The sequence below is a fragment of the Spirulina sp. LEGE 11439 genome (genome assembly GCF_059821285.1).
Window position 1 is genome coordinate 1 of the sequence record NZ_JCAMRX010000044.1, and the last position, 52,106, is coordinate 52,106.

The following is a 52,106-nucleotide window of genomic DNA, read 5'->3' on the forward strand; positions in this document are numbered from 1 at the left end:
AGGAGCATTTTCAACCTTCCATTGTGCTCCAGATATCTTAACACGTCTTCCGATTGTCTTGGTCGATTGGATAAGCTGAGGAAACCTCAGCATCCCTCGACCGCTTGTTTAATTCCCGATTCAATCGTTCCTGACCCAATCGAACTCATTTTCTCTCGCTGATAAACCTCATAATTGATGAGACGTGTTTTGTGTCTTGCCAAATAATTACAAAAGTTAATAGCTTCAGAAGTCCGAATAGTTTTCAAGATTTTGAATGCCTTCTCAATTTTTCCTTGCCAGAGATAGGATTCTATCTTTTTCAAGCTCGCCGCGCTCATATTAATCTTAAATAAATTTTCCTTGAGATGATACCAATCTAAGATTTCCTGTCTTTGTTCGACACGACCAATCTCTTGAAATAAATTCCAAATTCCCGGATGTCCATCTCCAAGACAAAACAAAGGAGTTAGCAGTTTTTGAGAGTTTAACCAATCTATCAAATCTCGAGATTCTGGGAAAAACGCTCCCAAGTAAACTCCATTTATACAAGCTGCTTTATAGTCTTTCCATTGACAGGGTTTCCCCTTTTCTTCTGTTCTTAGTCTGATTTTTCCTCCATCTACAGCCACTTCTTGTACCCCAAGTTTAGATGATGAGAGTTCTAAATCTTGCTGATTAACTAATCTGTGTAAGGTGCTGTGGGGAATTTTGATACCTGTCAGAATCCAGAAGTCTTCTTCCGCCCTTTGATAAGATTCATTCGCACAAATCATTAAGGCATTCTTTCGCATTTTTGGACTCAGACGAGAAGAAGGAGCAAGACCAAAATATTCAGCCTGTTTGTTAGTAATTTCAACCTCTCCAACAATTGTTTTTATTTTTCTCATTCTCCCAATTTCTATTTGGCTAACTTTTGAAAAAAAATCTTAGCAATTTCTGGGGCAACTTCCTCTTGAATTTCATCTCTTAATGTAATTTCTATTTCTTCAAATGTTTTCAGGTTGTCAGAGGGTGTATTTTGGTGTAAGATTTTCGCAATCTCTCTGGCATACTCTTTCACTTTTTCTCGTTCCTCTGTACTCAGATTCATTTTTTCTCCCTTTTTGAGTTAATTCTTCCTTTTACTTACCATGATTCGGGGATTTTTGCAAAACTGGGATGCACCCAAGTTTAATCCCTTTGGCTTCATAATCAGAAGTCTTGAGACACAATCCCAAATCTGTAGCAAAAATTTCTTTGAGAGAGAGTCGTCTATTTCTGCGACAACACCAATATATTTTAGCGATCGTAAGATGCCTTTGAGAAAAAGTTGGACAGAGACCGAGGGGAACAAAGTTGGTATAAACAATTGGTCGTCTAAAAATATAAGGAATAGAATCAAAACCTGTTCCTGTAGAAATGCAAAATTCACATTTTGCACCCAAGTAAATATCCATAAAATCATTTCGCATCCCATTAGTTGCATAGTCAATTACTTGGGGATGAGAGGTATTAATTGACTTGCGAACGGCAGCCCCCATGCGAATAACATAATAACCGCGATCGCCAAGTTCTTCAGCAGTCAAGACATAATTCTGCACGTCACAATCTCGATAATTGTGATATTCCCACTTCTTATCGGGAAAAATTTCATCGTAGTAAGCAGAATCTCTAACGATCAAACAGACAAATGGTGCATTTGCAGGGACTCCCATCTCCCGTAAATAGCGCTGTCCTCGTTCTTCTTCTTTGGGTAAAAATTTGAGATGAGGTGGAAAGACATTTAAGAGATTATCAATATCCCTGTCATAAGTTTGGAGAAGGTGTATGCTTTTGCCAATTTCACTTTTATTCCTCTGTATGGACTTGTGCAGGGAACGCCAAATGGGAAATAGAAGAGAACGAGGTAAAATCAATAATGTTCGCTTCCACATTCGATCGAGTTAAGTATTACAGACGAAAGGAGCAGGCGCGTCTACCCAGTAAAACCAAAAATCCAAGAATGCTTGTGGCGGTTTATTATGGTCTAACTCACGCGCGCACAGATACAATTCCGTATTCGCGGCAAAATATCCGATCGCATCACTTCTAAGATGACCAATCCGAATTAACAGGAAAGGACGAAGCATACGCAAGATGAGAATAATTGAATTTTTATAGCAAGAGAAGAGAACGCTAACAATCCAACGGAACAGAATCCGGCCTTGCTCTAAGAAAAAATTTTGGCAAGATAGTTTGATTTCTAGAAAAGAATTAATAGGTTTTATAGATGAAATCTTTAACATTTTTAGGAATTAGTTTTTTGAAGAGAATGATAATTGTGATTTGCATAATGATAATTGTGATTTGCATAATGATAAATTGTGAGTTACATTAGGATTATTTCAGTTCTTGCAAGAGTTCATGGATATGAATAGGAGTATTGCCGAGACGACTGACTTGGATAGCAGCAGCCAGAGATCCCAAACAGGCAGCCTCCCAAATCGATCCTCCACTGGCTACAGTAAGAGCGCTGGCGATTAATAAGGAGTCTCCCGCACCCGCTACATCTTTGGGAGCAGAATTCAAAGCCGGAATGCGATCGGTGAACCAATCATTCTCTTGTTCCATTTCAGCATGGACTAATATTCCTTCTTCTCCCAAAGTTAACAAAATATTGCGAGCAACTGATTTCTGTCGCAATTTTTCAGCCAAGACCACCAAACCCGCCCCACTATCTCGGGTGGCAATTCGTGCCTCATGCTCTGTGGGAGTTAGTAATTTCATATTGTGAAAGCGACTGATGTCACCAACTTGAGAAGATGATTGACTGTCCGCGACCATCATTACCTTTCGATCGCCAGCCAAAGAAATCATACGATCGACAACAGTTTGAGGAAGACAACCGTAATTAAAATCTGAAAATACCAAGAGGTCAATATTATTAACAATCCTTTCCAGATATCCTAAGAGTTGATTTTGTAAGTGCGTGTCAATCTCGTTCTGATGGAGATGACTGACTCGTAGAAGCGTTTTTCCTTTGCTGCGAAATCGCTGTTTGAGGGTTGTGGGACGGCTTTCGTCAACAAGGAGGGTCGCTTTCACATTAGCTGCGGCCAATTGCCCTCGAGCAAAATCTCGCACGGGATCCGCACCAGTAACAGAGATAAATTCTACTTGAGAACCTAAACCTGCGGCATGAGCAGCAACAATTCCTGCTCCTCCGACAAACCGAGTGGAATCAATTGGCGTAACAACAATAGTCGGGTCTTCTCGAGACATTCCCAAGGGGTCACAGGTGATGTACTCATCAATAATAAGATCGCCAACAACACAAACTTTGAGCTTTGTAAAACCGTTGAGAATCGCGACAAGCCTTGCAATCTCAATATTATGGCGATTTAGATAATCATGGGGCAAGGAAATCGATCGCAACTCAGCTTCGTAAAATTCTTTACGGAGGAGATCGAGAGAAGAAAAAATAGTTTCCCCCGAACTGAAAAGAAGCCGTCCCCCATATCTATCTACTATGGCTTGTTCGGGATTGAATGATGTTTCATGCTCTTTCCCTTTAACGACAATATCCGGACGCAATTTGGCAATGATTTCTGGTACGGGTTCATCGAGAAGGAAGGCTTCATTGACCCAACTATTACTTTGAACTCCTTCTAAGCGAAAATGTTCGGGGAGGTGAGCATTATCGGCAAGGCGATCGGAGTGAACCCCAACAATTAAGCGATCGCCACATTCTTTGGCAAAACGCAACAAACGTAAATGACCGGGGTGCAAAATATTGAAGGAGCCAGTAACCAAGACAGTTGTTGGACGGATATCACTATCAGACATTATTCTTAATAATTGTCGCGTTTGATAATTCTCGCAGGAACGCCAACCACAGTACAGTTTTCCGGTACATCTTTGATAACGACGGCACCAGCACCGACAATTGCACCAGCACCAATCTTAATTCTATTAATAATAGTTGCTCCAGTATGAACGTGGCTGCATTGTCTCAAAGTTACATTACCTGCCGTTACAACACCGGGATCGATTTGAGCGCATTCTTCTAACACATTGTGATGATCGATTTGAGCACCGGTATTCATAATGACTCCAGAGCGGATTTCTGCTTTATAGCCAATAATACAGCCCGCATTGATCCAGACACCATCGCTAATTTTTGCTTCCGGAAGCATGATTGTACTAGGATGAATAGCTGAAATCAGTTGTAAACCCTTCTGTCTAGCCAATTGTATTTGTGCTAGACGCTTACGATTATTCGGTTCTAGACAAAGAATTTTATTTATACCCATCTCGATGAGAATATCAATCCATTGTAAAGATGTTATCAGAGGGCGATTTTTGAATAGTCCATTTTGAGGAAATTCAGTTGTTTTACAAACTCTGTTTTTATTTTCTTCGTTTATATTGAGTTGTTGAAAATTATCGTTTTCAATAACAAAACAAGCAATTTTAAGATCTGTAGTTGCTTCAAACCATGTTTCTATTTGTCCAGCAGAACCATCATGAAATCCAGCAATGGCTACTAAATTAGAATTATCTTTACACATTGTTAAATGAGTTCTTTTATATTTGAGAAAACTGCTTGATTTTCAAGATGGTTTCTTTTATATTTTTTAGGGGTTGCTCTGGACCCGATGGCAAATAAAGTCCCATTTTGCCGAAGGGCTGTGAGTAGGGATATTGTCCAAAATTATTCAAATATGCTGCATAATTCAGATCGGGATAAAAAGGACGGCATTGAATACCTTGAGTTGCTAGAGAATCAATCAGAACTTCGCGAGATTCGCAGATTGCTTCCATATAAACAGGAATTTCTCCTTTTTCTAAAGCAACGGGAATCAACTTGATAAAAGGCAGATCGCTAAGTCCTTCTACATACATTTGATAAATCTTTTTCACGGCTTCAATACGCTTTGGCAAGCGTTTGAGTTGTTCTGTCCCAATAGCAGCTAGGATATCTGTAAAGCGAAAATTCAAGCCAGGTTGCTCCCATTCCGCATTGACCACATCTCCCACTCCTTGCGTTCGTATTGCAATTAATTTTTCGTATGTTTCCTTGCTCTTTGTTGCGATAAATCCTCCTTGTCCGGTCGAAATAATCTTAGCAACTGATAACGAAAAACAACCCATATCGGATTGAGTTCCTAAAAAACCATCTTGATTGCGAGAACCTAATGCTTGAGCGGCATCTTCGATAACGACTAAACCGTGGCGGCGGGCGATTTTATTAATGGCACGCATATCAGCAGAACGACCATTTATATGAACGGGAATAATCGCTTTCGTTTGCTTATTAATGCCCTGCTCAATCTGATTAACATCTATAATAGGACGCGACTTTTCAACATCAACTAACTTGACTTTAGCACCGAGTAAAAAAGGAGCGTGAGCCGTCGCAATCCAAGTTCGGTTGGGAACGATAACTTCATCTCCTATCTCAATTCCTGCAACTAATAAGCTCATCACTAATGCCATACTTCCGCTTGTTGTTGCAACAACATAAGGAACGCCAAGATAAGCTGCAAGCTGCCGCTCGAATTCAGCAACAATAGGTCCTTGACTGATATTTTCATTGGCGATCGCACGTGCGATCGCTTCGGCTTCCCCACAATTAAAGTTCGTTCGCCACCACGGAATATTAGTTGTCATTGGTACTCTCACCGAGAATTTGCAGTTGAGGAAAGGGAAGGATAAACTGTCCGCTCGATTCTAGAAAAGAGCGATGTTTTTTGATAATTGTTTCCCCATGTTGCCAAGCGAGAATAATCGCATAATCTGGGCGATCGCGATACAATTTCTCAGTGGAATAAACGGGAATGTGATATCCAGGAGAATAGAGTCCCTGTTTTAAGGGGTTATCATCGACTAAATACTCTATAAAAGGGGCAAGTTCAAAATGATAAAGCAGAGTAGTAGTGCTATGAGAAGCTCCAAATCCTACTATTTTTTTACCGGATTCTTTGAGTTCTTTCAGTAAAGCGATCGTTTGTTGCTTTGCCTTTTCAATTTCCCCGGCAAAACGTTGATAAGTTTCAATATTCTTCATGCCAGCTATATTTTCTTCCTTAATTAGCCGATCTACAGAAGAATCAATAGGACGAGAACCTTGATTTAATTGACCAATCCCACGCAGAGAACCACCTTTCGGCTTTGTTTTTATCGCTTGAATTAATTCGAGACCGCAGCGAGAGAAAATATCTTTTAATACTTCAACGGTAAAATAAGAAAAATGCTCGTGATAGATATAGTCAAACATTTTGATTTTCATCTGCTCGGGATGATATCCCGTTTGCACGACAAAAATCCCGTCGGGTGCAAGTAATTTGGCAACAGCTTTGGTGAAGGCGATCGTATCATCGATATTAGCATACATATAATTGGCGGTAATAACGTTCGCCTGCCCATAATCTCGGACAATTTTTTTCACCACATCATCGGTAAAGAAATCATTAATTGTTGGCAACCCTTCCTGATTAGCACGTTCGGCAATTCCTCGGGCGGGTTCTACGCCAACAATTCGCATTCCTAACTTTTTAAAAGAAGATAGCATTGAACCATCATTACTTCCCAGATCGACGACTAATGACCCTTCCAAAATTTTATAATCGGTAACAATTTCTGCGGCATATTCATCATAATGATTTCTCAATCCCACTGTTACGCCACTGACATAAATGTAATCATTATAGCTCGCTTCCGGACTGACGATATAAGGTAGATGAACGTAGCCACAACCTTCACAAAGTGCCAATTCCAAAGGATATAGCAGTTGTTCGCGATGTAATTGCTCTTGAGGAATAAATCGATCTTCTAATGGAGTATCTTTCAGTCTAAGAACGAAAGTGAGGCGATCGCTACCGCAAATCCGACAGTGTTTATCGTGTCTGAGAACTCGTGTTTTCATTCTGAATTAAAGTGTTAATGCGATTGATAAAGTGGGAGACTTCTACAAGATTGTCAATAGGAGACCAATTGGGAAAAACCGTTTTTTCTCGTAAAAAGGGACCTTCAGTATTTTCATGGAACACCAAGAAATCTGTTTTAATGATGAGCATATGATAAATGGGTTCGGATAATCGATAATAGAATAGTTTGCCCGAGTTTAAATCTCCCATAGAAATCACCTGACTTATCAAACCATTATCGTCGAATAAAATAACGTCCACTTCTCCTTCTAAAATAGCCATTGATTCCGCTTTGCCGATATGTTTGTGGGGACGAACGTAACAATCTTTAGCATGTACGATAAACATTTCCTGAAGGCGATCGCTTGGCGATCGATGAGCGCAAATCCGAATTCTATGGCGAGGATTTAGCATCGCCAATCGCTTCAGTTCTTGTAAATCCTCAACCTTCAAGGTAACAATATTTTCTTCTGGATAGAGAACTTCATCGCTTTCTTTACGAATCCGAATCATAATAAGTTCTCCAATGAGCGATCGCTACCGGGAAAAATAGAAGCAAAAATACCACCTTCATCCATAAACTGTTGATGTTTGGTTATCACTTTGGGTTGATTCTGGGGATTGAGTCCCAACAAGCAGACGCGAATATCTCCTCGATAAAGTTCGTCAGAGCTAACAATTTTAAGATTACCGACGGACATCCTCATTCCTTTTTTGTGGGGATTATCATCGATAACCATATCGATGAGATCGGGAACTTCCATTAAGGATAAAAAGGCAACGGCAAGATGTCCAGCCCCAAATAAAGTGATTTTCCCGCGTTCTTTGCGAATAGCTGCGAGTTTTTTCCGGATTGTCTCACGACGGTGCAGGAGATTTTCAGCGAAATGACAAGCACGATCTATTTCTTTGGCGATCGCTTCTGCATCGGAAGTTGGCGCGACCTTACCCGCAGGAGATTCCCGCACGATCGCAATTAGAGAGTTTTCTAAAGCATAGGGGACAGATTCATAATGAATGATACTAAAACCCGCAGTCTGTAAAAGTTTCTGAAAGGTAAAGCGCGTAAAATAGAAAATATGTTCTTCCCAAATCGTCGTGCAATCTCCAAGAGCGATCGCGCGTTCGCAATCGGGAAGCTCCCAAACAATATATCCTTCGGGTTTAATTAATAAGCGAATGGCTTGGATAAAATCAGGTAAATTGTAGGCGTGTTCGATAACGTGACGCACGATTAAAACATCTGCTGCACCGTGTCTTTCTCGGATTTGTTCGGCAATGTTGGGTGTGAAAACAGATTGATAGGTTTCTACGTTGGCACAAGGGTCTTTAATTCCAAGATCGCGATCGGGATCGATACGCCAAGTTTGAGAATAGCCTCGATTTTTTAATCGTTCTAGAGTTGAGTCATCTTTAAAACTATAAGCACCAAATACTGATTCTTTAGCAATATTGGGCAAAGCCAGCAAAGTTTCAACTAAATTATCGAGATGAGCTTCCGGCTCAAAACAAGTTAGCCAATCATAACGCGGTTTTAACTCTTCAACCGGAAAAGGTTGACCGAGATGAATCAATCCCGTATCGGAACATAAGCGGAGTTGCAGGGGAAATCTCGGTATTTCTCTTGAATTTTTCGGGGATAAAAAACGATTAGAAATGGGTTGTAATCCCAAATCGAGAAGTAGTTCTCCGGAAGATTCTAAATGTTGAAATTGAGAAAGATTCATAGTTTAAAGATTTTTGCCAAACGCAATCAATTGAGAGAGTCCCTCCTCTAGAGAAGTAAATTGAAAATTAGAAGGAAGCAAAGATTGAATTTTGCGAGAATCAAAGGCATTATTAGCTTTTGAGCGACTGCGAGGACGGTTGCTAACTTGTAGGTGGGGAAACTTGGCTTGCAAAATTTTAATAATATCCGCAAAACAGTAACGATCGCCACTCACTGCATTCAATTCTCCTTCAAACTGACTATCGAGGAGATGTGCGATCAGACGGCAAATATCTTCAATATAAATAAACTCTCTTAACTCGCTCCCATCTCCCCAAAGAACGATAGGTTTTCCTTCGAGTGCTGCGGTACAAAAACCAGAGGGTCCGTAGTTTTGCCCCTTAGCTCCCCAACCATAAACTAAAGGGGGACGCAGGCAAACCAAGGAAGTTTTTTGATTATCCCGACAGACTTTCATTAAAAGGCGTTCTGCGCTGTATTTCGCAATGCCATAAAAAGAGGTAGGATTAACGGAAGTTCGTTCGCTAATAGAAAGATTTTCTTTTTCTTCTCCATACACTGCAGCAGAACTGAGAAAAATAATGCGTCTAACTGGATGTTCTGAGATTAACTGACCAATATTTTCTGCGATCGCCATATTTTTCAGAAAAATTTGCAATGTATCGCCCAATTGACGTTTAACTGCAGCCGCAAGTACGATCGCACTATCTGGAGTCAGGAAAGGAATGAGTTTCGCAGCGCGATCGATATTGGTCAGATCGAAATCGGGTAAAGATAGTCCAATAGTTTCTTTTTTTCCCGATTCGGAAAGAAACCGCTTCAAATGAGAGCCAATAAAACCAGAATGACCCAAAATAATAACTCTATCTTTAGACATCATTTTATATTCTCCCGCTTATTTCCTGTTGCTAAAACAAACAGATAGTGACACATAGGAGAAAAACCCGTATGCAAGACTTCATCATTCATACCAAAGAGAAATGTATGCTCAAAATACTTCCCCAGTAGCTTTTTTAAATCTTTGCCAGACTTACAATTAATATGCCCTTCTTTGCTAGCTGGAGAAGCATAAACTTGCGATTCCAAAGAAGGCGCTCCACAAATAAACACTCCTCCGGGCTTAATAGAAAGACAAATATTTTTTAGATAAATATCTTCATCTTTTTGGGCAATATGTTCGATTACATCGAGAGAAAATGCCCCATCAAATAATTCCCCTACCTGATAAGGACTATCGAGAATATTATGTACCGACACTGTGACCGGCCATTCGGGGTCAAGATGTTTCTTGGCCTCTTCGATAAATACGGGGTCAAAATCAATGGCGTGCAATTCATCAACTTCAGGATGGACGATCCGACTGGCAAAAGCATCTCCGCACCCGATTTCCAAAACGCGAGAATAACCCGCCAACATTTTCGCCACAAACTTATGGCGAGAAAGAGTAAAAACAAGTAACTTAGGATCTATTCGCCACATTGTACTTGCTCTACAACTCATGGGAATATTTCCTTTATTTTGCTGCATTTCTAGTAGAAACTGGTATTGAGTTTCTTTGGATTGTTGGGAAGTCATTTTGTTTATAAAAGAAAACGATATTTTTGGATAAAGGCTTGACCTACTCTTCCCAAATCTCCATAGCGACTGTATTGACGATACAGCTCATTAAATTTATTTTGAAGTTCTTCATCTTCATCGGAATATACCAAATTACCATCCAGCCAATCCATCATTTCCACAATTACATCTCGGAGTTCATCAGGTTTATTGTCGAGAATATCCACATTTCGTGCAGTATATCCGTGAGAAGTAAACATTCGTCCTAACTCGGAAGACATAACTTCAAGGAAAGTCGCGTAACGATTCTCTTTATTCAACCACAAGAGTTTCGGAAGAAATAGACAGTTACTGGCATGAGGACGAGCGATCGCGGGCATATAGTTTGTCATGACAGTAGGAACGCCAAAGAGACTAGGATTGAGTATGGGACCCGATGAAACACCAACAAAGAAACGGCATTGCGAAAAGAGAAAAATATCCATTCTATTGCCGTAGATATCGCTGTGAGCATAATCGAAAACACCTTCTATATCAGGAAGAGGTTTCATCTTAGGATCGCCTACGCGAATAACATATCCTCCTCGTTGCACGATCGCTTCTATCGCTTCGTGATAATTATCAATATCAGCATTTCTGTAATCATCATATTCATCTTTTGCCCAATAGGATCCCAACTTATATCCAGAATCTCTCACATGGAGGCTGACAAACCAAGAATCTCGATTAATACCAATCTTTGCAAGTTGATTCCAGCCAAATTCACAATCTTCAGGAGTGAGTTGCAAAAGCGGGGGACGCTCTTCCTTTTCCCACTGTTTCTGAACAATACATTTTGCATATTCAATATAAGTTCCATGTCCCTTAAGATTGGCTGCCCAATCAAAATCATCTTCCAAATATTTTTTGATTGAAGCGATCGTTTCTGTAGAACTTTCTCGATCGATCAATTCAAATTCAATATATTTTTTCCAATATTCAAGCATACAAGGATTGGCAATCTTTTGGTTATCAGGGAACAAAAATATTATTCTGTGGAGAGGTTGCCATCCTAACAACATAGCTTTGATATGAGCATCTAAATAACCATGAAGATTATAACCATTAAAAAGCGGGCTATGAGAAAAGCGGATGCGTAATTTATCAAGATTATAAGATTTTATCAGTTTTTCTTGTATATCGAGATACTTTTGAACATAACCTTCCATCTCAGAAATTTTATAGTTTTGCGTACAGATAAGATATAAATTTCTTCTATAGTCAATAATGCAAGTGGGATCGATTTCCCATAAACGGTCAAAGTATAACAAAAATTCATTTCCTAATGAACTTTTATACTGATAGTAATCTGTCCTGACCCGCCAGAGATTGAGGAGTTGACGATAAGTCCAAGCTCTTTGGGGTAGAAGATAAACAATGATCTTAAAAATTACTGTTTTAGAAAGTTGCTGGCCTCGAAAAGTTTGCCGTCTCAGTATATTTCTGAGTTTCTGAATTACAGTCAGAATGCTATAATATAGCGAAAGTCCGATATTACGTATTTTGATGACTATAAACCAGTAAGCATTACCAAATCGGTAAAGAAATCTTCTAATAAGCCGAACCACAAGAAGTGGAAACAAGCTAATTATTATTTGACGAATGCGATAGTACATTAATTTTTTCTCGAACAATATACAAAATTTTATATTTAAAAAAATATTTTATATTTCTCAGGCAAAGTATATGAATTCATAATCTCCTGTATACTTAAAGTGGTTGTAAAGCCAAATCCATTCTTCGCGATCGAAAAAGGACTCACAAGTTAAAGCCCAACATTGGAGATTAAATAACTCTTCTTCATTCCGATAACTTTCTAACATGATATAGCCTTGCCGTCCCACTCGTTCAATTTCTGCCAAGGCGATTTTAAGCTCGAAGAGCCGTAAATTATGCAATGTTCCCAAGGAAATAACTAGGTCAAATTCATTATCGGCAAATGGATAGGGATTTTGGGCTGAATGTAAAAATAAATTAGGTTTGACTTGCTTTGTAGCACGCTCGATCGCATGAGCAGAAATATCAAAGCCTTTGATTTGTAATTGCGGCTCTAAGAGAAGCATTTCATGAAGTAAAAAGCTTTTTCCACAACCCACATCTAAGACTTTTGCTCCTGCTTGTAAATGATAAGTTTGTATGAGAGCCTCAGCAACGGATTTCCAGTGTCCGGGAATATAGCGATAACCGCCATATCCATAGCGGCGATCGCCATCCCAATAATCCGCTCCGTACTGTTTGGCTACTTTCATGCAATGAACTTTGTCATCTACCATCCGAGGGAGATAGTCGCGTTGGGTAGATTGGTGGAGAGGGGTAACAAAATTTTTGAGTTTTCCCATCGGTAGATGTTTCCTACTTCACAAGTGATTTTCTTTAGGCTTTTCTGCAACACCGATACATTGAAGTCCTGCATAACCTAAACCTGGAAGTTTTAAAGTGAACTCATCAAGAGCGATCGCTATTCTGGTTAAAGCTCGAATTCCGGGAATAAAACGGAATAGACGATTGAATACTAGCACGTCACTATTCATAAAAAAACAAAATCCCAGAAACCCATACGTCTTCCACAATTTTAACTTAAATCCTACAGATTTTAAAGGTGGAACTGTTTCTTGATAGAGCAAAGGACGTTCTGTCTCTGCATCCAGCATTGGAGAAAAACGATAGATTAAAAATCGCAACCATCGCCAGAGAAAAAAATCACTCGCGGGTTCGCGCCAATAAAAATGTCCTCCCGGACGCAGTATTCTAAATATTTCAGCGAAAAGTCGTTCGCGATCTGGAACGTGATGAATCCCCCCGAACATAACGACAGAATCAACACAAGCATTGCGAAGAGGCAACATGGTTACATCACCTTGACAAAAGCTAAATTTCTCCCTTGGAAGTAAGCGACGAGCTTCTTCCAACATCTTGATTGAAATATCAACACCAAGGCCTACTCGCACTTTATCCTTCAATAAAGCAAGTGCTTCACCATGTCCGCAACACAGTTCGGCTACAAAACCTAATTCATAGTCTTGAAGCACTCTCAGAAAACTCGAATCAAGATATTTCATATACTCTTGGGTGTGGGGATATTCTAAATTTTTGAGATACGTTGCTGAAATACAATCGTAATGCTCTTGCTGCCTTTTGCCTTGTGAAGAAATATTTGAGGTTGCAAAAAGTGGTATCCCAGATTCAGAAACCAAATAAGTTTCATTTTCATTGGTCAGAGATATAAAAAAGTCTTCTTGAATTTTCATCTTATTCATTAGAGTGGGCGATAACGAGGAAAGAAACCCCAAAAGGAGGATGCAATATTCGAGCAAGTACTACATCCAAGAAAAATATTATTTTCAAGATTGAGTTGAGTAGTCGAGTATTAATCTGATTTTCACTTTGGAGTTCAATCTTGGCAATGCGAATGATTTTTCGAGCTACCCAGATCGGTGCAAATAGCAAAAAGTTAAAAAAGAAGTCTTCCTTACTATCGAGTCCCGATTTTTCAAGTTTTTTCAGGAGTTCTCTGCGATAGTAACGACGCTTGTGATGAGAAATATCATCTTGTAGACCCCATAAAAAAGGAAAGGCAGGTACGGTAATAATGATGTGCCCTGATCGCTTCAACACTCGTTCTAACTCTTTTAATGCTGTTATATCGTTATCCACGTGTTCGATGATATCGGTTGCCAAAATTAGATCGAATTGTCGATCTGGAAATGGGAGGGAGCAAACATTTCCAATGCGGACTGTTCCAAGCTCTTTAATCTTACACCAACGGACAGCTTCATCACTTTGATCTAAGCCGATAAAATTGTTAAAGCCCATTGATTTCAGCAAGCGTAAATTAGTGCCAGTGCTAACACCAACCTCAAGAATTGAGGCATCTGATGGTAAATTGAGTTCATTAATAATTGAGCGTAATAAATAACGACGAACAACAAACCACCAGTGAGTCTGTTCAACTTCACTTTCTATCTGATATGTACTTATTTCCATGTTGAAAGAAGATAGACAATTGATGCAAGTAGAACTGTAACCGAGTCTGGAATACTGTAGTATTCACAGTAAAATAGGATTGAAAGTGCGAGACTCGAAATAAACATCAGAACTAGCAATCTTTTGGAAGTTTTTACATCTTCTAGAAAGCGATCGGCATAGAGTATTTTTAGATTACGAAACCCTAATAGGACATATAAGTGTAGACTCGCTAAAATTGTTAATATCAATAGCAAGGTAATCTTATTGGGCGCACTGCCAAAACTTTTCCAAAAATATGAGGGATACTTAGCCGCTTCCTTTAAATAGACTATAGGTTTAACTATTGCAAACACATACAAGGAGTCGAGAGGATTTTGTCTGAGTATATTAAAAAATACTTGACGATTGATTTCCTCATATCTCTGCCATCTAATAAATTTTTTTTCTGATTCAGCACCTAATTGCTCGTTTGAACCTCGATATCTTAAATACTTTATAGCAGCGTGATAAGCATTCATGTCTAGGTATTGTTGAGAAGTTCCACGTTTTAATCGCGACAGAAAGTTATATTCAGAAGTTAGATCGCAAGGAACGTGACGAAAACCTTTCAATCGATCAATTAAGGGCTTTTCAGTGCAGAAATATTGATTGAAGAGAACGGGATCGGATGCTATTCCAACAAGGAGACCGTGATATACAACATGAGATGTGGTAAAAAATTCGTTAGAATGTACTTTTCCTAAAGAATTCGCTATGCTGATTTTTGTGAGCAAAAATACAGCCCCAATAATTAAAGGAATTTTTATAGGTGAAATAATGGCTTTAACATTTGATATTTTGCTCAAAAGATTAAGATGAGTTTTACGCTTTCTTATAATTTTCCAAATATAATAAATAACTGAGAAAAATATTGCAATCAACATCCATTGAGATGAAGATCTTGTAACTAAAATAAAAACAAAAAGGAAGATTTGAATAGAGAGAGATATCCAACTCAGAATATCCTTTGGAGATTTTTGAATGGAAAGAACGATACTGGTTAGGGGAATTAGGCCGATAATGGAAATAAATCGAATATTATAGACTGCCAATAACTGAGCAGGCAAGAATTCTGGTCCAGCAGTAGGAATTGAGATTGAAATTAAAATAATAGAAACAAGTAAACAATAAAGTAGTAATAGATTATTCAAGTTCTTTCTAAAAAGAACTAAAAAACATAAAATTGATATAGAAATCAGAAGAAACCAGAGATAAGAAAAACTTTGTATTTTTATACCAAATAATGAGCAAGCAAGGATACCATAATACAGAAAGCCAATATCATTATGGTATCCGTGAACTCGATTTGGATTGATATTTTTTATTAGCGTTGCTTTTTGGATAATAGTATTAATCGTTGATAGATAATTAGAAGAATCTTCTAGATTTAGATTTTGAGAGGATGGAATTTGATTCAGGATTTCTGAAACTTGTTCTAGACTTGCTAAACCTTGAATACCATAGACTAACTTACTAATTGCAACGTTGAGTGGAATAAGAACATCTCCAGCATTGGCTGGCAATGCACTTAATCTAGCATCTGTAAGGATAAGAATTCCTAAAAGGACAGTAGCAATAATTATACTCAGATGGATTCCTAATAAATAATGCTTTTTAGTTTGAGGCAAGGGAATCAATTGTTTCATATTAATATCTAGAGGAAAACTTTAAAAGTGTTTTTATAGGAAAAATTGAATTCTTGATAACAATACTTATGTTGTTGTCGATGGTTTTTACAGTAAGTATAAGTGGGTTAGTGGAGTTTAACAGTTAAGCTTACACAGCATTGGTAAACTTCGTCGCGATGCTAATCTCAAGTTTCTCTACCAAGGAGAACAAAGCTGGGAGAATTATTCTCAAAGAAAAGTCCGAGAAGGAAGAAGAAATGGGAAGAAGAAGATTTAAAATGAATAGAGGAAAAGTTAGAAGAACCCAGAAGTTATAAGTAGATTTTATAAATTCCATCTTTCACACTCTTAGGAATTAGAGATCTGATAGATGACAAACTTTTCTCACTCATTGTGTCGTTTTCAAACAATACGGTAGGGTTTGACGGACTTGCCAAAGGGTTTCTATGCGATCGCATTCCCCGTCTTTCCCCATTCTTAACCCTTCCACAGCAAAATGAAATGTTTTCTGCAAACTCAAAACGCGATCGTATACTTCTTGGCGTTTTTGCCACTCTTCAGGTAACTGAAACAAGCTATAAGCAACAATTCCATCTAGTGCAGACAAATCGTTGAGAACTTGTTCTAGTATCAGATGAGAACCTGCCATTGCGTACTCTGTAGCACTCAACAGATATTGTAAGTTATGGCGATCGCAATAATCTCGAATGACCAAATTTTGTACGTGTTGAGGAACTCGTTCTCCCATAAAAGGACGACTAAAAATGTAACCACGAACTTTCATCATGTTGTTTTCGGTAATTGATAGTCCATTCCCAAACGAGAAGCGGCTCTAAGGGTGATCGGTTCAAAAAATTCCCCGATTTTCTTATCGCCATAAGGCGTAAACACTCCCTTAAAGCGACAGTTCATCGACCACCGGGTTTCCGATTCCTCATTAACACGATTGCCGTGGGGCAAACCTTGATTGAAGAGTAACACTTGGCCATGCTTGACCTCGATCCATTGAACTTCAGAGGCAATCGCTTTATAAAGGTCTTCACTACTCGATCCCGATCGCTGCTTGAATTCCCGACTCAATTGTTCTGATGCTGACGGGGGTAGAATGTACATGGCTTTTGTCCCATAACAGTTGACTAAAGGCAACCACACCACCGCCTCAAAAGGTGAATCTCCCGACCAAGTATCGGCATGAACGGGAAGTAAGGAGCTATCATCTCCCGGATATTGGATGCTTAAATTGACTCGCAATTGCATGGCTAGTTCGTTCCCCACCAAGGTCTCCAAGTAGGGACGCGCCACACGAAAATACAAGGAACGAAATTCCTCGATCGCATTAATCCCGCGAATCATTTGCAGGCGAAAAGCATTGAGTTCTGGGACGGAGACCCGTTGATGAATTCGATCGAACAGCGTTTCGGGATCTTCTCCTCCACTCAGTCCCAAAGCCTCTCGAATTAAACCGACAAAGCGATCGCGAATTTCCCCGAAGGCCTCCCGATCCGCCACCGGACGAATGATATAGCCTTGCTCTGTATATTCCCTTGAGAGTTCCCGTTCGGATTCTGTCAAAAACACGCTCTAAACCTGATAAAGTTTCTTGCTCATCGCGTCGCAGAGAGAGTCTACCGTAATGCCCCAATATTCAAGTAAGGAATTCTGGCTGCCGTAGCGATCGGCAAAGCGATCGGGAATCCCCATGCGGTGAATTTTAACAGCTTGATCGGGCATTTCATCGCTACAGAATTCGAGGACGGCACTCCCCAAACCACCAATACGAGTATGTTCTTCCACCGTCACAACTCCCTGCACTTTTGGCAGCCAATCACTCAGAGCTTCTTGGTCTAAGGGTTTAATGGTGTGAACGTGGAGAACACCGCAGGAAGTCCCCGACTCCGACAATTTGGCGGCAGCTTTGAGGGCAATTTGAGTCATTACTCCTGTAGTAATAAATAAGCCTTCTCCCGGTTCCCGTAAAGGAATTGCCTGACCAATGGTGAAACCATGCTCGGTTTTGCTGACCACTTCATCCCCTCCTTTAGCCAAACGAATATAAATTGGGTGCGGCCAATCTACGGTTTGGGGCATCAATCGACTCATTTCCTCGGCATCGCAGGGAGCAACGATGGTCATGTTAGGGAGAGCGCGAAAAATGGCAATATCTTCTACTGCTAAATGAGTCGGTCCTAAAGGCGCATAAACCACCCCTCCCCCATTAGCAATCAAGCGCACGGGCAAATCTTGGAGGCAGAGATCGAGGGCTACCTGTTCGTAACACCGTCGGGTCAAAAAGGTGGCAATAGTATTGACAAAAGGAATAAATCCTTCCATTGCTAACCCTGCAGCCATCCCTACAATATGCTGTTCGCTGACTCCTTCCATAAAGAAGCGATCGGGAAATTCTTCTTTCATGGGTGCTAGTACCCCCGGACCGAGATCGGAGCCGATAAAGACGATACGATCGTCTTTTTGAGCCAATTTATGTACGTAATTCAGTGCGGTTTTTCGCATAAAAAAAATACGGATTTTCTATTACGTTAAACAAGCGTACATGGCGGCAATTTCTTCTTCCTTAAGACGGGAACGATGATGCCACTCGGGGCGATTTTCGGCAAAGGGAAAGCCTTTCGATTTGATGGTATGGCAAATAATGGCAGTGGGTTGGCGATCGCTTAAAGGCAAGCGAGTTACGAGTTTCTCTAATACTCCCATATCGTGACCGTCCACCTCGGCGACGGCAAAGCCAAAACTCCGCCATTTATTGGCGAGGGGTTCGAGATCGAGGACTTCTTTCGTAAATCCGTAAGATTGCAGTTTGTTATAGTCCACAAAAACGGTGAGATTGTCGAGTTGGTGTTTGGCTGCTGACATGGCTGCCTCCCACACCGATCCTTCGTTAATTTCCCCATCTCCAGTAATCGCCACTACCCGATAGGATTGTCGGCGAATTTTGGCGGCGAGAGCAACACCAACGGCCATGGGCAACCCGTGACCCAATGCTCCGGTTGAAGCCTCAATTCCCGGTAGTTTACCTCGTTCGGGATGCCCCCCGAGTCGCGAGGTCGATTTGCAAAAAGTCACGAGTTCTTCTTCTGGAAAAAAGCCTTTGTCCACCAAAATAGCGTATAAGGCCAAGCAACCGTGACCCTTGCTGAGAATGAAGCGATCGCGATCGCGCCAAAGGGGTTCTGCGGGGCGATAGTTGAGAAAGGAATCATACAAGACTCGTAGAATCTCCACCATTGACATAGAGGATCCCAAATGTCCCCTTCCACCACCAACAAGGGCATCAACAATTAACTTTCTTAAATGTTTGGAACGAGCGTCCATAACTTAAGGGATCTCCTTGATTTTCTCGAGTAGGTTTCGCGCTTTATTTAATTGCGTATTGTAAATGTTTTGGCGATCGGTATCTTGATTCAATCTTCCAGTATGAAGTCGGCGATCGAGACCCTGCCGCAAAAATTCATTCAGTAAAATCAAGCACCATCTTAAACCATATAAGGGCAAATAATTTTCTAATCGTCGGGCAAAGTTCGGATCGTCTCCGAATAATTTTAAGGAATCATCGAGCCACTGTGCTTTTAATTCTTCAGAAATCTCCATTGCTGGATGCCAGTAAAAATCCGCCACTAATTTTACGGGATCGTCCCAGCCAAAGTATTCAAAGTCCAGAAAGATAATTTCACCATCACTCATTTTCAAAGCATTATGAGCGCCGAAATCCGAAGGACTGAGAATTTGCAAAGGGCGAGGTAAAACCGTATTGAATTGTCTCGCAAAATTTTCTTGAGCTGTTGCGATCGCAGTTTGTAAAGCGGGGGCAAATTCTCTTTCGAGAAAGTTTTGTAACAATTTTGATTCGGCTGTACTTAATTTCTGTTTTCGAGCCTCAATTTGTCTGGCAATTTCTCCACCACTCAAACAGGCTTCTGAGGCTTCCGGAAATAAGCGATCGCGATCCTCATTTTGCGATCGGCTATCTATTTTTAAGCGTCGCACAAAATCGAGGGTTGCCGTTAAAAATGAGCGATCGATAGTGGCGATCGCTTCTCCCTCGAGCCAGCTATAAATCCCCCAACCCAAATCGCGATCGGTATCGATACATTGAGGGACGGGATAATGTCTCGCAAGTAAAGTTTGACAGGCGCTGGATTCGGTTTCCAGTCTCGGACGCGAATCTTTCTGGCGATCGGGATAAACCTTCAGGGCGTAATTGTTGTCTACACTTTTTAACTGATAAATTCTACTATTACCTCGCCCTTTTCTGAGATAAACTTGCTCTATACTGAGTTCGGAAAACTTGAATTGAGTAAGTTTTAATATTTCTGCTTCCTTCCACGGACTATATAGAGTGTTCGTAATTTCTCGCCATGATGAAAAGAGGGTAAGAGATTCAGTTTGAAGATATTTTTTTTGAGGAACAAACCAAATTTTTTCGATATTTTCTGGAAAAGTAGGTTCCGCAAAAACAACCGATAAATCGTCAATAAAATGGGTACAATTCAGCGAGCGAATACGAGAAACTTTCTCCTCTCTTGTTGAGGCAAAGAAAATATTTGCTCTATCAATTGAAAAAGCATCAGCCCCCACAATTTTATTGGCATTCATCCATTTTAGGGCTTGTCTTCGTAGAGAAATTCGCTCCTCATCAAAATGTCCAAATTCTGTTTTATGACTGACAATAAAGACCTGATGGCCGAGCAGTTTACTTCGATAGAGAAATTCGTAAAAGCCCGGAAAGATATCTGCTTGCAACATATATTTTCCATAGACTTTTCCCTGTAATTTTTGCCAAATGCGATCGCCTTGGGGTTCTGCTAAAAGACTTTGTTTGACTTCATTTTTGGAGATAGGAACATTTCCTTTCAGGAGATTGAGTTCCTTGGCAATCTTAGGAAAAAGGCGATCGTAAGAGGCAATAGTATTGTCAAAATCAATGCCAATGCGAAATATCACTGCAACTCTAAACTCTGCATTCGTTTAATATTAAAATACCGCTCATTGGTTAAGGAATCTGGGAGCAAACCCGAGTCAAAGGCTTGCTTCATATCTTTAACAGCGTCTTGGATGGTATGTTGAGGGGCAAACCCGAGAATTCGGGCAATTTTCTGGGAAGAGATATGATAGGAACGATTGTCATCGGTTGGGGTAGTCACCAGCTTGACATCTTCTCCCATCACTTGCTGAACTGTTTGTGCCAATTCCAGCACAGATTGATTTTCATAACCAGCATTGAAAATTTCTCCGGCAATTTTTTCTTTGGGCGATCGCAACAAAACAAGATAGCTCTCCACCATATCCTCAATATGAATATTAGGGCGCAGTTGTTGACCACCGAAAACACTAATTTCCCGCTTATGATAGGCCAAATTTGAGAGGATATTCACGACTACATCTAGCCGTTGCCGAGGAGAGTACCCGCATACTGTCGCAGGTCGAATGGTGACGGTAGTAAATTCAGGAGATTGATATGCCGCTAAAATTTTCTCGCATTCTGCCTTGAATTTAGAATAATCTGTCAAGGGTTCGAGCAGCATTTCTTCGTGAACATCCGGCTCTTGTTTAATTCCGTAAACCGATGACGAAGAGGCATAAATAAAGCGTTGTACTCCGAGTTCTTTGCTGATTTCTACTAAAGGGCGAAACGCATCTAAATTAATCGATTTTCCTAATGTGGGATTGAGTTCAAAACTGGGGTCGTTGGAAATACAAGCGAGGTGAATGATGGCATCATGTCCGGAGATAGTTTCTTTTAAAAGAGCGCGATCGCGAATATCTCCTTTAATTTTAGTTAGTTGAGGATGAGATTCCAAAACTTCCTCACCATAGATCATGAGATCGAGAACAGTGACGGAATAACCTTCTTTGAGAAGTCGTGGAACAAGCCTCGCACCAACATATCCAGCCCCGCCGGTAATGTAAACTCGCTTTGTCTCTTCTTTCATTTAAGGCAGCCTCCTTTCGCTTGTTTTTTAAGAGAGGTACTTAAACCAATCCTTCGTTGCCGTAGCAATTTTATCTGGTGTCCACACGGGGGCATTGCGCCAATAGTCAATATTTTCGAGAATTTTGGCAACACCATCCTCAAGAGGAACTTGGGGAGACCAGTTTAATTTTTGCTGAATTTTGCCAATATCGGCAAAAGTACAATCTGGTTCTCCCGGTCGTTTGGGAATGTGGGTGGTTTCGCCCCCGAGTAATTCTGCCAAACGGTTGACTGAGACGGTTTTACCACTGCCGACATTGTAGATTTCCCCGAGGCGATCGCTCTTTGCTGCTGCCACCATAGCCGCCGCCACATCAGTAACATAGGTAAAATCCCGAGTTTGCTCGCCGTCACCAACAATGGTAAAAGGTTTCCCACTCAACTTCTGAGCCAGAAATACCCCAAATACTGCCCCGTAGGTACCGGAAGTCCGCGAGCGAGTGCCGTAGACATTGAAAAAGCGCAGAGACAAAGCTGGGAGCTTATAAACTTGCGCCCAGTGCATAACCAACTCCTCACCGAGACGCTTAGTTAAAGCATAGGGATATTGAGGGCGAATTTCTGCGGTTTCTGGGGTGGGGTAATTATCGGGAATCCCATAACAGGACGAGGAAGCCGCATAGACGAAGCGCTTGACTCCCGAGGCAATACTGGCTTGCAAAACGTTGAAAGTTCCGTCTACATTGGCGCGAAAATAGGCATCTGGTTTTTGAATGCTGGGAACGATATCCGCGAGGGCTGCTAAATGAAAAACCCAATCGATATCCTTAAATTTCTCAATCCATTGGTCGGCCACTGCCAGATCGCACTGGACTAATTCAATGCGATCGCGGACGCGATCTAAATTTGACCGACGACCCGTACTAAAATTATCCAGCACGACAATATCGTGACCCAAAGCGAGGAGGGCATCAACGACATGAGAGCCAATAAATCCTGCTCCTCCTGTTACTAGCGATCGCATTTTCTGATCTCTCCTACACAAAAAAACTGTTCGCTTCCATAACCATCAAAACATTAGGCAACGACTTCGCTGCCTTGGGACTGTAATTGCCAATAGTTAGCATATAAACCATCTAAGGCAAGTAATTCGCGATGATTTCCTCGCTCTACCACTCTTCCCTGTTCGAGGACGATAATCTCATCAGCATTAACAATAGTAGAAAGACGATGGGCAATGACTAACGCAGTGCGATCGCTTTGAAATTTGCCCAATGCTTCTTGTACCAAACGTTCTGATTGACTATCTAAGGCACTCGTTGCTTCATCGAGAATTAAAATCTCGGGTTGCTTGAGAATTGCTCGAGCCAAGGCAACTCGTTGTCGCTGACCTCCGGATAGACGATACCCCCTTTCTCCCACAATTGTTTCGTAACCGAGAGGAAGTTGGCTAATAAATCCGTGAGCTTGAGCTTGTTTTGCTGCTTCAATTACTTGGTCGTCGGATACTTCTCCCATGCCATAGCGAATATTTTCCAAAATACTCGTGTTGAAAATAAAAGTATCTTGACTCACCACCCCCAAACGCGATCGCCAGCTAGGTGGACTATATTCTTGCAGGTTATCTCCATCAATCCAGATCGCACCCTCGGTTGGACGATACAATCCAACGATCAGATCGGCAATTGACGATTTACCTGCTCCAGACGAACCCACCAAAGCTACAACTTTGCCTTTATCGACACGAAAAGATACCTCTTTTAAGGCAAAATCCTTTCCTTCCTGATATTGCAGGAAAACGCGATCGAAAACGACTCCTTCTTTTAATCCTACAAATTCTTTGCCTGCAAAACGGGCAAATTCCTTATCGCTGGCATCTAAAATTTCATTCAGCCGAGTCATTTGACCCAAATTTCCGGCTAAACCATTCAGGATTAACATGACTCGTTGAGCCTGAGTGGCCATGCGATTGAAAGCACTAATAAAAGTTAGGAGGGCAGGGACGAGAACTCTTGTGGAGTGACCTAAGATCCCGAAGCCTCCAATCAATAATCCACTCACAATAAACATAACTAATGTGCTGCTTATTGGTCCGTTCATCGCTCCCAAACGAGCGCCTGTACGTTGCACGGGAATGATTTTTCTTCGCAAATATCTTACTTTTTCCACAACTTCCATTTGTCGTCCAAAAGTATGAATTAATCGCAGCCCTTGCATTGATTCTGTGGTTTCTTTCCCAACCTCAACGCCAATCCTTGTACTTTCTAAGGATAGTTGTTTAAACCGGGGTTCTAAATAGCGTTGAAAAGCAAATAAAATTGCTGAAAGGATGACGGCAAAGATTGATAATTTTGGGGAAATCCATAAAATAACACCCAAATAAGCCAAAAACATAAAAAACTCGATCAAGAAATTTTGCCATGTCTGGATTTGTCTTTGTACAATCCCTGCACCTCCAATATAGGAGAGTAAGTCTCCGACTTTATAACTGCTTGCACAAGGAAACGATAAGCGAAGAACAATATCAAACAGGCGATCGCTCACTTCTTCCCCCATGCTAATGGCTAATTCATTGGCCCATATTGCTGATAAATACTGAACTATGCTTTTAACGATTTGAATGATCATTGCCAACAAGACAAAAAACACAAAGGTTTGCTGTTGAGTTAATTGTTTTAATAAACCTTGTGTTAAAGGATTAGCAATAAAAGGATTATTAACCCCACTCAATGTCACATCTCCCACTAAAACACCAAGAGAGAGATAAATGACACCAAAAGTCCCCGCTTCTAATGTGGAAGCTAATAAGTTTCCATTGAATACTAAAACTAAATATTTACGATTGCGATTCGCGATCGCAAAGATTAATTGATAGGCTGGACTGGTAATCTGCTCGTTAAAATAGGTACGAAATCTTCTAATCCGGTTCGATATTTTTTTGAACAATTGAAATATCCCTCAAGTTCCAACTTAATAAGTAGCAAACAGAAGCAAGAATTATTATTAACAAACGGATGATTCCATTTTCGCAAAACTGACAAGAACGTCCTGCAAGATTTTCTCCAAAGATTGAGTGGGTTTCCAACCAATATATTGCTGAATTTTGGTATTATCGGGAACGCGGCGCTGCATATCCTCAAAGCCCGGCGCGTAAGCTTGTCCATAAGGAATAAATTCAATAGTGGATTGACTTTCTTTCTCTTTTTTTGTCGCCAAAGCAATCACTTTCCGTGCCAATTCTAAAATGCTAATTTCTTCGGTTGAACCCACATTAAACACTTCCCCGATTGCCTCGCTACATTCCGCTAACTCTAGCAATGCTTTCACTGCATCAGAAACATGGAGAAAACAGCGACTCTGTTTACCATCTCCATAAACGCTCAAATTTTCTCCTTTTAAAGCTTGTTGGACAAAGCGAGGAACAACCATCCCATATTGTCCGGTTTGTCGCGGTCCGACGGTGTTAAATAAACGAGCAATTACCACCGGTAATCCTTTCTCGCGATAATAGGCCAAAGCTAGAAATTCATCTACCATTTTGGTAGCAGCATAAGACCAACGCGATCGACAAGTGGGACCGAGGACGACATCATCATCTTCAACGAATGGGACTTTATTTCCCTTGCCATACACCTCAGAGGTTGAAGCAATAACTGTCTTCACTCGATAGCGAATGGCGGCTTGCAGGACGGATTCCATGCCCATCACATTCGTTTCAATCGTATGAACTGGCTGTTCGACAATTAATTTAACCCCCACGGCAGCTGCAAGATGGATCGCAACATCGGCTTCTGACATTAACCGATCTAATACCACTTCATCGGCAATGCTGGCATAAGCAAATTGAAAGTTAGGATGGTTGAGAAGATGACGAATATTATCTAAACTTCCCGTCGAGAGATTATCGATCGCTAAAACGCGGTATCCTTGCTCGATCAAAGTTTCAGATATATGAGAACCAATAAAACCCGCTCCTCCTGTGATGAGATAGGTTTTCGGTTGGGAAAATAGTTGGGACGATGCCATTCAATTTTAAGTTTTTTTAACTTTTTGCTCAGTGTGACGAAACTTTTGCAAAATGTCAACTAGGAGATTGACCCAATTTTCTAGAAGTCTTTACTTTGCATGAAACTCATGGAAAATTAACTGTTTCGACTCTATCTAGAGGAGGCTTAAAGCAATTCGTGAAGCTCGAAGAGCGAGGAATTTAAGACTATGACTGGCTTGATATTCGGGAAACCGAGGTTATTGTTTCTAGATATGTCACATAAAGCGAAAGTCTTTGACTCCGCCAAAACGAACCATCCGAGAATTTCGTCGCGTAAATTCACTTACGGATACATTTCCTTGAGGATCGATGACTCCAACGGCTTGCTGCCATAATTCTTGAGGGACAGGAGAGACTCGATATTGGCGATCGCTGAGTCGATGAACATGATACCAATCGATGGTTTCGCATTCCGCACACCAAAAGGCTTCCAGCCATTCTCCAGAGACGACTATCGAACCGTGCTGAGCAACCAACATCAATGCCGATCTTCGACTCACTCCTCGCGTTTGTAACTCTTGCGCCGAGTCAACATACAAAGAATGTTTGGCACTGACACTATCTAAATAACAGCCGTGAATGGGACAATAAATTGCTCTGCGCTTAGATCGCTTCCGATTTCGCGCACACCTTTTCTGCACTTCCACCTCCATTAAAAATCACGTCTTGAGTGACCAAAGGCTGCGTTGAAGAGACTGAGATCGTGAAGACCGTCGAAGCCCACTTCATGACTCCAAGACACAATCGATATTGCGTACCCCAGAGTAAAATAATTATTGATTACTGCCAAGCATCCACTCTACAGTAAAGCGCGATTTTTGTACAAGGGATCGAATTTTCAGATGAGCGCGATCGCAAAGTCAACCCTTTTGAGGCAACAAATTTTGTCCGGATCGAGTCAGATATGCCAGTATAAAAACCAAGGGTTTCAATCTCATTCCTCACGAGAAACGGGCTATGTTAGAAAAATTTTCTCATTTCTTTTGGCGCAAGAAGCAACGTTGGCTGTATGGGTTGCTGAGTGTCGTTACGGCTTTGAGCCTGTGGCTGGGAACAGCCCAAACCAGTCAAGGGATTTCGTTAATCGAATTAATTTTGCGCGGCGCTCAAATTATACAGTTATCGACGATTTCTGATAAACAAGAAGTGTCCCTCGGCAACAAGATCAACGAACAGATTACCGTACAACTCGCACGTCGCGGAACGCCAATTGTTAAAGCTCCTGCTTTGACTCATTATGTTGAGCAAATTGGCAATCGCTTGGTTCCCCATAGCGATCGCTCGGATATTCCCTATACTTTTCAAGTGGTAGCAGATTCGGGGGTCAATGCTTTTGCGACAATGGGGGGTTTTGTTTATGTTAATTTGGGCTTGATGGCTTTAGCGAGCAACGAAGCGGAACTGGCCAGTGTGGTGAGCCATGAAATCGGTCATATTACCGGCCGTCATGCCATCAAACAGATGCGGGAACAGGCTATTACTCAAGGACTTTTATCGGCGGCAGGATTGAATTCCTCGCAAGCCGTGCAAATTGGCGTACAGGTGGCGTTAAGTCTGCCCAATAGTCGAGGGGCTGAACTCGATGCGGATAAGACGGGGTTACAAACTTTGCGGGAAGCGGGATACGCTCCTGAAGCGATGGTATCGTTCATGACTAAGTTGGGACAACAAGGGGGTTCTCGTTTGCCACCGATTCTCAGTACCCACCCTGCAACTGGCGATCGCGTGCGAATTTTGCAAACAATGATACAAGAAGCTCCCCCTCAGCCCAATGAAATCGGAGGTACGGACAATCGCTCCTACGAAAATTTCATGCGTCGGTATTTGTAATGGGTGATGGGTAATCGATAATTGCTTCCCAATTCGCTTAAAGTTTTTGTAATAACCGTCGGGGCATAATTCTCGACGGTTTAATATTGATCACTGCTTCTTCTAAATCGAGAGAACGGAGGCGTTGTTGACGGGTATTGACCTGATAAACCCGTTTATGTAACATATCGACTCCCGTAAGCCAACCGCTTTGGCGATGATAAGCTCCTGTATCGATGTCCAGCCAACCTGAACCCTGCGCTAATTTACCGGGCATCACTCCGGGGATAGTAAAGGTAATCGTGTGTCCGGTAATAATTAATTTATTGGCAAAAAAGGGCTTGCAGGTGCTATGAAATTCGTCGCGAATCCAGCAAAATTGTTCTGAGGTTTGTTGCTCTAAAGGCAAACGCGGATCGACTCCGGCGTGAACCAACCAAATATCGCCTAAATCTAAATAATTTGGCAAGTTTTTCAACCAAGTGAGATGCTCTTCGGGAATTTCGCGATCGCCATAACTTTTTAGGGTGGCATGACCGCCGCTATAAAGCCAAGATTGGCGAAAGTGTTCGGGAATTTCGCGATCGGCCATGACCTCAATCAGCATTTGCTCGTGATTGCCGAGGATGCACTCATAGGGACTGTTCATGACAAAATCGACCACGTGAGCGCTTTTGGGTCCTCGATCGACTAAATCCCCAACAAAATAAACGCGATCGTCTCCATCAGGCGCGATCGCATCTAGTAAAATCATGAGCGCGTCGTAGTGACCGTGGACATCCCCAATAAAAATTCGACGGGTCATTTTATTTTGCTTTTGAACTTCCATAAGGTTAAGTGGCAGGGCGGATATTTACGATTTCCCTAGAGATAATCCGCGAAAAAATTTTGCGAAAAATTTTACGGACGAGGGACTCAAAATCGAATAACTCAAAACCGAATCCTTCAAAATCGAAACGATATTGTCTATCTTTCCGAAGCGAATATCCCTATAATAGCGACGGTCAACGGGAGCAAATCTTAAAATTCCAGACAAGTGTTTTTATTTTACCTTTTTTTCCCCCCACTCCAATCGGTAAATCGGCTACACTAGCCCGAGGAAAACGTGCCTTTTTTCCGTATCATGTCTGATTTTTCCTCGACAAAGATAAAAATCCTTCAACAGCCGACTCGTGGGGAATGGGTGGAGCAAGCGATCGCCAATCTCGATACGATTCTTCTCGATCATTCCCACTGCGAGCGCAAGGCGGCTTCAATTGCGATTGAATTGATGTTTCGCTATCCGGCTCGCTCGGTTCTGGTGCGAAAATTAACGGCGATCGCTAAAGAAGAATTGGAGCATTTCGAGCAGGTCAATCAGTGGCTAGAACGCCGTGGAATCCCCCTCGCACCGCTCAATGCTCCTCCTTATGGCAAACAATTAAAAGCCCTCGTGCGTCGCCAAGAACCCGAGCGGGGTTTGGATTTATTGCTGGTTTCTAGTTTAATTGAGGCGCGTTCTCACGAGCGTCTGGGCTTGTTGGGTACATATTGTCCGGATCCCGAATTGGCAGCATTTTATCGCGGTTTAATGGTTTCTGAGGCGCGACACTATGGTATTTATTGGCTGTTGGCTCAGGAGTATTGCGATCGTGATACCGTGCAATCTCGCTTAGAAGAATTGGCGATCGCTGAGAGTGAGATTCTTTCGACGCTACACCCGGAACCGAGGATTCATAGTTAATTTATTATTGGTTATTTGTTATTGGTTATTGGCAATGCGGCAAGTTTATCGGGATTTTTTAATACGGAATTGGGAAGTTGGCGATCGCGAAGCTGCTTCTACTTTGATTCGCGATGTTTTGTTGGAGTATGGTTTACCTTGGGAATGTGGTTGTAGCGATCGCGATGCGATCGAAGTTGAAGAGTGTTATTTAAGCAAAGGGGGCGAGTTTTGGGTTGTCGAACATTCGGGGAAAATTGTTGGCACGGGTGCTTATTATCCCACTGAGAAGGGCGCTCGGGCAGTAGAGTTGCGAAAAATGTATTTGTTACCGGAAGCAAGAGGAAAAGGCTTGGGGCGTTTCTTATTGCAGCAATTGGAAGGCGCGATCGTAGAACGAGGATTTCAAGAAATTTGGCTCGAAACAGCAACAGTTCTCAAGGAAGCCGTAGGACTTTACGAAAGTTGCGGCTATCAATTTTCAACAGGAGGAGAGACTCAACGCTGCGATCGGCTTTATATTAAAAAGTTTTAGTGAATAACCAATAACCAATAACAAAATCACACTTTTTGCATAAATTCTTCGGCTATTTTTATAAAGGCTTTGGCTCCCGATGAATTGGGAGAATTGAGAACAACGGGGGTAAAATTGTCAACTGCTTTAGCAACATTGACATCCATTGGGACTCGCATTTTAAAAATTTTGTTAGTATCAAAATCCTGCTCGATTCGTTGAATCACTTGATTGTAATAACGTCCGCTAAACATTCCACCTGATAAAATAAAAATAATTCCCAATAAATTAACATTGAGGTTAGGATTGTATTGTTTTCTGAGTTTTTCAATTCTTCTTTCTAAAAGCTGAATCCCGATTAAAGATAATGGTTCGGGTCTGGCGGGAAGTAAGTAGAAATTACTGGCAACAATCGCACTTCGTGTCAAAAGATTGTAACCCGGAGCGCAATCAATGAGAATAAAATCATAGCGATCGCTGATAGGCATGAGAATGTTTTGAATCAAAATACTCTCAAAATGCTGCCAGACTTGAGAAAACTTTTTGATTTCTTCTTTGGTCGCTTTTTTATAAAGAGTTTCTGCGATCGTATATTCGTCATATAGTTCAATATCTCCCGGTAGTAGATCGAGTCCTACAACATCAGCAACTGACTGTACGATCATATCTTCGGTGGAATATTTTCGAGAGATATAAGGGCGAATTATTTTATCAATCAAATAACTAATTGTTCGTCTTCCTTTTCGCAAGCGTGAAAAATCATGAGGAGAAATAGTGCTTAATGTTGCACTAATTTGCGAGTCTAAATCGACAATAAGAACTCGTTTAGCATAATTCTTTGCCAAACAAGTCGCAAGGTTAACAGTTAGAGTGGTTTTACCGACTCCACCTTTCATATTAATTGTGGTTAAAACCAAGGCCATGCACAGAGTCTCCCGCTTGAACAAAGTCAATATCTGGGTTTATATTGTAGCGCTTATTTTCTCTTTTTACTCTTAACAACTTTAACTAATTTTTGCAGAAATTCTGAGGCGAGTTTAACAAAGGCTTTGGCTCCAGAAGAATGAGGACTATTGAGAACAACGGGTTGAAAATCATCAACCGCCCGAGCGACATCAACATTCAGAGGAATTTCTGTAGAAAAGATTTTATCTGTTCCAAATTCTTGTTCGAGACGATACTTAACTTTGCGTTCCATATCGGTGATGTGTCCGCGAGAAGTATAGACAATTCCTAAAGATTCGATCGCGCCGCGATTAACTTTTCTCAGTTGTTCGATGCGACTTTCCAGTAAGCCAATTCCCACAACGGAAAGCGGTTCGGCTTTAGCTGGAATTAGGTAATAGTGACTGGCAAGTAATGCACTGCGAGTAATTAAACTATCTCCCGGTGGAAAATCAAGAAAAATCAAATCGTATTGTTTAATAATCGGTTTAAGCAAAACGCGAATGAGATTATTTTCAACATTATTCCATGTATGCTCAAAGTCTTGTTGATGGGATTGAGATTTGGTGGAAATTAGGGCAGACAAGACAAAATCATCGTACAGTTCGACATCGCCGGCTAAAATATCTAGCCCTTTTATTTGACAAATATCGCGATAGATAATTTCCTCGATCGATAACCTTTTTTCCGTATCGGTTCTAATGGTTTGATGAACGAGAGTTTTCAGGGTGCGCCTTTCTTGTTTTAACTTGGCAAAGTACAACGGTGGCATCATGCTGAGGGTGGCATTGATTTGGGTATCGAGATCGACAATGAGAACCCGTCTTTTGCGATCGCGTGCCAGACAAGTCGCCAAGTTCACGGTAATGGTAGTTTTCCCTACCCCTCCTTTCATATTCGCGATCGAAACAATGTATCCCATATAGCTGCGTTTCGTATTTGCCAATCTCAATCATAGTCCGAAGTTGGAGTTTTGGGAAAATGTCAACATTTTCCCTTCGGGTGAAATAATATTGAAAATTGGGTAAAATTGTCAATTATTTAATCTTCTCGATCGAGCTTTGATGAAAGATTTATAATTTTTATGTCTCAATCAGCGATTGAGTTTTTACTCATGCCGAGATAGTAGAAAATTGAGGGATTGATTTTGATATATTTAATGACTAACAGACAAAGCCAAATATTCCAAACAACTAAAGTACAAGTAGTGGCAATTGCTGCTCCTATTGCTCCAAATTGAGGAATTAAAATGACATTTAAGCTAATATTCAGAATACAGGAACAAATCGAGACAATGACAGATTTATTCTGATGGCCGGTCATCACCATTAAATTTCCGACAGAGCCACAGAATACATCGACGATGTGTCCGATCAGGAGAATTTTTAATGCCCAGTGCGCCGTTACGAATTCCGCACCAAAAAGACTAAGAATAGGTTGGGAAAAAATCGCTAAAGTGGCCGCGATCGCAAGAGACGGGGCAAAAATCCACAGTGTTACTGTCGCCACCACTTTTTGCAAACCTTCGCGATCGCCTCGGGCATAAAGAATCGCATAAGCAGGTGCAGCAACAAGATTTAAACTTTGCAAAACAAAATAAGTCCATAATGCTGTTTTTGCCGCCGCACTATAAATTCCTACTGCTCCAGCTCCAAGTAAAGAACCTATCATAAGAATATCTATTCTTTCTAAAAGGATATCAAAAGCATGGTCTAATATTAAAGGAAATGCTACTAATAACCATTGACGAGGTTTGTAAAGAGGCTTTGCTTCACCAATTTCACGATCGAATTTGAACCAGAGATAAGAATATTGAATAACCACAACAATGAATAGCGTTAGTAGTGCCATTCGAGTCATCGGGATACTAGTTAAATGATAGTTGCGCTGAAATAGAAATAGCCCTCCTAACAATACAAAAAGCGGCCAGATTACCTTCGATGGCCCATAAGCGAAAAGAATGTTATCAGCGCCTCTGGCCATATCTTCATGTAATAAGATTAATGCTTGTAGAGGGATTAACCAAATTCCTATCAGCAGAATAGGAGTATAAGTAAAGTTATTATAACGATCGAAGAAAAAAATGACTTCAGTTCCTCCTAAACAGAGAAGTAAGCCTACTCCGATTGTAAACTTCCAACTGATTAAAATTAACCCTCTTAACTCTTCCCATTCATGTCGGACGCGATATTCTGAAATAAATCGCAAGACGGCACGCGGTAAACCCAAACTTGCAGGAATAGCAAGCACTAACGACCAAGAAATGACATATTCATAAATACCATATTCGGTTTTTCCCATCCATCGGGCAAGAAAGACTTGCGCGAGGTAAGTCAAAACCATTCCTGCACCTTGCAACAACAGAATCATTGTTGCATTTTGTGCCAAAACATTGAGTCTAAGACTGCTGTCAGTTTCACCAAGAGAAGTTTGGGTCATTCTTTTGTTATATTTTGATTTTGGGATTCTAAAATTGTCGTTCGATCGTTGTTAGAAGGTTGCGATCGCTAATATTTACGAGATCGAGCAGAGCAGAATCTTCGTTAGCTTACATGATATTTGGGGTTCGATGTTGATTTATGTTAAAGGTCATCTTGCGAAATCAAACCGATCTGTTATCCTGAGCAAGGTTTAATTTTTAGACATTTTGTTAATGGAGATGAGAAGATGACGAACTCCCCAGTCTGTAGCTATAACGAATGGGATCCCCTCGAAGAAATCATTGTTGGTACGATTGATGGAGTGACGGCACCTGTTTTAACACATGAGATGAAAACCTTTATCCGCAAGGATTACTGGGACTTCTACGAACAGAATGGCGGACAGATATACCCAGCAGATTTAGTCAAGAAGGCTGCGAAAGCCCTCGACAATCTCCAAAAGGTATTAGAAGAAGAAGGAGTCATTGTCCGACGACCGGAATCCGTCGATTATGCCGATCGCATCTTCAAAACACCTTACTTTGAATCGGCAGGGTTTTTTAATGCTGATGCGAGAGATGTCTTACTTGTGATCGGTGATGAGATTATTGAAGCATCCATGTCTCAGCGATGCCGCTATTTTGAGTTTTTGCGCTATCGCCCTCTCATTCAAGAATACTTCCAACAAGGGGCGCGATGGACGGCGGCTCCTAAGCCCAAGATGTCAGAAGAACTCTACGATTGGGACTATCCTGAAGAAGATATGGCTTTCTTCCGAGGAGAATCTGAGGTACCCGATAGTATTGGCCCGTTGAATGGTCGCTTCATTACTACTGAGTCGGAACCTTGCTTCGATGCGGCTGATTTCACCCGCTTTGGCCAAGATATCTTGGCCCAGAGAAGCCAAGTGACGAATGATTTGGGAATTCAGTGGATGCAGAGGCATCTCGGTTCCGAGTACCGAGTTCATACTGTTAAGTTCCGCGATCCAAGTCCCATCCATATGGATGCAACTTGGGTTCCTATTGGTGAAGGGCGCGTTTTATCTTGCCCCGATCGCCAGTGCATTTCACCAGATATCCTCGATATGTTTAAAAAAGGAGGATGGGAGATTCTTTTTCCTCCTAGAGGTATCGCGAATGCTGAATTTCATATGTCAAGCCGTTGGCTATCTATGAATATTCTGATGATTGATGAAAAGCGAGTCGTTGTTGAAAGGAGCGAAGAGCCAACAATTAAGTTTTTCAAGGAGATAGGTTTAAAGCCAATTTTGGTTGATTTTAAAGACCATTATGTTTTCGGTGGTGGTTTACATTGTGCCACTTGCGATATACGAAGGCGTGGTACACTGAAATCCTACTTTTAAAATGGGAAACCTCCAATTTACAATACGTAAAACTCGTTAAAGAATATAAAGCTATGGATGCGAAACAACAAAAGTGGATACAAGAAAAGGCTACTTATACTCCCGATCAATTAATCATCAATGATGTTGAAGTAATGCAGGACTGGGAAATTCCTTATATGAAGAAGTTGGCCTCAATTGCAACATCAAATGGCGGACAAGTCCTAGAATTAGGCTTTGGACTTGGAATATCAGCAGGATTTATTCAAGACTCTCCTGATATTGAGAAACATACGATCGTCGAGGCACATCCAGATGTACGCGAATATGCGTACAAGAAATATCCTGAAGCCTTAAATACAGGAAGGATGGAAATTGTTCAAGGATTTTGGCAAGAGGTAAGTTCGCGTTTTGATGATGAGAGTTTTGATGGGATTTTGTTTGATACTGTCCCGCTAAATTCAGAGGATGCAGGAACTTTCCACCAACACGAGTTTTTTCAAGAAGCGGGTCGGCTACTCAAACAAAGTGGAACATTTACCTATTTTTCCCGTGTCGCTACTGAAATACCCGAAGAACATCAAAAACTATTGCGAGAAGCTGGTTTTTCCCAGATCGATTTTGAGGTTATTGATGTAAACCCACCTGTACCTTCTCAGTATTGGTCTAAAAAAACAATTGTCGCTCCTATACTTAAAAAGTAAATCTATCGTAAAAAGATGGGTATAGCTGTTTTTAACCCATCTTCAAAAGATAAAGGAATTTAATTGAGAACTAATGTTTTTTAGCAAATTTTTCCATAAATTCTACCAAAGTTTCTACTGCTTCTAAGGTGACCCCGTTGTAAAGACTAACTCGACATCCTCCTCGGGTGCGATGTCCGGCTACTCCGACAATTCCGGCTTCAAGCGCTTCTTGGATGAACTGTTTTTCTAATACTGGAGTGGAAAGCGTAAAAACGGCATTCATCTGGGAACGCGAATCTTTCTCAATCGGACAAGAATATAAGGAATTTGCATCAATACAGTTATAAAGTGTATTGGCTTTTTTCTGATTGATTTCTCCGAGGTTGTTCAGTCCGCCGATATCTTCTTCAATCCAGCGCAAAATATGCCATGTGATATAAATTGAAAAACAAGGTGGAGTATGGTAATTAGATTTTCGTTTGACGTGAGTACGGTAGTCTAACAGTTCGGGTAAATTCTCAGAAATTTTTGCTAACATTTCTTTACGAATTAGAACGACTGTAACACCAGAAAGTCCGACGTTTTTTTGAGCGTGAGCGTACATACAATTTACATTGTTTGTATCGATCGCTTTGCTCATAAAATCGGAACTCGCATCCACAATAAGCGGAACCGGTAATTTGGGAAAATCATGAAACTGAGTTCCTACCACCGTATTATTGCTGCAAATGTGTAAATATTTTGTTTTATCTCTCAATTGAATGCGATTGAGATTGGGGACGTAGGTATGATCGCGATCGCTTGAAGAAGCAATAATCCCTAAGTCTCTGTCTAAACTTTGTGCGGCTCGAATTGCTTTTTCAGTCCAATATCCCGTATCAATGTAATCGATACGATCGCCTTGACCGGAAAAGTTCATTGGTACCATGAGAAATTGCAGCGATCCGCCACCTTGTAAAAAAACGACTTCAAATTCATCACCCAAGTTCATTAATCGTTGAATGCGATCGGCGCTATCATCAATGATGAACTGAATTTCGGGGCTGCGATGGCTAATTTCCATGACACTCATCCCCGTCCCATTAAAGTTGAAAAGTTCTGTATGAACTCGTTTCAGTACGGGTAAAGGAAGCGCTCCAGGGCCGGGATAAAAATTAATTACTCGCTTTTCAAAAGAATTTTTCTGTGTTAATAAAGGTGTTACTTGCATACTTAGAATGATTTTATCTAACTTCGTATAAATTGTAACAAAAAAACAGACGAAATTTTAATGAGATATAAAATCTTTACCAATTCCAAAACTATATAAAATGGATGGATTTATTTTGATATATCTTATCACTAAAATACAGAGCCAAATATTCCAAGCAATCACAGTACAAGTGGTAGCGATCGCAGCTCCCATTGCGCCAAATCGAGGAATTAAAATGGCATTTAATCCCACATTAACCAAGGCGCAACAACTGGAAACAACAACCGATTTATTCTGATGGCCGGTCATCACCATTAAATTACCGACAGAGCCGCATAAAACATCGACTAACTGACCGATAATGAGAATTTTTAATGCCCACTGTGCTGCTACAAATTCCGGACCGAAAATGCTGAGAATGGGTTGAGCAAAAATTATTAAACTGATAGCGATCGCTACCGAAGGGGCAAAAATCCAGAGAGTTACTGCACCGACTACTTTTTGTAAGCCTTCGCGATCGCCTTTGGCATAAAGAATGGCATAAGCGGGAGAGGCGACCAAATTAAGACTCTGTAAAACAAAATTAGCCCATAATGCCGTTTTCACTGCCGCACTGTAAATTCCCACCGCCCCAGCCCCGACTAGGGATCCCACCATGAGAATATCGGTTTGAGTTAACAGCACTTCAAACGTCCGATCTAATAACAAAGGAAGTGCCACTAACAGCCATTGACGAGGTTTGTAAATGGGTTTTGCATCGCCAATTTCCCGCTCAAATTTGAGCCACAGATAGGAAACTTGAAAGACCACTACGATTAATAGGGTCAGAAGTGCCATGCGGATCATCGATGTCCCTGTCAAGCCGAGATTTTGGTGCAAGAGGAAAAACCCACTTCCCAGCACCAAAAGCGGCCAGAGTACCTTTGATGGTCCATAGGCTAACGGGATATTATCCACTCCACGAGCCATATCTTCTTGGAGTTGAATTAATGCCTGTAGGGGGACGAGCCAAACGCCGATGAGCAAAACCGAGGCATAGGGAAAGCTCCCGTGACGATCGAGGAGCGCAATGATTTCAGTTGCACCCAAACAGAGGAGCAAACCCACTCCTGCTGTTAATTGCCAACTGCTCAAAATTAAGCCTCGTAATTGCCCCCATTCTTGACGGACGCGGTATTCCGAGATAAAGCGCAAGACGGCACGAGGTAAGCCCAAACTGGCGGGAATGGCGAGAACTAACGACCAAGAAATGACATATTCATAGAGGCCATACTCGGTTTTCCCCATCCACCGTGCGAGAAAAATTTGTGCGAGGTAGGTCAGGGTGACACCTGCGGCTTGCAAGGTGAGAATGGTCGCTGCATTTTTGGCTAAAGCACCGAGATCGACGCTACTCTGGGTTTCACTGAGGGAGGTTTGAGTCATTCTCGGTTAAGGTTTGGGCTTCTAGAGTTGCGCTTGCATTGGCTATTATAGGGTTGCGATCGCTTATCTTTCCAGCCAAGATTTGGGGAAAAAGGAAGGTACGATAGTCCCAAATTGTCGTTCTCGTGCCAGAGTTTGAGTTAATTTAGCCACGGCCATATCGAGAATTCCCAAACCAAAGGGGTTGAAAATACTCACGGGTTTTTGAGAATTGTCGGGAGCAATTTTCCCATTGAGAATTCCCCCTAATGTGCCGCGAATAAAATTGCGATCGCCAACTTGCTGCTCGGTTAAATGCAAAGAAGTATTATTACTGCAAACTTGCTCGATATCATCGGCAATGTTATCGGCTTGTAAAATAACTTCGGGCAGAAAATCTCGCAAAGAAATATGTAAAATCACTGCTTTTTCACAACAATCATCGAGAGAATGAATGTGAGGATTAACGGCAGTAGTTGCTAGGGAAACGATGGGCGATCGCTCTAATAATGCTGCAAAACTCGGGCAGATTTGAATATTCAAATCGGATTTTAATTGCAAGCACTTACTTTTAAATTGTTCTGCCCGCTCTTGACTTAAATCGTAAAGATTGAGATTCGCAATATCGGGATAAACAGCGAGCAAAAAGCGCAAGGTTTCAAAGTTAATTAACCCGCAACCCACTAAACCCACTCCAGAAACGGTCTCTTGCGGCCAAAGATATTGAGCGGCTAAAGCGGCACTGGCGGCGGTACGCTTGGCACTAATAATCGAACTTTCTAGGATAGCCGTCGGGCGACCGGTTTCGATAGAATTCAAAATTAAGGCCGCCGAAGCTCGCTCTAAATTCTTGGCTAAATTGCCCGGAAAGGAAGAAATCCACTTAATCCCTGCGACTTCAAACCCTTCCCCTAAATAGGCGGGTTTGGCAATAATTCGCTCTTTTTCTTTGTTGGGAAAGCGGAGATAAGAATTGGCGGGCATGATGGTATTGCCGCGATCGTGGGCCTGATAAGCGAGTTTGACAGCTTCAAGGATGTCTTGTTCGCGATCGCGCAGCAATTCGTCAATTTCATCTCCGGTTAACAATAATAAGTTGCCTGAGTTCGAGTTCATGTTGATTGATTGACAGTAGTTTCGCGTTGAGCCGCCGTGGGAGACCAGAAACAGGCAGCATTACCAAAATGTTCGTAAACCCAACTATCCGAATACACGGTATCGAGATAGCGCTCCCCGCGATCGTAAAAAATAGCAGCACAGTTAGCATCGGCGGGAATTTGTTCCTGAAACTTTAAGATTGCTGCAACGATCGCACCTGAAGATCCGCCAGCAAAAATCGCTTCTCGGTTGAGTAAGCGCCGACAGCCGGTCACGCATTCCAGATCTGAGATTAAAACGTGAGTACCAGCCAAGTCGGGTTGAAATAATTCCGGAACTCGACTGGCACCGTGACCCGGAATTAAACGTTTTTTCGGTTCGTCGCCAAAGATAACACTACCTCGCGCATCTACGGCCACAATTTGAGTTTTAAGTCCGTGTTGGGTAATATATTCCGCACAACCGCGCAAACTGCCGCAACTACTGGTAGCACAAAAGAGATAATCGACACGATCGCTTAATGCTGTAGCAATTTCCCCCATTGTTTGATGATGGGCCAAGGGATTATCGGTATTCGCGTACTGATTGCAGTTGAAGCTATTGGGGGTGCGATCGAGTAATTCTCGTACTCGTTGAATGCGAGCTTGTAAAAACCCGCCTGTCACGGGATCGGGATCTTCAACTAAATCAACGGTGGCACCATACGCCTCGACGATTTTACGGTTAGCGATCGTGGATTTGATATCCATGACGCAAATTAATCTCAGTTCTAAATACGCGCAAGCCTGAGCCAAACCGATCGCGAGATTTCCCGAACTCGATTCAACAATGGTCGTGTGTTTGTCGATTTTTCCTTTTTTGAATGCTTCTAAGAGCATTTGCGTTGCGGGTCGATCTTTAATGCTCCCTCCCGGATTTAAGAATTCTAATTTGGCATAGAGGTTGAATTTTGGGCGATCGAGTAATTTTTCTAACTTGACTAAAGGCGTGTTGCCAACAGCAGCGAGAATTCCAGTTCGTTCTTGCATTTTTGGATTTCCTCCGTATTTTTAAAAGTGAATTACAGCATTTACCCCGATTTTCAATAAAGCAAAACTCAATGAATTGTGCATCGTGGAATAAGCCTTTTTTGCAGACTGAAAAAATTCAAACCACTTTTTTCCATTTCTAATAGATTTGCTCTTGTTGAAAAACTTTAGCGATCGCCAGTTATCTTTTCTGGCAAAGCACCTAAAAAGCGATAGATTTCGAGACATTTGGCAACGTGGTCTCGAAATCCTCCCGTGATTGGAAATGAATCAAGAGAGGGAATAATTTCGGTGGCTGGCTCTATCTTGGTACTATTTAATACTCGACGATACCAATAGGTTTGCTGACCGTCTAGATTATCAATGGCAATATTTTGACAAGGTTGCCAAGAGAGCATTTCTTGATGAAAAGGAAGTTTTAATTGAGCAAAAACTTGTTTGAAAATAGCTTGAGGCTGGTTTCTAAAATCCGTCGCATCGACAATATTGTAGGCAAGGTTTTGTTGCTGGCAGTATTCAATTTGAGCGAGGAGCAATTCCCAACCCGATTCAATGTAGGGAAAAAGTGGGTTTCCTCCTCCTTCTTCCCGTTTTGCCATTCTGGACGCGATACTGAGTCGGGGATCTCGAATTAAAAACATAATTGGCTCTTGAGTTAAGGCAACTAAAAAAGGGAAGTTTTCTCCAACTTGGAAAGACATCTCTTTAATGATTAATTCTCGGGCTAATTCGCTATTACAGTGTTGTTTGATTGATTTTAAATGAAGGGGAGTTTTAAGCTGAGGTAAAACATGACTTAAATCGAGATTTTTATGATAAGTTATATCGAACGGCTCGTGACTGTAATAACCGATAGTAGGCTGTTCCCAAAAAGCTCTCGCAAATGCGGTCGAACTACATCTCGGTGGAGAGACGATAATATAAATTTTGTGATATCGATCGCGTAATTGAGCAAAAGCACTAATTTCCTGACTGCGATCGCGTGTCGCATCCTTAAAATCAAAATTTACTCGGTTTGAAACTTTCATAAACATCCTGTTTTTAAATACTTTGATATCTGAAATTTTGAGATTTTTTTGAGACCATAGATTGGCTCTAACCAATTGGGATAGAAGTTTCTGCCCATTTCTCTAATTTACTGGGAGAGTCCAAAACTTGACTAAAATAAGCAAGTCCCAGAGCTTCTCGCTCTGTTTTGATAGATTGATCGCTGAGATTGGGTAGAGTTTGTTTGTTGTTTTCTGTCAAAAGCTGAATGAGAGAAAGAGAAGGGAGTGGTTCTTTTCCATATTGACCTTTAATACTGCTTTCTTCAGTAAATTCCTCAATAATGTCATTATCTTTACCATTCCAAAGTGCAAAGGGAACGGGATCGAGAGAGTGAGCTTGATTTCGCTTTCTTTTGTTTTGTTGAGGTAGAACATTGCTATAGTGATCGGGAACTATCATCACGGCACCTAATTCATGTAAATGTTCTTTAAAATACTGATATACGGGTTGAACGATGAATTTATCGATCGCTTCTAAAGTGCTTATTTTTAAGTTAAGATCGCCCATGTGAGAGGCTTCATCTGGGGCGTTAATGTGGCAAATCATTAAACTATAATCAGACTCGATCAGCTCAATAATTTTCTGGCCTTTGGCGTAAAAGTCAGTGTCGGGACAACCGGAACCGACGGGGAAAAAATCCATCGATCCTGCGATCGCAATTCCGTGTAAAAAATCCATTGCACCAATGACACCAACTTTATCGGAAAAACCTGTATTCTCAGAAAATGAAGGTAAGTGAAATGCTTCTGATACACTCCAAGGAAAGATGGTATTTGCTGTTTCAGAGCGAAGAATATTATTGACTTGCACTAGATAGTTATTAATCCGATCGGCAACACACTGACTCTGTGGATCTTGACCTCTAATTAGCTGGGAAATATCGAACTCACAACCTACATTTTCGTGAGGTTCAATACAAATTAATTGCTTGGCACTAATACCGACATCGCGAAGGATTAGGGTATTGCGAAAATCGCGATTATGATAAAGCTCAATATTGGGAAATTGAGTACCAAGATGAGTATTTATTTTTTCAACTAAAGGAATTGCACGATCGCTTTTAATATAATCGGCATTGTAGCTCTTCAAGACTTTATCTTCGATGCGGACAAAATTAGCTCTAAATGCCAAATCTTTACGATTGAGATGGATTCTATGGCTTGCCAATATTTCTGCTGAGGCTCTACCTTTGGGGTAATATTGGTCTGGATTCCAACCCAACATTCCCAGTTGTGCCACTAAACTGCCTCGAGGGAGAGAAGGAAAAAGGGTTTGTATGCGACCGCATACACCTAATCTGGCGATGCGATCGATATAGGGAATTTGAGCTAAAGCAAGAGGCGATTTTCCAGTGCGATCGCGATACAAATCTCCCGCACCATCTGGAATGATTAGCACGTATTTCTTTTTGTTCGATTTAGGCATTTTTTTCAGATGACTTTGTGGCAATTCTGTTTGTGTTTTCTACAAATTTCATCCATCACAGCCTACTTTTAATGATTATGGCGTTGTACAATAGAGAAAATTAGAAAAAACTGGCACGAAACGATCCCAGAATAAATCGAGAATAACTACTAATGACTTTAAGGAAAAGTGCTTTAGCCAAGAATATTAGTTATTCTAAAAATGCGAACGACTGATATTAATTTCTTTCTCTCGATTGAGAGTCGTTTCTGATATTGATTATCGCATCTGACAATCTGCTAAATTGTTATTTTTTTGTTAAATTTTATACAAAAAAAGAGGCGATTGCTCATAGACTTAAGAGCCAAAAGAGTTGTGCTTTTTTTTTGCTTTTGGGAATCATTCCCGATCGCGCTTTTTGAAAACATTGGGGAAAATAATGTCAAACAAAATATTAGCTGAAAAAGTATTTATTTTAGATACTACGCTCCGGGATGGCGAATTGATGCCCGGTGTTTGCTTCAAACAACAACATAAACTAGAAGTTGCCAAGTTGCTCGAAAAACTGGGAGTAGATATCATTGAGGTCAGCTATCCGGGTCGATCGCCCCAAGACTTTGCAGATTTCGTAACCGTTGCTCGGAAGATGAAAAAGGCAATTATTTGTGCCTTAACCAGTGCAAAAGAAACGGAGATCGTACAAGGGATTGAAGCTGTCCAAGCTGCTAAATGCAGTCGCATTCACCTCTATGCCAATATTAATCTCCCCGATCGCCTTCGTCAAGAGCAGACGTTAGAAACGATCGCATCAAGCATTACTTTAACGAAAAATCATTGTAACGATATTGAATGGACGGCTTTTGATGCTACTCGCAGTCCCTTTGATTTTCTTTGTCAAACAGTCGAAATTGCGATCGCAAACGGCGCAACGACGATTAATATTGCGGATAGTTTGGGAGTCTCAACACCCGATACATTTTCTCAATTGATTGATAACTTGCGCGATCGCGTTCCCAACTGCGATCGCTGTATTCTTTCCGTCCATTGTCACGACGATCTCGGTTTTGCGGTTGCTAATTCTTTAGCCGCTTTAGATGCGGGTGCGAGACAAATTGAATGTGCGGTGAATGGTTTGGGAGCGAGAAAAGGAAATGCCAATCTTGCGGAAGTTGTGAAAGGCATTCAAAAACGAGATCGCTTCTATTGTGATATTAATTCCGATCTATTACCGGCTGTCTCTCAATTAGTCGAGGGAGGGATAAAAAACACTTGATTTACCTTATTTAACCTGCAAATTGTTGCGCGTAAAATTGAGAATAACGACCATTTTTCGCGATTAGCTCCTTGTGGGTTCCTAACTCGATAATTCTGCCATTTTCTAACACTAACAAACGATCGGCTTTGCGGACTGTAGCGAGACGATGGGCGATAACAAATACCGTGCGATCGCGCATAATACGTTCTAAGGCTTCTTGTACCAGTGCTTCCGACTCTGAATCTAAGGCAGAGGTGGCTTCATCGAGAATGAGTAAGTGAGGATTGAAGAAGACTGCCCGAGCGATCGCGATGCGTTGGCGCTGTCCTCCTGATAAGGTCGTGCCGCGTTCCCCTACATAAGTGTGATATCCTTGGCTGAATTGGCTGATAAACTGGTGAGCGTTGGCAATTTTAGCGGCTGCTTCAATGGCAGCAAAATCTAAATCTTGTTGGCCAAACGCAATATTATCTGCGATCGTGCCGGAAAATAACATGGTTTCTTGGGGGACAATGCCAATCTGTCGGCGCAGACTGGTGAGAGAAACATCGCGAATATCAATTCCATCAATGAAAATTTCTCCCTCACCGGGATCGTAAAAGCGCGGTAAAAGGTTCACTAATGTTGTTTTTCCAGCCCCTGAATGCCCGACTAAAGCGATTGTTTCTCCAGGACGAGCAATAAAATTGAGGTCGTGTAAGACTTGTTTTTCCGAGGTGTAACTAAAACTGACGCGGCGAAATTCTACTTTTCCCGAAGTAGGGGGCAATGCGATCGCATGAGATTTTTCCTCAATAGTAGGTTTGATTGTTAAAATATCAAAAATGCGATCGATTGAGGCTTCTCCTTGTTTGAATGCGTTGTAATTATTCGTGGTAATTGTAATCGGATCGATTAGCATTCCCACGGCTGCTAAATAACCGATAAACTCGCTTCCTGTCAGATTATTTTGAGAGATTTGCCATGCCCCGAGAAAGAAGACAAAAATAAAACTGCACGCATAAAGAAAGCCGACCACAACCATTTGAAAGGCTTTAATTCGTTCTGCGGTATATTTTGCTCGTCGATTGGCTTCTGCTTCCTGCATAAAGCGATTGAGGGTGAATTCTTCTGCGGCAAAACCTTGTACGAGACGAATACCACTAAAAAATTCAATTAATAAGGCCGACAAATTCGAGATGCGACTTTGAGAGCGATGGGAATATTTGAGCAGGCGATCGCCAAAAATCCCCACCAAAATTGCCATTGCAGGAGCAACGATGAAAGCGGCAAGGGTTAACTGCCAATTGAGATAAATCATCGAAGCCAACACGACAATGAGTTGCAATACACAGGGAACAAATTGATGAAAAATTTGATTGACCACTTCACCAATGCGATCGATATCTTCGGTTAAACGATAAGATAAATCTCCAGTTTTCGTGGTTTCAAAATAACTCAAGCCCAGTTTTTGTGTGTGTGCGTAAACTTTTTTCCGCAGATCGAGGGCAATTTGTAAGGCGGCTTTGGCCATAAGGGAATCTTGGCCGTAGAGGGCGATCGCGCGCACAAAAAATACCCCCATCGATAACCCGGCAATTTGGGCGCTAGTGTTAATATCTCCCTCTCCCACTGCATGAGCTAAACGTTCCGCCAGCCAAATTAAAGCCGGCCAGCTTGCTGTAAAAACCAAGGTACAAATTAACGCCAAAGCGATCGTCACGCTTTGGGGCAAAATATAGGGAGGCAGCAGGCAATAGTTTGAGCGAATTTTCAAATTTGGTTATTAGTTATTGGTTATTAGTTGTTAACTCTTCATTGTTAACTGTTAACTGTTAACTGTTTATTGTTCATTATTAACGGTTAACCGTTCATTGTTCATTGTTAACTGTTCCTTGTTCATTGAAAAAGAAAGTCCGGCATCGATCGGATAAAAAGGTTGATGCAGACCGATTAATTGGGCGATCGTTTTCTTTAACTGTAGGCGAGAAACGATCGCATCGACAAATCCATGTTGCAATAAATATTCAGAGGTTTGGAAATCATCAGGAAGCTTTTCTCGTAAAGTTTGTTCGATCACTCGCCGTCCGGCAAAGCCGATCGCTGCATTAGGTTCGGCTAAAATGACATCCCCTAACATGGCAAAACTGGCAGTCACTCCCCCCATTGTCGGATGCGTTAACACGGGAATATAAAGCAATCTGGCTTGGCGATGGCGTTCTAAAGCACCGGATATTTTCGCCATTTGCATCAAGCTCAGCATTCCTTCCTGCATTCTCGCGCCGCCAGATGCACAAATAATGATTACTGTCAATCCCTCATTTGTACCATACTCAATGAGGCGACAGAGTTTTTCCCCGACAACCGATCCCATACTTCCCCCCATAAAACGAAAGTCCATGACACCGAGGGCGACGGGTAAGCCATCGAGGAGTCCGGTTCCGGTTTGTACGGCATCCTTTAATTGGGTTTTCGCTTGATAGTCTCGCAAGCGATCTTTGTAGGGTTTGCGATCGCGGAAATTGAGAGGATCGAGGGGTTGAACGTCCTCATTTAAAGGTTTCCAAGTTTTCGGGTCGATCAGTTGGCAAATGCGTTCGTCGCTGTCCACTCTCATATGATGGTCGCATTCAGAACAAACCATGAGATTGCCCTGTAAGTCTTTGGTATAAGTTAAAACGCCGCAACTGGGGCATTTTGTCCATAGTCCATCAGCGATTTCTCGTTCTTGGTGTTGTCGATCTGCAATTTCAGATTTTTCTCGATTGGCAAACCAGTCTAATAAAGACATAATCTAATAAAAAATTTTTATCTTTTGTTGGGAAACAATTACTCGGGTTCGAGTTCTTCTTCCTTGGGACTCAATAACAGCAATGCCGTCCATTTGTCTTGGGGAAACACTTGGATCGCCGCTTGTCCAGAGAGAAAACAGCCGCTAGCCCCAACATTGACAAGACGACAAGGGATATCGTAACTCATGAGGATTTGCTGCATGAGTTCGGCTTCCCAGCGCGTACTGGTCGTTTTTAAGGTAATCCAAGATACAGAGTTCATCTTATCAAGGGTTGGACTTGTTGTTAATTGCTTCCGATCCTAGCGTGTAGCGCGATCGCGGGTTAGTTGAGGGGAAAAAATAGGTTGAAATAGGTTGAGAGGATGGTTTCCCCCCAAAAGACAGTGAGTATGGCACCGATCGCTAAAAAGGGTCCAAAGGGCATAGGGCGATCGCGTTTTAACCATCCCATTACTATTGCTCCCCCACCGGCGAAAGCTCCCAATCCACAGGCGAGAAAACCCGCCAAGAGCAAGAGTTTCCAGCCCAACCACGTTCCTAGCATGGCAGCTAATTTAGCATCTCCGGCTCCCATTGCCCTACGTCCGTAAACCAAGGAGCCGATAAAAGCGATCGCTTCAAATAACCACAATCCCACGACAGCGCCGCTAATTCCCGTCACTAAACTTTCCAGACTGCCGGCAATTGTCCCGGTTTCTTGCCATCCCCAAAACAGCATAAATCCCAAACCCATCATTAAACCGGATTGAGTTAGGGCATTGGGTAGCGTAAATGTATCAAAATCGATGAGAGAGAGGGCGAGTAACCAACTTAAAAACACCCAATAGCCAAAGGTTTCCCCCGTTGTACCAAAGCGCCAAAAAACGAGTAAAAATAATATCCCCGTTGCCGCTTCAACCAGAGGATAGCGAGGAGAAATATTAGCTCGACAATGCTTGCATTTACCTTTGAGACGCAACCAACCCAAGATGGGAATATTTTCTCCTTTTCCCAGTTTTGTTAAACAGTGCGGACAGCGAGAGGGTGGAGAAATAAGAGAAAGTTTAGCCGGAATTCGATAAACAACAACATTTAAAAAACTCCCGATCGCAGAGCCAAAAGCAAAGATAAAGATTCCTGTTACTAAAATTAATAAAGTTTCCATTAGGTGCGTCTCAAAGTTGTTAAAGCGCTTCAGCGTCCATATTTGACTCTACACCAATAATATAAAGCAACGGAAGCTCGACCTGTTTTAAAACAGAGTTGAAGAAGCGAGGAAAATATTTAAGAGTTGACAGAAAAGAATAAAAAGGAGAATATACTTACGATCAATGACTTATACGACAATGAGAAAACTCACACTTGCAGTTCTTTTTGCTGGTTTACTTTCGGGTGCAATGGCTTGTCAGCCAACAGTTTCTCCTAACGAAAGTTCTTCTGAACAGAGCCAAGAACTTCCGGGAGATGGCGTAACAGTGAAACCCGTTCATGCTGGCATCGCAGAAGAAGACTTTCAAACCGAAATTGTCAACAAAGCCTTAGAAAAATTAGGGTATGAGGTTGAAGAAACCAGAGAAATTGAACCAGCAGCCATGTTTATCGCCCTCGCTAATGGTGATTTAGATTATACCGCGATTCATTGGGAAAGACTCCTTGCGGGGGTTTATGAAAAGAGTGGGGGTGATGAAAAATTAGAGAAAATGGGAGTTATTGTTTCAGATACAGTACAAGGATATCAAGTTGATAAGAAGACTGCCGAAGAGCATAATATTACCCATTTAGACCAGTTAAAAGACCCGGAAATTGCCAAACTTTTCGACAGCGATGGCAATGGCAAAGCTAATTTAACTGGATGTAATCCGGGTTGGGGATGCGAGTTAGCGATCGAACACCATTTAGATACTTATGGTTTGCGCGAGACAGTAGAACACGATCAAGGAAAATATGCGGCTTTAATTGCCGATACAATTACTCGTCACAAGGAAGGAGAATCTGTTTTATTTTTCACTTGGATTCCTATGTGGTTGGGAGAGGTCTTAAAACTTGGTGAAGATACTATCTGGCTGGAAGTTCCTTATACAAGCCTACCCAAAGAACAGGGGGATGTCTCGGAAAAAGACACCACATTCCAAGACAAAAATTTGGGTTTTGCGATCGATCGCGAGAGGATTACTGCCAATAAAGAGTTTCTCGCTGCTAATCCTGCCGCAAAAAAGTTATTTGAACTGATTGAAATTCCTATTGCAGATATTAGCGCTCAGAACAGACTTATGCGTGAAGGAGAAGACAAACCAGAAGATATTTCTCGTCATGCAGAGGAGTGGATCGAGAAGAATCAGGAAACTTTTGATAGTTGGATCGAGGAAGCGATGCAAGTTGAGCCAGACAATTAAGTGATGGGGTAAAGATATTAACTTAATTGTTCTCTTTAACTTGTTTTTTATTGTGTAGGGGAGTAAGATTTTATTCCTCTACAAATGCGATCGATTATCGAGAAAGTATTACTTTGAGTAGTACGCTATTTGTGTAAAAAAAATCATGCGATCGAACTATTTTAGGTTGGACTAGATACAACTTTCAGTAAAGTTCACGCAAAACAATAGCCAAAAGAGATATAATCGAAAATTATTACTAATCCATCTTCCTTGAGAACAGTAATGAAACTCTTTGATGCTCTCATCCAAAAATTCATTGATTTATGCGAGATTCCCGAACTATATGAGGGAATTGCTACAGATTCGATAACACTCGACATCACTCCCATTCCAGTGTATAATTACGGAGTGGCATTAGGGGTTACTATTAATTGCTCTGATTTCTCCCTTGCTGATAAGATTGACGTGCATCGTAGTGCTTTAACAGAAGCAATGCAAAGGTTAAATCTAGTAGAAATCCATCTTACAATTAGAAATCAGCATTTTCGAGAATTTTCTAACCATATTTTTCTTCTTGGAGCAATGAATACTCAAGAAATCGATTTAAATAGTTTGTATAGTTCTCCGGATCCGGTTTACATCGTAGCGATGCACAATGAAACCTTGATGTTCGCTAACCCTGCTGCATTATTGGCCAATCAAAAAGCACCTGATGAGTTTATCGGAGAAAATGTAGCCTGCTTAAATTATCCGGATGAATTGGAGTACAGGAAACGGATGCTCAGGTTGGATGGGAAGTTAACGAACTATGAATGCAAAGCAATGCGCTGGTATAAAGACGAAACTCTATGGCGACGAAAAGAAATAAATATTGTTACAGATATTCAAGCCATCGAATTTTGGGGGATTGAGTGTCGAGTCGGTATCGAGCTAATGGTTGAGGAGACCAAACGCTTTGTCGATTAATTTGACACTCCAATGTTTCTAGAAATCAGCATTTTCGAGAATTTTCCAACCATATTTTTCTTCTTGGAGCAATGAATACTCAAGAAATCGGTTTAAACAGTTTGTATAGTTCTCCATATCCGGTTTACATCGTAGCGATGCACAATGAAACCTTGATGTTCGCTAACCCTGCTGCATTATTGGCCAATCAAAAAGCACCTGATGAGTTTATCGGAGAAAATGTAGCCTGCTTAAATTATCCGGATGAATTGGAGTACAGGAAACGGATGCTCAGGTTGGATGGGAAGTTAACGAACTATGAATGCAAAGCAATGCGCTGGTATAAAGACGAAACTCTATGGCGACGAAAAGAAATAAATATTGTTACAGATATTCAAGCCATCGAATTTTGGGGGATTGAGTGTCGAGTCGGTATCGAGCTAATGGTTGAGGAGACCAAGCGCTTTGTCGATTAATTTGACACTCCAATGCTTCTAGAAATCAGCATTTTCGAGAATTTTCTAACCATATTTTTCTTCTTGGAGCAATGAATACTCAAGAAATCGATTTAAATAGTTTGTATAGTTCTCCGGATCCGGTTTACATCGTAGCGATGCACAATGAAACCTTGATGTTCGCTAACCCTGCTGCATTATTGGCCAATCAAAAAGCACCTGATGAGTTTATCGGAGAAAATGTAGCCTGCTTAAATTATCCGGATGAATTGGAGTACAGGAAACGGATGCTCAGGTTGGATGGGAAGTTAACGAACTATGAATGCAAAGCAATGCGCTGGTATAAAGACGAAACTCTATGGCGACGAAAAGAAATAAATATTGTTACAGATATTCAAGCCATCGAATTTTGGGGGATTGAGTGTCGAGTCGGTATCGAGCTAATAGTTGAAGAAAGCAGACGCTTTGTGGATTAACAAAAACATTTTACGTATTATTGCCTTTTATAACTTCGATCGCGTAGAAAAAAAGGTATACAACCACGCACTTAGGGGATATTTTCCGGGGTTTTCAGAATCAACAATTGGATCTACAATAACCTTAATTTGCTCGACTTCTGTGGGGTTGTCGATCGGTCTTGTTCCTCTAACGATCGCTTGAAAAGTTTCCCAACTCATATCTTTAAAGCGGAGAAACTCCATTTGCACCTTTAACTCTTCATCAGTTTTACTCGCGATACATTCAGCAATCATTTCCGCCAATTTACTTCCTGATGCTTCCGATCCAAGAGAGTTCGTGTTTGCTTCCTTGACTATTTTGATATCCTTGCGAACTTCTAAGAGTGTTGCCAAAATTTGCTCCATTGTCTTCTTTTTGTCCTGTTGCTCATCCATCTCCTCTTGAGCCTGTTTTTGTTCGAGAGAATCAGAGTTAGGATCGATAATTTTTCCAAAGTTTTCCCAGCCTATACCCGTCGCCAAGACGATTTGAGCAATTTTATCCAATCTTGGCAGAGAACCACTCTTAATATTGCGAATTGTTCCTCGTTTAACCCCTAATCTTCTCTCGAACTCACTCAAATTGTCGAGAAGTTCCCATTTTTTTTGCAATGCGTCAAGCCAGTTAACAAGTCTCTGACAATATATATGGATTTCCATGACAGCAGTTCCCGGATTTTGGGTTGAGTTATCCATTAACGTTGCGTAAATTTGCACACGCCTTAATTTTGCCATGTCAAGCTAATTTCCAGCAAGGTATCATTTTGTAAACATTAACTTGCACAAATTTACGAAAAATGCGTAAACTTAGGTAATCAGTAAAACTGCCCGATCTGGAGGTGAGTTCAAGCGGTCTTGCTTGCGATCGCACGACGATCGCACTTCCGATCTACAACTCATCTCGACCTCAAGTACAAAAACCCGCACACAAATGCCTATTATTGTTGTTTTACCCATTGCGAGAAAAAAATGCGGCTTAACTCAAGAAAAATTAGCAAAGTTGAGCGATCGCTCTCAGCAACTTATTGGTAAACTCGAGCAAGGGAAAGCCAAAGGAATTGGTTTTGATACTCTCAATCAAATTTGTCGAGTAGTCGGAAAGCAAGTTGGTGATATTGTGGTCTATGTTCCCGACGACCCAAAACAGCTTGACGACACCCTCGTAACCCTCTCCAAAAGACTGAATTGCTCGATTGACGAAATCATCCCTTACATCCCCAAAGACTTAAAAAGAGCTTATCGAAGGTCAAGGTTCATTTGAACTAACAATTTTTCAGGTAAATACTCAGCAATCAATGGCTTGGGAATATTGCGATCTCAGCCAACATTATTTTAAATAATTAGAAATTAGAAAATACTGATATAATCTCTCGACCTAAGTACAGGACAAAAATTGGAGAGAGTCAAGAAAAGCATCAAACTTGTG

Annotated in this window: 50 protein-coding genes and 1 pseudogene; 11 read left to right on the top strand and 40 right to left on the bottom strand. The window is 41.3% G+C overall.

Annotated features, from left to right (window positions below):
• The 25 genes and pseudogenes from AC6RV6_RS22675 to AC6RV6_RS22795 form a co-directional block, all read right to left on the bottom strand.
• Positions 1-1,072, bottom strand: a pseudogene (locus tag AC6RV6_RS22675) (ISKra4 family transposase); the annotation flags it as partial.
• A 31-nt stretch (positions 1,073-1,103) separates the two neighbouring features.
• Entirely contained in the window at positions 1,104-1,895 is a 792-nt protein-coding gene (locus tag AC6RV6_RS22680; protein ID WP_500243156.1) for a TIGR04372 family glycosyltransferase, read from the bottom strand.
• Between the two features lie 445 nt (positions 1,896-2,340).
• Positions 2,341-3,786: a PfkB family carbohydrate kinase gene (locus AC6RV6_RS22685; RefSeq protein ID WP_500243157.1), complete on the bottom strand. Its 1,446-nt coding sequence runs from the start codon at positions 3,784-3,786 to the stop codon at positions 2,341-2,343.
• 5 nt (positions 3,787-3,791) lie between these two features.
• Positions 3,792-4,511, bottom strand: a complete 720-nt coding sequence (locus AC6RV6_RS22690) for an LbetaH domain-containing protein (protein WP_500243158.1) — start codon at positions 4,509-4,511, stop codon at positions 3,792-3,794.
• Positions 4,512-4,527: 16 nt separating this feature from the next.
• Entirely contained in the window at positions 4,528-5,613 is a 1,086-nt protein-coding gene (locus tag AC6RV6_RS22695; RefSeq protein ID WP_500243159.1) for a DegT/DnrJ/EryC1/StrS aminotransferase family protein, read from the bottom strand.
• Positions 5,603-6,868 (bottom strand): class I SAM-dependent methyltransferase, encoded by a 1,266-nt coding sequence (locus AC6RV6_RS22700; RefSeq protein ID WP_500243160.1) that lies wholly within the window; start codon positions 6,866-6,868, stop codon positions 5,603-5,605. The genes AC6RV6_RS22695 and AC6RV6_RS22700 overlap by 11 nt, the downstream gene beginning before the upstream one ends.
• Positions 6,840-7,382 carry a WbuC family cupin fold metalloprotein gene (locus tag AC6RV6_RS22705; RefSeq protein WP_500243161.1) on the bottom strand — a complete coding sequence of 181 codons (543 nt, stop codon included), beginning with the start codon at positions 7,380-7,382 and terminating at the stop codon, positions 6,840-6,842. Before AC6RV6_RS22705 ends, AC6RV6_RS22700 begins: the two co-directional genes overlap by 29 nt.
• On the bottom strand, positions 7,379-8,596 hold the full coding sequence (locus tag AC6RV6_RS22710; protein WP_500243162.1) for a class I SAM-dependent methyltransferase: 1,218 nt from the start codon (positions 8,594-8,596) through the stop codon (positions 7,379-7,381). Before AC6RV6_RS22710 ends, AC6RV6_RS22705 begins: the two co-directional genes overlap by 4 nt.
• 3 nt (positions 8,597-8,599) lie before the next feature.
• The gene (locus tag AC6RV6_RS22715) at positions 8,600-9,478 is read right to left on the bottom strand and encodes an NAD-dependent epimerase/dehydratase family protein (RefSeq protein ID WP_500243163.1); all 879 of its coding nucleotides are present in this window, start codon (positions 9,476-9,478) and stop codon (positions 8,600-8,602) included.
• On the bottom strand, positions 9,475-10,173 hold the full coding sequence (locus AC6RV6_RS22720; protein WP_500243164.1) for a class I SAM-dependent methyltransferase: 699 nt from the start codon (positions 10,171-10,173) through the stop codon (positions 9,475-9,477). The genes AC6RV6_RS22715 and AC6RV6_RS22720 overlap by 4 nt, the downstream gene beginning before the upstream one ends.
• Positions 10,174-10,178: 5 nt before the next feature.
• Positions 10,179-11,465, bottom strand: coding sequence for a TIGR04372 family glycosyltransferase (locus AC6RV6_RS22725; RefSeq protein WP_500243165.1), 1,287 nt, complete (start codon positions 11,463-11,465; stop codon positions 10,179-10,181).
• A gap of 402 nt (positions 11,466-11,867) precedes the next feature.
• On the bottom strand, positions 11,868-12,533 hold the full coding sequence (locus tag AC6RV6_RS22730) for a class I SAM-dependent methyltransferase (protein ID WP_500243166.1): 666 nt from the start codon (positions 12,531-12,533) through the stop codon (positions 11,868-11,870).
• A gap of 18 nt (positions 12,534-12,551) precedes the next feature.
• Positions 12,552-13,442 (bottom strand): class I SAM-dependent methyltransferase, encoded by an 891-nt coding sequence (locus tag AC6RV6_RS22735; RefSeq protein WP_500243167.1) that lies wholly within the window; start codon positions 13,440-13,442, stop codon positions 12,552-12,554.
• A gap of 1 nt (position 13,443) precedes the next feature.
• Complete coding sequence (locus AC6RV6_RS22740) at positions 13,444-14,178, bottom strand: class I SAM-dependent methyltransferase (RefSeq protein WP_500243168.1); 735 nt, start codon at positions 14,176-14,178, stop codon at positions 13,444-13,446.
• Positions 14,169-15,845 carry a hypothetical protein gene (locus AC6RV6_RS22745; RefSeq protein ID WP_500243169.1) on the bottom strand — a complete coding sequence of 559 codons (1,677 nt, stop codon included), beginning with the start codon at positions 15,843-15,845 and terminating at the stop codon, positions 14,169-14,171. Before AC6RV6_RS22745 ends, AC6RV6_RS22740 begins: the two co-directional genes overlap by 10 nt.
• Positions 15,846-16,215: 370 nt before the next feature.
• Positions 16,216-16,614, bottom strand: a complete 399-nt coding sequence (locus AC6RV6_RS22750; RefSeq protein ID WP_500243170.1) for an LIC12192 family sporadic carbohydrate cluster protein — start codon at positions 16,612-16,614, stop codon at positions 16,216-16,218.
• On the bottom strand, positions 16,611-17,405 hold the full coding sequence (locus AC6RV6_RS22755) for a sporadic carbohydrate cluster 2OG-Fe(II) oxygenase (protein WP_500243171.1): 795 nt from the start codon (positions 17,403-17,405) through the stop codon (positions 16,611-16,613). The genes AC6RV6_RS22750 and AC6RV6_RS22755 overlap by 4 nt, the downstream gene beginning before the upstream one ends.
• A gap of 3 nt (positions 17,406-17,408) precedes the next feature.
• Positions 17,409-18,338, bottom strand: a complete 930-nt coding sequence (locus tag AC6RV6_RS22760; RefSeq protein WP_500243172.1) for a transketolase family protein — start codon at positions 18,336-18,338, stop codon at positions 17,409-17,411.
• A 21-nt stretch (positions 18,339-18,359) separates the two neighbouring features.
• Complete coding sequence (locus AC6RV6_RS22765; protein WP_500243173.1) at positions 18,360-19,157, bottom strand: transketolase; 798 nt, start codon at positions 19,155-19,157, stop codon at positions 18,360-18,362.
• Between the two features lie 3 nt (positions 19,158-19,160).
• Positions 19,161-20,786: a phosphotransferase gene (locus AC6RV6_RS22770; protein ID WP_500243174.1), complete on the bottom strand. Its 1,626-nt coding sequence runs from the start codon at positions 20,784-20,786 to the stop codon at positions 19,161-19,163.
• Complete coding sequence (locus AC6RV6_RS22775) at positions 20,783-21,775, bottom strand: NAD-dependent epimerase/dehydratase family protein (RefSeq protein ID WP_500243175.1); 993 nt, start codon at positions 21,773-21,775, stop codon at positions 20,783-20,785. The genes AC6RV6_RS22770 and AC6RV6_RS22775 overlap by 4 nt, the downstream gene beginning before the upstream one ends.
• Positions 21,776-21,802: 27 nt before the next feature.
• Entirely contained in the window at positions 21,803-22,780 is a 978-nt protein-coding gene (locus AC6RV6_RS22780) for an SDR family oxidoreductase (protein WP_500243176.1), read from the bottom strand.
• A gap of 53 nt (positions 22,781-22,833) precedes the next feature.
• Positions 22,834-24,702: an ABC transporter ATP-binding protein gene (locus tag AC6RV6_RS22785; RefSeq protein WP_500243177.1), complete on the bottom strand. Its 1,869-nt coding sequence runs from the start codon at positions 24,700-24,702 to the stop codon at positions 22,834-22,836.
• A gap of 57 nt (positions 24,703-24,759) precedes the next feature.
• Positions 24,760-25,782, bottom strand: coding sequence for an NAD-dependent epimerase/dehydratase family protein (locus AC6RV6_RS22790; RefSeq protein WP_500243178.1), 1,023 nt, complete (start codon positions 25,780-25,782; stop codon positions 24,760-24,762).
• A 237-nt stretch (positions 25,783-26,019) separates the two neighbouring features.
• Entirely contained in the window at positions 26,020-26,445 is a 426-nt protein-coding gene (locus tag AC6RV6_RS22795; RefSeq protein WP_500243179.1) for a hypothetical protein, read from the bottom strand.
• 316 nt (positions 26,446-26,761) lie between these two features.
• Between AC6RV6_RS22795 and AC6RV6_RS22800 the strand changes: the two genes are divergently transcribed.
• Entirely contained in the window at positions 26,762-27,634 is an 873-nt protein-coding gene (locus tag AC6RV6_RS22800; RefSeq protein WP_500243180.1) for a M48 family metallopeptidase, read from the top strand.
• A 37-nt stretch (positions 27,635-27,671) separates the two neighbouring features.
• On the opposite strand, the gene AC6RV6_RS22805 is transcribed toward AC6RV6_RS22800, so the two are convergent.
• Complete coding sequence (locus tag AC6RV6_RS22805; protein ID WP_500243181.1) at positions 27,672-28,418, bottom strand: metallophosphoesterase family protein; 747 nt, start codon at positions 28,416-28,418, stop codon at positions 27,672-27,674.
• Positions 28,419-28,736: 318 nt separating this feature from the next.
• Here AC6RV6_RS22805 and AC6RV6_RS22810 point away from each other — a divergent pair, with 318 nt between their 5' ends.
• Positions 28,737-29,336, top strand: a complete 600-nt coding sequence (locus AC6RV6_RS22810) for a MiaE family protein (RefSeq protein ID WP_500243182.1) — start codon at positions 28,737-28,739, stop codon at positions 29,334-29,336.
• A 34-nt stretch (positions 29,337-29,370) separates the two neighbouring features.
• Entirely contained in the window at positions 29,371-29,850 is a 480-nt protein-coding gene (locus tag AC6RV6_RS22815; RefSeq protein ID WP_500243183.1) for a GNAT family N-acetyltransferase, read from the top strand.
• Between the two features lie 26 nt (positions 29,851-29,876).
• Here the strand turns inward: AC6RV6_RS22815 and AC6RV6_RS22820 are convergent, their stop codons facing one another.
• The 3 genes from AC6RV6_RS22820 to AC6RV6_RS22830 all read right to left on the bottom strand — a co-directional run bounded on the left by AC6RV6_RS22820 (position 29,877) and on the right by AC6RV6_RS22830 (position 33,213).
• Entirely contained in the window at positions 29,877-30,752 is an 876-nt protein-coding gene (locus tag AC6RV6_RS22820; protein ID WP_500243184.1) for a ParA family protein, read from the bottom strand.
• A 53-nt stretch (positions 30,753-30,805) separates the two neighbouring features.
• Positions 30,806-31,720 (bottom strand): ParA family protein, encoded by a 915-nt coding sequence (locus AC6RV6_RS22825; protein WP_500243185.1) that lies wholly within the window; start codon positions 31,718-31,720, stop codon positions 30,806-30,808.
• 143 nt (positions 31,721-31,863) lie between these two features.
• Positions 31,864-33,213 carry a flippase gene (locus AC6RV6_RS22830; RefSeq protein WP_500243186.1) on the bottom strand — a complete coding sequence of 450 codons (1,350 nt, stop codon included), beginning with the start codon at positions 33,211-33,213 and terminating at the stop codon, positions 31,864-31,866.
• 228 nt (positions 33,214-33,441) lie between these two features.
• On the opposite strand from AC6RV6_RS22830, the gene AC6RV6_RS22835 reads away from it, so the two are divergent.
• A complete protein-coding gene (locus AC6RV6_RS22835; protein ID WP_500243187.1) occupies positions 33,442-34,560 on the top strand; it encodes a NarL family transcriptional regulator in 1,119 nt (372 codons plus the stop codon).
• 53 nt (positions 34,561-34,613) lie between these two features.
• A complete protein-coding gene (locus AC6RV6_RS22840; protein ID WP_500243188.1) occupies positions 34,614-35,243 on the top strand; it encodes a class I SAM-dependent methyltransferase in 630 nt (209 codons plus the stop codon).
• Between the two features lie 70 nt (positions 35,244-35,313).
• Here the strand turns inward: AC6RV6_RS22840 and serC are convergent, their stop codons facing one another.
• From serC to AC6RV6_RS22870, 6 genes are all read right to left on the bottom strand, one after another.
• On the bottom strand, positions 35,314-36,435 hold the full coding sequence (gene serC / locus AC6RV6_RS22845) for a 3-phosphoserine/phosphohydroxythreonine transaminase (protein ID WP_500243189.1): 1,122 nt from the start codon (positions 36,433-36,435) through the stop codon (positions 35,314-35,316).
• 57 nt (positions 36,436-36,492) lie between these two features.
• Positions 36,493-37,842, bottom strand: coding sequence for a flippase (locus tag AC6RV6_RS22850; RefSeq protein ID WP_500243190.1), 1,350 nt, complete (start codon positions 37,840-37,842; stop codon positions 36,493-36,495).
• Positions 37,843-37,905: 63 nt separating this feature from the next.
• Positions 37,906-38,937, bottom strand: a complete 1,032-nt coding sequence (sbnB, locus tag AC6RV6_RS22855) for a 2,3-diaminopropionate biosynthesis protein SbnB (RefSeq protein WP_500243191.1) — start codon at positions 38,935-38,937, stop codon at positions 37,906-37,908.
• Positions 38,934-39,947, bottom strand: a complete 1,014-nt coding sequence (gene sbnA / locus AC6RV6_RS22860) for a 2,3-diaminopropionate biosynthesis protein SbnA (RefSeq protein WP_500243192.1) — start codon at positions 39,945-39,947, stop codon at positions 38,934-38,936. The genes sbnB and sbnA overlap by 4 nt, the downstream gene beginning before the upstream one ends.
• 167 nt (positions 39,948-40,114) lie before the next feature.
• Positions 40,115-40,975 (bottom strand): sulfotransferase-like domain-containing protein, encoded by an 861-nt coding sequence (locus AC6RV6_RS22865; RefSeq protein WP_500243193.1) that lies wholly within the window; start codon positions 40,973-40,975, stop codon positions 40,115-40,117.
• Positions 40,976-41,042: 67 nt separating this feature from the next.
• Positions 41,043-42,422: an alkaline phosphatase family protein gene (locus tag AC6RV6_RS22870; RefSeq protein ID WP_500243194.1), complete on the bottom strand. Its 1,380-nt coding sequence runs from the start codon at positions 42,420-42,422 to the stop codon at positions 41,043-41,045.
• 418 nt (positions 42,423-42,840) lie between these two features.
• On the opposite strand from AC6RV6_RS22870, the gene AC6RV6_RS22875 reads away from it, so the two are divergent.
• The gene (locus tag AC6RV6_RS22875; protein ID WP_500243195.1) at positions 42,841-43,674 is read left to right on the top strand and encodes a hydroxymethylglutaryl-CoA lyase-like TIM-barrel protein; all 834 of its coding nucleotides are present in this window, start codon (positions 42,841-42,843) and stop codon (positions 43,672-43,674) included.
• Between the two features lie 10 nt (positions 43,675-43,684).
• Here AC6RV6_RS22875 and AC6RV6_RS22880 read toward each other — a convergent pair whose 3' ends face one another.
• The 4 genes from AC6RV6_RS22880 to AC6RV6_RS22895 all read right to left on the bottom strand — a co-directional run bounded on the left by AC6RV6_RS22880 (position 43,685) and on the right by AC6RV6_RS22895 (position 47,573).
• Positions 43,685-45,412, bottom strand: a complete 1,728-nt coding sequence (locus AC6RV6_RS22880) for an ABC transporter ATP-binding protein (RefSeq protein ID WP_500243196.1) — start codon at positions 45,410-45,412, stop codon at positions 43,685-43,687.
• A 66-nt stretch (positions 45,413-45,478) separates the two neighbouring features.
• Positions 45,479-46,426: an acetyl-CoA carboxylase, carboxyltransferase subunit beta gene (accD, locus tag AC6RV6_RS22885; RefSeq protein WP_500243197.1), complete on the bottom strand. Its 948-nt coding sequence runs from the start codon at positions 46,424-46,426 to the stop codon at positions 45,479-45,481.
• 38 nt (positions 46,427-46,464) lie between these two features.
• Complete coding sequence (locus AC6RV6_RS22890; protein ID WP_500243198.1) at positions 46,465-46,689, bottom strand: hypothetical protein; 225 nt, start codon at positions 46,687-46,689, stop codon at positions 46,465-46,467.
• 62 nt (positions 46,690-46,751) lie between these two features.
• A complete protein-coding gene (locus tag AC6RV6_RS22895) occupies positions 46,752-47,573 on the bottom strand; it encodes a prepilin peptidase (protein WP_500243199.1) in 822 nt (273 codons plus the stop codon).
• Between the two features lie 166 nt (positions 47,574-47,739).
• On the opposite strand from AC6RV6_RS22895, the gene proX reads away from it, so the two are divergent.
• The 4 genes from proX (at position 47,740) to AC6RV6_RS22915 (ending at position 50,659) form a co-directional block, all read left to right on the top strand.
• Complete coding sequence (gene proX / locus AC6RV6_RS22900) at positions 47,740-48,801, top strand: glycine betaine/L-proline ABC transporter substrate-binding protein ProX (RefSeq protein ID WP_500243200.1); 1,062 nt, start codon at positions 47,740-47,742, stop codon at positions 48,799-48,801.
• Positions 48,802-49,065: 264 nt separating this feature from the next.
• Positions 49,066-49,749, top strand: a complete 684-nt coding sequence (locus tag AC6RV6_RS22905) for a hypothetical protein (RefSeq protein WP_500243201.1) — start codon at positions 49,066-49,068, stop codon at positions 49,747-49,749.
• 71 nt (positions 49,750-49,820) lie between these two features.
• Positions 49,821-50,204, top strand: a complete 384-nt coding sequence (locus AC6RV6_RS22910) for a hypothetical protein (protein ID WP_500243202.1) — start codon at positions 49,821-49,823, stop codon at positions 50,202-50,204.
• A gap of 71 nt (positions 50,205-50,275) precedes the next feature.
• The gene (locus AC6RV6_RS22915; protein ID WP_500243203.1) at positions 50,276-50,659 is read left to right on the top strand and encodes a hypothetical protein; all 384 of its coding nucleotides are present in this window, start codon (positions 50,276-50,278) and stop codon (positions 50,657-50,659) included.
• Positions 50,660-50,686: 27 nt separating this feature from the next.
• On the opposite strand, the gene AC6RV6_RS22920 is transcribed toward AC6RV6_RS22915, so the two are convergent.
• The gene (locus AC6RV6_RS22920; protein ID WP_500243204.1) at positions 50,687-51,376 is read right to left on the bottom strand and encodes a hypothetical protein; all 690 of its coding nucleotides are present in this window, start codon (positions 51,374-51,376) and stop codon (positions 50,687-50,689) included.
• Between the two features lie 235 nt (positions 51,377-51,611).
• Between AC6RV6_RS22920 and AC6RV6_RS22925 the strand changes: the two genes are divergently transcribed.
• On the top strand, positions 51,612-51,941 hold the full coding sequence (locus AC6RV6_RS22925) for a helix-turn-helix domain-containing protein (RefSeq protein ID WP_500243205.1): 330 nt from the start codon (positions 51,612-51,614) through the stop codon (positions 51,939-51,941).
• Positions 51,942-52,106 lie beyond the last annotated feature (165 nt).

Bases quoted from the DNA above. Each gene is read 5' to 3' on its own strand.
- AC6RV6_RS22895 (WP_500243199.1), bottom strand. From the start codon at position 47,573: ATGGAAACTTTATTAATTTTAGTAACAGGAATCTTTATCTTTGCTTTT.
- AC6RV6_RS22775 (WP_500243175.1), bottom strand. From the start codon at position 21,775: ATGAAAGAAGAGACAAAGCGAGTTTACATTACCGGCGGGGCTGGATAT.
- sbnB (WP_500243191.1), bottom strand. From the start codon at position 38,937: ATGAACTCGAACTCAGGCAACTTATTATTGTTAACCGGAGATGAAATT.
- serC (WP_500243189.1), bottom strand. From the start codon at position 36,435: ATGCAAGTAACACCTTTATTAACACAGAAAAATTCTTTTGAAAAGCGA.
- AC6RV6_RS22800 (WP_500243180.1), top strand. From the start codon at position 26,762: ATGTTAGAAAAATTTTCTCATTTCTTTTGGCGCAAGAAGCAACGTTGG.
- AC6RV6_RS22840 (WP_500243188.1), top strand. From the start codon at position 34,614: ATGGATGCGAAACAACAAAAGTGGATACAAGAAAAGGCTACTTATACT.
- AC6RV6_RS22910 (WP_500243202.1), top strand. From the start codon at position 49,821: ATGAATACTCAAGAAATCGGTTTAAACAGTTTGTATAGTTCTCCATAT.
- AC6RV6_RS22805 (WP_500243181.1), bottom strand. From the start codon at position 28,418: ATGACCCGTCGAATTTTTATTGGGGATGTCCACGGTCACTACGACGCG.
- AC6RV6_RS22720 (WP_500243164.1), bottom strand. From the start codon at position 10,173: ATGACTTCCCAACAATCCAAAGAAACTCAATACCAGTTTCTACTAGAA.
- AC6RV6_RS22920 (WP_500243204.1), bottom strand. From the start codon at position 51,376: ATGGATAACTCAACCCAAAATCCGGGAACTGCTGTCATGGAAATCCAT.
- AC6RV6_RS22685 (WP_500243157.1), bottom strand. From the start codon at position 3,786: ATGTCTGATAGTGATATCCGTCCAACAACTGTCTTGGTTACTGGCTCC.
- AC6RV6_RS22835 (WP_500243187.1), top strand. From the start codon at position 33,442: ATGACGAACTCCCCAGTCTGTAGCTATAACGAATGGGATCCCCTCGAA.
- accD (WP_500243197.1), bottom strand. From the start codon at position 46,426: ATGTCTTTATTAGACTGGTTTGCCAATCGAGAAAAATCTGAAATTGCA.
- AC6RV6_RS22925 (WP_500243205.1), top strand. From the start codon at position 51,612: ATGCCTATTATTGTTGTTTTACCCATTGCGAGAAAAAAATGCGGCTTA.
- AC6RV6_RS22850 (WP_500243190.1), bottom strand. From the start codon at position 37,842: ATGACTCAAACCTCCCTCAGTGAAACCCAGAGTAGCGTCGATCTCGGT.
- AC6RV6_RS22790 (WP_500243178.1), bottom strand. From the start codon at position 25,782: ATGGCATCGTCCCAACTATTTTCCCAACCGAAAACCTATCTCATCACA.
- AC6RV6_RS22820 (WP_500243184.1), bottom strand. From the start codon at position 30,752: ATGGCCTTGGTTTTAACCACAATTAATATGAAAGGTGGAGTCGGTAAA.
- AC6RV6_RS22810 (WP_500243182.1), top strand. From the start codon at position 28,737: ATGTCTGATTTTTCCTCGACAAAGATAAAAATCCTTCAACAGCCGACT.
- AC6RV6_RS22740 (WP_500243168.1), bottom strand. From the start codon at position 14,178: ATGGAAATAAGTACATATCAGATAGAAAGTGAAGTTGAACAGACTCAC.
- AC6RV6_RS22735 (WP_500243167.1), bottom strand. From the start codon at position 13,442: ATGAAAATTCAAGAAGACTTTTTTATATCTCTGACCAATGAAAATGAA.
- sbnA (WP_500243192.1), bottom strand. From the start codon at position 39,947: ATGCAAGAACGAACTGGAATTCTCGCTGCTGTTGGCAACACGCCTTTA.
- AC6RV6_RS22705 (WP_500243161.1), bottom strand. From the start codon at position 7,382: ATGATTCGGATTCGTAAAGAAAGCGATGAAGTTCTCTATCCAGAAGAA.
- AC6RV6_RS22695 (WP_500243159.1), bottom strand. From the start codon at position 5,613: ATGACAACTAATATTCCGTGGTGGCGAACGAACTTTAATTGTGGGGAA.
- AC6RV6_RS22750 (WP_500243170.1), bottom strand. From the start codon at position 16,614: ATGATGAAAGTTCGTGGTTACATTTTTAGTCGTCCTTTTATGGGAGAA.
- AC6RV6_RS22715 (WP_500243163.1), bottom strand. From the start codon at position 9,478: ATGATGTCTAAAGATAGAGTTATTATTTTGGGTCATTCTGGTTTTATT.
- AC6RV6_RS22745 (WP_500243169.1), bottom strand. From the start codon at position 15,845: ATGAAACAATTGATTCCCTTGCCTCAAACTAAAAAGCATTATTTATTA.
- AC6RV6_RS22700 (WP_500243160.1), bottom strand. From the start codon at position 6,868: ATGAAAACACGAGTTCTCAGACACGATAAACACTGTCGGATTTGCGGT.
- AC6RV6_RS22870 (WP_500243194.1), bottom strand. From the start codon at position 42,422: ATGCCTAAATCGAACAAAAAGAAATACGTGCTAATCATTCCAGATGGT.
- AC6RV6_RS22865 (WP_500243193.1), bottom strand. From the start codon at position 40,975: ATGAAAGTTTCAAACCGAGTAAATTTTGATTTTAAGGATGCGACACGC.
- AC6RV6_RS22830 (WP_500243186.1), bottom strand. From the start codon at position 33,213: ATGACCCAAACTTCTCTTGGTGAAACTGACAGCAGTCTTAGACTCAAT.
- AC6RV6_RS22765 (WP_500243173.1), bottom strand. From the start codon at position 19,157: ATGGACGCTCGTTCCAAACATTTAAGAAAGTTAATTGTTGATGCCCTT.
- proX (WP_500243200.1), top strand. From the start codon at position 47,740: ATGACTTATACGACAATGAGAAAACTCACACTTGCAGTTCTTTTTGCT.
- AC6RV6_RS22690 (WP_500243158.1), bottom strand. From the start codon at position 4,511: ATGTGTAAAGATAATTCTAATTTAGTAGCCATTGCTGGATTTCATGAT.
- AC6RV6_RS22780 (WP_500243176.1), bottom strand. From the start codon at position 22,780: ATGCGATCGCTAGTAACAGGAGGAGCAGGATTTATTGGCTCTCATGTC.
- AC6RV6_RS22915 (WP_500243203.1), top strand. From the start codon at position 50,276: ATGAATACTCAAGAAATCGATTTAAATAGTTTGTATAGTTCTCCGGAT.
- AC6RV6_RS22680 (WP_500243156.1), bottom strand. From the start codon at position 1,895: ATGTGGAAGCGAACATTATTGATTTTACCTCGTTCTCTTCTATTTCCC.
- AC6RV6_RS22730 (WP_500243166.1), bottom strand. From the start codon at position 12,533: ATGGGAAAACTCAAAAATTTTGTTACCCCTCTCCACCAATCTACCCAA.
- AC6RV6_RS22815 (WP_500243183.1), top strand. From the start codon at position 29,371: ATGCGGCAAGTTTATCGGGATTTTTTAATACGGAATTGGGAAGTTGGC.
- AC6RV6_RS22710 (WP_500243162.1), bottom strand. From the start codon at position 8,596: ATGAATCTTTCTCAATTTCAACATTTAGAATCTTCCGGAGAACTACTT.
- AC6RV6_RS22760 (WP_500243172.1), bottom strand. From the start codon at position 18,338: ATGCGAAAAACCGCACTGAATTACGTACATAAATTGGCTCAAAAAGAC.
- AC6RV6_RS22905 (WP_500243201.1), top strand. From the start codon at position 49,066: ATGAAACTCTTTGATGCTCTCATCCAAAAATTCATTGATTTATGCGAG.
- AC6RV6_RS22890 (WP_500243198.1), bottom strand. From the start codon at position 46,689: ATGAACTCTGTATCTTGGATTACCTTAAAAACGACCAGTACGCGCTGG.
- AC6RV6_RS22875 (WP_500243195.1), top strand. From the start codon at position 42,841: ATGTCAAACAAAATATTAGCTGAAAAAGTATTTATTTTAGATACTACG.